Raw genomic sequence first — 56,813 nt, 5'->3', positions numbered from 1 at the left:
TGCGCGATGGCGTCCTCCAGCGGGGCATCGGCGCGATCCTCGACCAGCGCCTGCTCGCGGCTGGCGAGCCGCTCGAGCGCTTCGCTGTCGAGCTCACGGTCGCTGCCGACGTCTTCGGCTGCGACGAGTTCCGAGATGCAGGCGGCAAAGGCGGCCGGATCGAGCTCGAGCACGGTCTCGCCAAAGCTCTCCAGGAAACGGCGGCGGCAATCCCAGGCGAGCCGCGGCCGGCCGGTCGCACGGATCAGGCCGTGCACGGCATCGACCGTGCAGCCGACGTTGAGAACGGTGTCGAGCATGCCCGGCATCGATCGCGCCGCCCCCGAGCGCACCGACACCAGGAGCGGCTGCCGGCGGTCCCCGAAGCGCTTTCCGGTGGCGCTTTCCAGGAACGAGATTCCCTCCTTCAAGCCATCGCGCAGGTGTCGCGTGGCCTGCGCTTGGCCGGCAATGATGTCGGCGCAGAGCCTGACCGGTAGCACGAAGGCAGGCGGCACCGGCAGGCCCAGCGCCGCCATGCGGGCGAGATTGGCGGCCTTGGCGCCGATCTCTTCGGCGGGCCGCAATTCGGCGGCTTCAGCACCGATACGGACGATATGCATGGTGGCTTCCTCAAGCTGCGAGATCGATCATGATGTGACGGCGGAGCAGATGACCGAACGCGGCGAAGCGGTCGGTGGCGCGCTCGACGGCGCGGGCGAGCTCGATCACCGACAGCGAGGTCGCGACGTCGAAGCCGCCGCAGAAGACCAGTGCAGTGATCGCGCGTTCGCGGCTGTCGGCGGCGTGCTCGGCGTCGATCAGGCGGGTCACGGCGGAGAGCGCGTCCTCGGAATCGGTGCGCCGTCCCTCCGGCACGTCGATCGCAGCCGCGACACCGCTCGCGGCCACTTCGGTCGCGGTCTCTGCCACTGTGCAAAGCTCGACCAGCGATGCCAGCAGGGATGGATCGGTCCTTTCCGGCATCAGCGCCGCGATGAATGCGGCCTGCTCCAGCTCGTCGACGGCTTCTTCGGCGCGATCGATCAATTGTCCGATCAACGGGCGGGCATTGAGGCGGTCGACCTCGTTGCGGCTCTCGATCGCGATTCTGTCCGCCTTCTGCTCGATCGCGCCGCAGCGTTGCGTCAACAGCTTGCCATCGACGGGCTGGTTCGCGCGCAGCGCGGCAATATGGCGCGAGATCGCCGCGACGAGATCGTGGGCGAGGCCGATCTGACGCAGCACGGCTGCCAGCAGAGTCCCGTCGACGCGATCGAGGTGCCGCATCAGATCGGCTTCGATCTGGTCGCGCACCGTCCTGACCGAGCGGCCCGCAAGCAGTGCCTCGGTAGACGCGCGCAGAGATGCCTTCAGGAAATCGATTGCAGCGTTGCGGCCGAGCGCCTGGTCGAGCCGCTCGCCGAAGCCGATCCGTGTGGGGGCGGCGTTCCGGACAGCAGAGCCCAGCAGATCGTTGCCGCCGAGCTCGAGGAAGCCGCGATGGCCGATCCGCTGACGCGCAGCCCATTCGAGGATGCGTGCCGCGTCATCCTTGGCGACCCAGGTCCTGAGCAGTTTGCGCGCCTTGTTCCAGTCGATCAGGAAAACCAGTGCGGAACCGAGCGCGGCGAGGAATTCGTTGCGATCGGCGGCGTGGTCGGCCTGATGCTGCCCGGTGACGAGATAGAATGAATTGTCTTCGCCGAGGCCGGCTGCGGTATGACGATCAAGCCCGCTCCACGTCACCTCGAACGCGTCGAACAGCGAGATGAAGAACTTCGCCCGCGCCAGATGCACGTCGGTGTAGGTCACCGTGACCGCGTTCTTCTTCACGGCGATCACGACGACATGGGCGTCCGTGGTGCCGATGTCGTTCTGGATCAGCAGCCGGCCGCCGGCGCGTGTGGCCATGGTGTCGAGGCCTGGATGGTTGAACTTGAGACCCCGCGTCGCGTTCAGGCCCTTCATGAAGGCGACGACGGCCGGCCGGTCCTCGCTGTGCAGGCCGAAGACATGGGCGCCGTCGAGCGCTTCCTCCGAGCAGCTCGCCGCAAGCTGGTTGAGCTGCTTGTGCAGATCCATGACGAGGCGATGCAGGCTGTCGCTGCCTGCATCGGCGACGCCGGTCAGGCGCGAGATGCGGGACATCTCGATCTCGCCGGTGGCATCGAGCAGGCCGGCTGTGCGGATCACGTCGAGCCGTGCCTGCGCCCTTTCGCCTTCGCTCACCGCGCCGGCGCCGACGGCGCGGATCATGGTCGCTGCATCGTCCGCAATCTCCTGCATCAGCTTCCCAAGATCGGGGGCCGCGAGCCGGCCCTGTCCGATCAGATGCGCGCCGCCGATCAGCGCCGCGATCCCCGCGGGGGCGATGCCTGCAGTCTGGCTTTCGACGGCAAGGTCATTGGCGGGCCGGTCAGGCTCCTGCGCATGCCGGGCCGCCGCCTGCAGTGCGCTCATCCGCACCTTGATGCGGTCGTTGGCGGCGAGCCCTTCCGCCACCAGCGCGGGCAACAGGATGCTGCCTTGTCCGAGCTCTTCGATGATCTGGGTTTTCATGATCGGTCCGCAACCAGGATTGATGCGGTCTCTGTGCCGCTAAACCGCGGCGGCAGCATTGCGGCAGATCATTCATAAATGTGTCACGTGACGTGGCGCCCACGGATCAGAGCGGCGCAATGGCGCGCGATCGTCATCTCTTCATTGGTTGGAATGACGAAGATTTCGACGGCGCTGTCGCCGCCGTTGATACGCCCGCGCGCCGCGTCGTTGCTGGCGGCATCGATGCGCACGCCCATCCATGCGAGACGCTCGCCGATCGCGCCGCGGATCTCCTTGGCATGTTCGCCGATGCCGCCGGTGAAGACCAGGCAGTCCAGGCCGCCGAGCGTGGTCGCCATCATTGCGACAGCCTGCGCCGCACGGAAGGTGAAGAGATCGACCGCCTCTCGCGCAGCAATCTCGCCGCTCGCGAGCAGCATGCGCATGTCCGCGGAGGTGCCGGAGACGCCGAAGAGGCCCGACTCGTGATAGAGCAGGTGCTGGACCTCTTCGACCGACATGTTCTCGTGTTGCTGCAGATAGAGCAGCACGCCGGGATCGATCGTGCCGCAGCGCGTGCCCATCACGAGGCCGTCGAGCGGCGTCAGCCCCATCGTGGTGTCGATGCTGCGGCCATCGCGCAATGCGCAGAGGCTGGCGCCGTTGCCGAGATGCGCGATGACGGTGCGTCTGGTCGCAAGCTCCGGCGCGATCTCGGAAAGGCGTCCCGCGACATATTCGAAAGAGAGACCGTGAAAGCCATAGCGCCTGACGCCACGCGCCTCGAAGCGTCTGGGAATGGCGAAGCGGCTCGCCGGCGGCGCGAGGCCGTGGTGGAAGGCGGTGTCGAAACATGCGATCTGCGTCAGTTCGGGCCGGATCGCCGCGAACGTGCGGACCGGCGCAAGGCAGCGCGGCTGGTGCAACGGCGCCAATGGTGTCAATGCCTGCAGCTTCGCGGTGATGTCGTCCGTCAGCGCGACCGGGCCGGAATAATCCGGCCCGCCGTGAACGATGCGGTGACCGACGGCCCGCAGGCTGCGTTCGCCGAACCGGTCCTCGATGAAGCCGAGCACGTCGGCGAACAGATGGCCGCCGGCGGCGTCTGGCGCGTCCCTTCGTGTCTCGAACAGGTCTGCGCCCGCGGGGTCCTTCACCACGAGCCGGGGTCTTGCCTCGTGTTCGTCGAGCAGGCCCTTGCAGAGCAGGGAGGGCTCAGCCGCCGAGACGTCGAACAGGCCGAACTTGATGCTCGACGATCCCGAGTTGAGGACGAGGACCGTGTCCGGCATGGCTAGTCGCCGGCTTCGGCCGGCGTGTTGCCGCCAGCGCTGTTCGGCCAGACCCAGTCGCGGATCTCGGGCATGTCCTCGCCATGCTCGCGGATATAGCGGGAATGCTCGATCAGTTTGTCGCGGAACTGCTGCTTCACATGGGCGGCCTTGGTCGCCAGACCCGGCACGCGTTCGATCGCCTCGATCGCGAGATGGTAACGGTCGAGCCCGTTGAGCACGACCATGTCGAACGGCGTCGTCGTGGTGCCTTCCTCGGCAAAGCCGCGCACATGCATGCCGGCATGGTTGGTGCGGTTATAGGTCAGCCGGTGAATGAGATAGGGATAGCCGTGATAGGCGAAGATCACGGGCTTGTCCGACGTGAACAGGCCGTCGAAGTCGCGGCCGGAGAGGCCGTGCGGGTGCTGACCCCTGGGTTGCAGCGTCATGAGGTCGACGACGTTGACGACGCGGATCTTCAAGTCGGGCAGCGCCTTGCGCAAGAGGTCGACGGCGGCGAGCGTCTCCAGCGTCGGCACGTCGCCGGCGCAGGCCATCACCACGTCGGGTTCGCTCTTTCCATCCTCCGTTCCGGCCCAGGTCCAGATGCCGATCCCGGCATCGCAATGCGTCGCCGCGTCCCGCATCGAGAGCCATTGCGGCGCCGGCTGCTTGCCGGCGACGATGACGTTGATGCGGTTGTAGGTGCGCAGGCAGTGATCGGCGATCCACAGCAGTGTGTTGGCATCCGGCGGGAAATAGATGCGGACGATGTCTGCTTTCTTGTTGGCGACGAGATCGACGAAGCCGGGGTCTTGATGGCTGAAGCCGTTATGGTCCTGACGCCAGACATGCGAGGTCAGGAGATAATTGAGCGAGGCGATCGGGCGCCGCCACGGCAGCTCGCGCGTGACCTTCAGCCATTTGGCATGCTGGTTGAACATGGAATCCACGATGTGGATGAAGGCCTCGTAGCAGGAGAAGAAGCCGTGCCGCCCCGTGAGCAGATAACCCTCGAGCCAGCCCTGGCAGAGATGCTCGCTCAAGACCTCCATCACGCGACCGTCCTGGGCGAGGTGCACGTCGTAGGATTCGATCGGCTCCATCCAGACGCGTTCGGTGGCCTCGAACACGGCATCTAGCCGGTTCGACGCGGTCTCGTCCGGCCCCATGATGCGGAAATTGCGCTGTTGCGCGTTGAGGCGGATGACGTCGCGCAGGAATTTGCCGAGCTCGCGCGTCGCTTCGGCGACGGTGCCGCCGGGCTGCCGCACCTCGACCGCGAAGCTGCGGAAGTCGGGCAGCTTCAGCTCCTTTTTCAACAGGCCGCCATTGGCGTGAGGATTGGCGCCCATGCGCCTGACACCTTCAGGTGCGAGCGCCTGAAGCTCGGGAGCGAGCGCGCCGTTCGCGTCGAACAGTTTTTCCGGCTCGTAGCTGCGCATCCAGTCTTCGAGCACTTTCAGGTGCGCCGGATTTTCGCGGCAGCCGGCGACAGGCACTTGATGCGCGCGCCAAAAGCCCTCGACCTTCTTGCCGTCGACTTCCTTCGGGCCGGTCCAGCCCTTCGGGCTGCGCAGCACGATCATCGGCCAGCGCGGCCGCTCGACGCTTGTCCGCCCGTCGCGGGCGTGCTGTTGGATCGAGCGGATGCTGGCGAGTGCGACATCGAGCGCATCCGCCATGGCACGGTGCATCAATTTGGGATCATCGCCCGCGACGAACAGCGGCTCGTGGCCGTACCCGCGGAAGAGATCGCGGATCTCCGCATCTCCCATCCGTCCGAGCACGGTGGGATTTGCGATCTTGTAGCCGTTGAGATGCAGGATCGGCAGCACCGCGCCGTCATGCGCCGGGTTCAGGAACTTGTTCGAGTGCCAGGACGCGGCGAGAGGGCCGGTCTCGGCCTCGCCGTCGCCGACGACACAGGCGACGATCAAATCAGGATTGTCGAAGGCCGCGCCATAGGCGTGCACCAGCGCGTAGCCGAGCTCGCCGCCTTCGTGGATCGAGCCCGGCGTTTCCGGCGCCGCGTGGCTCGGAATGCCGCCGGGGAAGGAGAACTGCCTGAATAGCTTGCGCAATCCGTCCGCATCGCGCGCGATGTCGGGATAGATCTCGCTGTAGCTGCCTTCGAGATAGGTGTTGGCGACCATGCCGGGGCCGCCATGGCCGGGCCCGCAGACATAGATGATGTTGAGGTCCAGCGCGCGGATCACGCGATTGAGATGGGCATAGATGAAGTTCAGGCCGGGCGTGGTGCCCCAATGGCCGAGCAAACGCGGCTTGATATGCTCGGGCCGCAACGGCTCGCGCAGCAACGGATTGTCGAGCAGGTAGATCTGCCCGACCGAGAGGTAGTTGGCGGCGCGCCAATAGCGATCGAGCAGATCGAGGTCGCCGGTCGCGACGGCCGTTCTTTGTTGAATCGTCATGTTCCTTCGGCTTTCACCCAGCGATCGTCACCAACTTTGTTCCGGCACGATCGATCCCTGTGTGGGATCAAACGAAATCGTCGTGTGGGATCAAACGAAATCGTCGTGACAGGCGTATTGCGTGAGGTCAAAGCCGCGCGCTCGAAATTTGGGCGGCTACTTTGCATGGGGTTGTTTTCACGTTTTTTGTTTGTGTTCTTGATTTGTTCCTTTTGCGTGCTATCTTGATTGCATGAGTCCAGCATCCTCTCATGCTCTCAAGCACCCGCCGGTCACGGCGCCCTCCGAGCCGGCGGGTGCGCCTTCAGATTTCCCCGAGCTTGGCGTCGCCATCGATCGCGCGCGAAGGCGAGGGCGGGGCGCGCAATCCAATGCCAGCGGCCGTTACGAGGCCGAGGCGCGCGTCGCTTTCGATGACGGCTGGCAGAGCCTGGAAGAGCTGCCGCCGTTCAAGACCAGTGTCGGTGTCGACACCTCGCGCAAGGTGATCACCCGCAACGATTCCCCAGACATCGGCTTCGACCGCTCGATCAATCCCTATCGCGGCTGCGAACACGGCTGCGTCTACTGCTTCGCGCGACCGACGCATGCCTATCTCGGTTTGTCGCCAGGCCTGGATTTCGAGTCGAAGCTGTTCGTGAAGCCCGAGGCGCCGGCGCTGCTCGAGAAGGAGCTCGCCGCCACCGGCTACGAACCCAGGATGATCGCGATCGGCACCAACACCGATCCCTACCAGCCGATCGAGCGCGAGCGAAAGATCATGCGCGGAATCCTCGAGGTGCTGGAACGCGCCAGCCATCCGGTCGGCATCGTCACCAAATCCGCGCTGGTGGTGCGCGACATCGACATTCTGGCGCGGATGGCCAAGCGCAACCTCGCCAAGGTCGCGATTTCGGTCACCTCGCTCGATCCCAAGCTCGCGCGCACCATGGAGCCGCGGGCTTCGACGCCGCCGAAGCGGCTGGAGGCGCTGAAGCTGCTCTCGGATGCGGGCATTCCGACCACGGTGATGGTCGCGCCCGTGATCCCCGCGCTGAACGATTCCGAGATCGAGCGCATCCTCGATGCCGCCGCCCATGCCGGCGTCAAGGAAGCCTCCTATGTGCTGCTGCGGCTGCCGTTGGAGGTCCGCGATCTCTTCCGTGAATGGCTGATGGCGAACTATCCGGACCGCTATCGCCACGTCTTCACCCTGATTCGCGACATGCGCGGCGGGCGCGACTACGATGCGAAATGGGGCGAGCGGATGAAGGGCACCGGCCCGATGGCCTGGACCATCGGCCGCCGCTTCGAGATCGCCTGCGACAGGCTCGGCCTCAACAAGCGGCGCTCCAAGCTGACCACGGATCACTTTGCGCGGCCGAAGCGGAACGGCGATCAGCTCAGCCTGTTCTGATGGGGAAGGTGAAAGAGGCATGGCATGAGTCAGGAATTGGCGGCTCCGGTGCCGAGGCTCACCGTCGTCACGCTTGGCGTGGGCGACATCCGCGCCAGCATCGCCTTTTACGATGCACTCGGCTTCTCGCGCCGGCTGAAGGCAACCGACGAGGCCGTCGCCTTCTACGATACCGGCGGTCCGGTGCTCGCCCTGTATCCGTGGGATCAGCTCGCGGCAGACGCGACCTTGCAGGACGCGCCGAGGCCATCGACCTTTCGCGGCATGACGCTCGCCTGGAACTGCCGGACGCGTGAGGAGGTCGATGCGGTGCTGGCCTTCGCCATCGGGAAGGGGGCCGGCCTGCTGAGGGCGGCGCACGAGACCGACTACGGCGGCTATTCCGGCTATTTCACCGACCCCGACGGCCATCCTTGGGAGGTCGTGGTCGCGCCCGGTATCGAGGTGGGCGGGGACCGCCGGGTGCATCTGGCGGATTAGAACGGCCGTCTGAATAACGGGAATTATCCTGGGTTCCCGGTTGCGCTGGCGAAGCCCCTTGCGCACGATCCCGGCCATGATTCGGGACAAGTCCGCCAAGAACCCAGCCAAAGACGCGCCAAAAAAGGAGGCTGCGAAGAAGGCTGCGCCTGCCAACGAGGCCAAAGCGCCTCCGGCCAAGGCTCCGAAGGTTCCTGCCGGCAGGAAAGGCATCATTGCCATTGCTCCTCCTAGCTTCCGCCGCGAGCGCGCGCTGATCAAGCGCGGCGTCTGGCCTGTTGCCGGGTGCGACGAGGCCGGCCGCGGCCCGCTGGCCGGTCCCGTGGTGGCAGCGGCTGTGATTCTCGATCCCGATCGCATCCCGCGCGGTATCGATGATTCCAAGCGGCTGACTGCCGAGGAGCGCGAGAAGCTGTTCGACAAGATCTGCGCCACCGCGCAGGTCTCGGTCGCCGTCGCCTCGCCCTCGCGGATCGACCGCGACAACATCCTGCGTGCCTCGCTGTGGGCACTGAAGCGCGCCGTGGTGGCACTGCCGGAGGCGCCCAGGCACGTCTTCGTCGACGGCCGCGACCGGCTCGACACCGAATGCGATTGCGAGGCGGTGATCGGCGGCGACGGTATCGTGCTGTCGATCGCCGCGGCATCCATCGTCGCCAAGGTGACGCGTGATCGGCTGATGTGCGCGCTGGCCCAGGACTGCCCCGGCTACGGCTTCGAGCAGCACAAGGGCTACGCCGTCCCCGACCATATCGAGGCGCTCGACCGCCTCGGCCCCTCCGTCCACCACCGCCGCTTCTTCGCCCCGGTCGCCGCCGCCCGCGCCAAGCATATGCCCTGGACCGCCGAGCCGGTGCAGGATCTTTTCGCGGTGACAGAGGTCGAGGTGCAAGTGGACGCGGCCGTCGAGATCGACGTCTCGGCAAATCTCTAAATCGACCCCACAGCTCTACCACCCGTCATGGCCGGGCTTGACCCGGCCATCCACGCCTTACGCACCGTCCGAAGAACGTGGATGCCCGGGACAAGCCCGGGCATGACGACCGATAGCGCAAGTGTGCTCAGGTGTGCTTGTGCCTCAGCCTGTAAGAACGGGGAGAGGGGGCAGACCGAAGTTGCCACGACGCGCGGTGCCCCTTATCAAAGTGTTCGTGAGCGAATAGGGCCGGCTGGACTGGCTGCATCATTCGGACGTTGCATGCGGTTTACCTCCCTGGTCATCGAGCTCATTCGCGCCCGGCCGCGGCTGATCGTATGGATTGCCGTGCTGCTCCAGGCTTTGATGTGGCTGTTCGTGGCGCTGGTGTTCTACCGCAGCCCGCCCGGCAACCTCGCGACCGTTCTGGCCTTCGGCAGGGAATACCAGGTCGGCACCGATCTCGGCCCGCCGTTGCCGGTCTGGCTCGCCGACATTGCCTATCGTGCCGCCGGCGGCCACATGCTGGGCGTCTATGTCCTCGCCCAGCTCTGCGAGATCGCGACCTTCATCGCGCTCTATCATCTCTCTCGTGCCGTGATCGGCTCGCAGCAGGCGGTGCTCGCCGTGCTGCTGACGATGACGGTGCTGGCCTTCTCCTCGCCTGCGCTCGACTTCGGCCCCCTGGTGCTGGCGCGGCCGCTCTGGGCGCTCTTGCTGCTGCATTCCTGGCAGATCATCGGCCAGCGCCGCGGCAATGCCTGGTTCGCCTGGTCGATTGAAGCGGGCCTCTTGCTGCTGACGACACCGGCGGCGATCTTTCTCCTCCTGCTGATCGTCGTCTTCGCGGTCTCGACCGCCCGCGGCCGGCGGACCCTGCGCGGGCTCGATCCGCTCTTTGCGCTGATCGTCGTCGCCGTGCTGGCGCTGCCCTATGCGGTGTGGCTGATGCGGGCCGAGACGTTGACGATGCCGGCCTTGCCGCAAGTCGCCGAGCTCAACGCCCGCGCGCTGCATGCGGCTTGGCTGTTCGGCGGACTCGTGCTCGGGGCTGCCGCGATCCCGGCGCTGACCTTCCTCAACACCGGGATGTTCGACGGCAAGGGCGAGGAACCGCCGATCATCTACCGACCGCCGGTCGAGCCGCTCGCGCGCAACTTCGTCTATTTCTTCGCGCTGGCTCCGCCGCTCGGCGCGGTGCTGATCTCCGGCCTGCTCGGGCTCGACTCCGTCGTCGGCGGCGCCGGGGTCGTGCTGGTCATGCCCGGGCTTGCCGTGGTCGTTGCGGCCGGCGATCTCATCGCGATGCGCCGCACGCGGATGCTGCGCATGGTATGGGCCGCCGCCGTCGTCGCACCCGCCGCCGGCGTCGTGCTTGCGGTCCTGTTCCTGCCCTGGACCGGCGCCAACGAGATTGCGACCTCGATGCCGGCGCGCGCGATCTCGGACTTCTTCGACGAGAGCTTTGCCCGGCGCACCAACCATCGCCTGCGTGCCGTCGCCGGCGAGACGCAACTCGCCAGCCTGATCGCGCTGCATTCCGGCCGGCCGCATCTGTTCATCGATGCCGATCCTGCGCGCACGCCGTGGATGAATCAGGCAAAATTCAGCGAGACTGGGGGCGTCGTGGTCTGGCGCGCGTCCGATACCGCCGGCACCCCGCCGCCGGATATCCTCAAGCGCTTCCCCGGCATCGTGCCGGAAGTCCCGCGCGCCTTCGAATGGCTGGTGACCGGCCGCCAGCAGCTGCTCCGCATCGGCTGGGCCATCGTGCGGCCGAAGGGGACGTAGCCACGCACGTTGTCATTCCGGGGCTCGCGAAGCGAGAGCCCGGAATCCATCGAGCGACAGAGTTGGTGGATGAATGGATTCCGGGCTCGCGGCTTTGCCGCGCCCCGGAATGACGCCGCGCATGTGGTTACGTCGCGCCTTGCGCGAGGGCCTTCGCGATCGATCGCAGGTCCTGCCAGGACAATCGCTTGTAGGATGGCGAGCGCAAGAGATAGGCCGGGTGGAACGTCGGCAGCGCGCGGATGGTGCGCCCCCCGGTATCGTAATCGAACCAGCGTCCGCGCGTGCGCATGATGCCTTCACGCGTTCCGAGCAGAGTCTGCGTCGAGGGATTGCCGAGCGTCACCAGCACGTCCGGGTTCACGAGTTCGATATGGCGCTGGATGAAGGGCAGGCAGATTTGCGTTTCCTGCGGCGTCGGCGTGCGGTTGCCGGGCGGTCGCCAGGGAATGACGTTCGCGATGTAGGCGGTGGTGCGGTTGAGCCCGATCGCGCCGATCATGAGGTCGAGCAGCTTGCCGCTGCGTCCGACGAAAGGCAGCCCCTCAATGTCCTCGTCGCGGCCCGGCGCTTCGCCGACGAACATGATGCGCGCCTGCGGATTGCCGTCGGCGAACACCAGCCGCGTTGCGGTGTGCTTCAGCGCGCAGCCCTCGAAGCCCTGCATCAGCTCGCGCAGTGCCTCCAGCGTCGGCGCTGTGCGCGCGGCCTCGCGTGCCGAGGCGATGGCGACGTCCGGTGCAGGCGCGGCTTCGCCGCGCATGACCGCGGGCGCGGCGACCGGCCGCGGTGCCTCGACCGGCGGCGTGCGCGGGCTGGGCGGCGGAGCATCGATTTCCGCCAGGCGATCTATCGGTTCCTCCGCAAGCGCGCAGTCGACACCGGCCTCCAGATAGAAGGCGAGCAGCTCTCGGACGGTGGGTGCGGGTTCGGGGATCATGGGAAAGTCTGACTTTTATATCACCTTGGACGGCCTTGCACCCCGACGAAACGCATTTCCATGGTTGTCCTACCCGGAAAAATCGGAAACAAGAGGGCGCAAACGACCAAGGACCGTCTCAAGGGCTGAGATCAGATGAGCACCGAAGAACTTCCCCCGCGCGAATCCATGGAATTCGACGTCGTCATCGTCGGCGCCGGCCCCTCGGGTCTGTCCGCTGCGATACGGCTCAAGCAGCTCAACGCCGATCTCAACGTGGTCGTGGTGGAGAAGGGCTCCGAGGTCGGCGCGCATATTCTCTCGGGCGCCGTGATCGACCCGGCCGGGCTCGACAAGCTGATCCCCGACTGGCGCGAGGATGCCGACTGCCCGCTCAAGACGCAGGTCAAGGACGACCGCTTCTACTGGATGACGGCCGGCGGTGCGATCAAGCTGCCGAATTTTCTGATGCCGCCGCTGATGGACAATCATCACTGCTACATCGGCTCGCTCGGCAATGTCTGCCGCTGGCTGGCGCGCAAGGCCGAGGCGCTCGGCGTCGAGATCTATCCGGGCTTTGCGGCGGCCGAAGTGCTTTATGACGAGGACGGCAAGGTCAAGGGCATCGCCACCGGAGACATGGGCGTCGGCCGCGACGGCAAGCCGAAGGACTCTTTTACCCGCGGCATGGAATTGCTCGGTAAGTACACCCTGTTCGCCGAAGGCGCCCGAGGCAGCCTGACCAAGCAGCTCATCAACAAATTCGCCCTGGACGCCAAGAGCGAGCCACCGAAGTTCGGCATCGGCCTCAAGGAAGTCTGGCAGATCGACCCCGCCAAGCACCAGAAGGGCCTGATCCAGCATTCGTTCGGCTGGCCGCTCGACATGAAGACCGGCGGTGGCTCGTTCCTCTATCACTACGACGACAATCTCGTCGCCGTCGGCTTCGTCGTCCATCTCAACTACGACGATCCGTATCTGTCCCCGTTCGACGAATTCCAGCGCTTCAAGACTCATCCCTCGATCCGCGGTACCTTCGAGGGCGCAAAGCGGCTCGCTTACGGCGCGCGCGCGATCACCGAGGGCGGCTACCAGTCGGTGCCGAAGCTCAGCTTCCCCGGCGGCGCGCTGATCGGCTGCGCGGCCGGCTTCGTCAACGTGCCGCGCATCAAGGGTGTGCACAATGCGATGGGTACCGGCATGCTCGCGGCCGAGCACGTCGCAGCCGCGCTTGCCGCCGATCGCGCCAATGACGAACTCGTCGAATACGAGAATGCCTGGCGCACGTCGTCGGTCGGCAAGGATTTGTTTCTGGTCCGCAACGTCAAGCCGCTGTGGTCGAAGTTCGGCACCGTGCTCGGCGTCGCGCTGGGCGGCTTCGACATGTGGTGCAACACGCTGTTCGGCGCCTCGCTGTTCGGCACCCAGTCGCACGCCAAGCCTGATCGCGCCACGCTCGATCCGGCCAGGCAGCACACGCCCAAGGTCTACCCGAAGCCGGATGGCAAGATCTCGTTCGACAAGCTGTCCTCGGTGTTCCTGTCCAACACCAACCATGAGGAGGACCAGCCGGTCCATCTGAAGGTCACGGACATGAACCTCCAGAAGACCTCCGAACATGACGTCTTTGCCGGTCCTTCGAACCGCTATTGCCCGGCCGGCGTCTATGAATGGATCGAGGAGGGCTCTGGCCCGCGCTTCCAGATCAACGCCCAGAACTGCGTCCACTGCAAAACCTGCGACGTAAAGGACCCCAATGGCAACATCACCTGGGTTCCGCCCGAGGGCGGCGGCGGCCCGAACTACGAGGCGATGTAAGGGCAGGTCTGGTGATCTGGCGCACGTTCGCGTGAGGACCCGGCTGCGGCCACCCGCCGCGGCCACGATAAGGCCATAGTAGCGGCGTCTTGGGGCGCTCTTGGCGGATTCGCTTGGCCGATTTGGGGCATGCGGCGGGGGTCGCCCAGTCCGAATCCTTGCGGCGAAGCGCCAAAAGCGGCATTGTCGGCCCGACGGTTCCGGGTCCCTATGCCACCGGCCGCGTTCGCATGCGATACGGCCCCCTGTTGCAAACCCAGGCACTACCAACTCAAGGCGAGCCCCTGATGTTTTCAAATCGTTTCATCCGCTGGACTGCTGCCGCCATCGCTCTCACGGGCACCGCGATCGTGGCGGTCCCCGGTGCGGTCCTGGCGCAGACGCCGGATCACCCGGAGAACACGGCGGCGCAGTTTCCGACCCGAAACGATCTGAAGTCACTCACCGGTGCCGGCAGCTATCTCGCCGCCCGCCACGCCAGCGTCGAGCGTGACGCGGCATCCGCAGCCGCATTCTACCGTTCGGCGCTCCGGACCGATCCCAAGAACAACGAACTGCTCGACCGTGCCTTCATCTCGTCGGTCGCCGACGGCGACCTCGAGGAGGCGGTCAAGCTCGCCGAACGCATCCTCACAATCGACAAGACCAACCGCGTCGCGCGTCTCGTCGTCGGCGTGCATGATCTCAAGCTGAAGAAATACGCGGCCGCGCAGGCCAACATCAACCAGTCGATCCGCGGCCCGATCACCGATCTCGTCGCCACGCTGCTGTCGGGCTGGGCCGCCTATGGTGCCGGCGATGCCAAGGGTGGTGTCGCCACCATCGACAAGCTGGCCGGTCCGGAATGGTATCCGCTGTTCAAGGATCTTCACACCGGCATGATCCTAGAGCTCTCCGGCAGGGAGAAGGACGCCGGCGCCCGCTTCGAGCGCGCCTACAAGCTCGACGATTCCATGCTGCGCGTGACCGAGGCCTATGCGCGCTGGCTCTCGCGCAACAAGGATTCCGCCGCCGCGACCACCGTCTACCAGGCTTTCGACAAGAAGCTCGCACGCCATCCGCTGATCCAGGAAGGCCTGCGCGAGACCAAGGCCGGCAAGAAGATGCCGCCGCTCGTCGATTCCGCGCAGGCCGGCGCCGCCGAAGCGCTCTATGGCATCGGTGCCACGCTGACCCGCCGCGGCGGCGAGGACCTGGCGCTGGTCTATCTCCAGCTCGCGCTCTACCTCCAGCCGACCCATCCGCTGGCGCTGCTTTCGCTCGCCGATCTCTATGAGTCGGTGAAGCGGCCGAAGATGGCGATCAAGGTCTATGAGCGCGTGCCCGCGACCTCGCCGCTCAAGCGCAATGCGCAGATCCAGCTCGCCATTGATCTCGACACCGCCGACCGCACCGACGAGGCGATCAAGATCCTCAAGGGCGTCACGTCAGAGGATGCCAAGGACCTCGAAGCCATCATGGCGCTCGGCAATATCGAGCGCGGTCGTAAGCGGTTCGGTGATTGCGGGGCGACCTATTCGCAAGGAATCGACGTGCTGCCGCCCGGCAACGACAAGGCCAACAGCGTCTGGTATTATTATCGCGGTATCTGCGAGGAGCGCTCCAAGCAGTGGGCCAAGGCCGAGGCCGACATGAAGAAGGCGCTGGAGCTCCAGCCCGACCAGCCGCACGTCCTCAACTATCTCGGCTATTCCTGGATCGACCAGGGCGTGAATCTCGACGAAGGCATGAAGATGATCAAGCGTGCCGTCGAGCAGCGTCCCGACGACGGCTACATCGTCGATTCCCTCGGCTGGGCCTACTACCGTATCGGCAACTACGAAGAGGCGGTGAAGAACCTCGAGCGTGCGATCGATCTCAAACCCGAGGATCCCACCATCAACGACCATCTCGGCGACGCCTATTGGCGCGTCGGCCGCACGCTGGAGGCAAAATTCCAGTGGTCGCATGCCCGCGATCTCAAGCCAGAGCCGGAAGAACTTCCGAAAATCGAGGCCAAGATCGCCAACGGCCTCGCCGACGACAATTCGAACTCTTCTGCGGCTCAGGCCGAGAAGAAGAAGGACGACGGCAGGGGCGGCTGAGGTTTTGTTGGGGGCGTGTCGCCGATGTCGGCGTTGATTGAAGAGGGACGGGCGAAGGTCAATTTGAGCCTTCGCGTCGTCGGCCGTCGTGCCGACGGCTATCATGATCTCGAAAGCGTGGTGGCGTTCGCCGATTGCGCCGATCGGCTCACGCTGGAGCCAGGCGGTGAGCTGAAGCTCACCACCGCCGGGCCGCTGGCGGAGGCCTGCGGCGAGACGTCCGACAATCTCGTGCTCAAGGCCGCCAAGCTTCTGGCCGAGGCGGTGCCCGGCCTGAAGCTGGGCGCGTTCGCGCTCGACAAGGTGCTTCCCGTTGCGGCGGGCATCGGCGGCGGTTCGGCCGATGCCGCGGCGGCGCTGCGGCTCCTGGCGCGTCTCAACGATCTGTCGCTCGATGATCCCCGCGTTCAGAAGGTCGCACTCGCGACCGGCGCCGACGTGCCGGTGTGCCTCATCTCGCGCGCCTGCGACATGACCGGCGTCGGCGAGCAGCTATTGCCGCTCGCGCTGCCGAGCATGCCCTGCGTCATGGTCAATCCGCGCGTGCCGGTCGCGACCAAGGACGTGTTCCAGGCACTGGGGTTGCGCAACGGCGAGCTTCTGGTCGGCGTCACCGACGTCATCCGCGCTCCGGCCTGGCCCGGGGAGGGCGCCTCTATTTCCGATTGGGTCGAGGTTCTGGAAACCGTCGCCAACGACCTTGAAGCGCCTGCGCTGCGCATCGAGCCTGTCATCGGCGAGGTGCTGGAAGCCTTGCGCACCTCCGTCGGCGTCAAGCTCGCCCGCATGTCCGGCTCCGGCGCGACGTGCTTTGCGATCTACGGCGCGCCGGCCGAAGCCCATGCCGCCGCCGAGAAGATCCGGCGCGATCACCACGGCTGGTGGGTGCATGCGGGAACGTTGAGCTAGATATTCCCCCAAGGACGCTGTGTAGCCCGGATGAGCGAAGCGATATCCGGGATTCTTTCTTGTGGCTTCCCGCATGTCGCTGCGCTCATGCGGGCTACGGCATTGAGCTAACCGCCGCTTGCCTCAGCCAGTCCCAGAAACCGCCGGATCTCACCCAGCACCTCCTGCGGCTTGTCGTGCTGCAGCCAGTGTCCCGCGCCGGCGATCGTCTCGATGCGCGCCTGCGGGAAGTACCGCTCCAGGCCTGCCGCCCTGGCACCGGCGAGAAAGCTTTCACCGGCATTGAGCAGCAGCGTCGGACACGTGATGCGTGACCAGAGCTCGATGTGATCGTCGGGCCAGAGCCGGTGCGGCGCAGCGGCGCGCTGATAGGGATCGAACTTCCAGCTGTAGGTGCCATCCTCGTTCCGCCGCGCACCATGCGTGGCGAGATGCAGGGCGAGGTCACGGGACAGCCGTTTGTTGTGAAGCATCATCTGCGCGGCGGCGTCCTCGAGCGTGGCATAGCGGCGCGGCGTGCGGTCGTGCAGCTTGTCGAGCTGGGCGACCCATTTGCCGATGCGCTCATGCGCCGGCGGTTTTGGTGTATCCGGCAACATGGTCACACCGTCGAGAATCACGAGCTTCGAGACCCGCTCGGGGAATGAGCCCGAAAAGATCAGGCTCACCATCCCGCCCATCGAATGGCCGATGAGAGTGACCTGAGGCGCTGCGATATTGCGGACGAGCTGGGAGAGATCGTAGACATATTCCGTCAGCGCGTAGCTGCCGCCTCGGGTCCAGTCGGAATCGCCGTGACCGCGCAGGTCGGGCGCGAGCACGTGAAAATGCGGCTGCAACGATCGGGCAATGTGATCCCAGCTCCGGCAATGATCGCGGCCGCCATGGACCAGGATGAGAGGTGGCGCGCTCTCATTGTCCCAGTCGGCGTAATGCAGCCGCAGGCCGTGCGATTCATGGAAGCGGCTTTGCGGGGCGAGCATCGCGGCGCTATCCATTCACCGGCCGCCGCGCCAGCGCGAGCGAGAGGCCGAGGCTGGCGATGAAGACGCCGGAGCCCTGCGCGAGACGCCGCATCAGCTGCGGCCGTCCGATCAACTGCGTGCGTGTCGCGGTGGCCATCAGCACCACCACGACATCGGCGAGCGTGTTCAGCGTCACCGAAATCGCACCTAACACAATGAATTGCAGCGTCGGGTTCGATCCCGAGGGATCGAGGAATTGCGGAATGAAGGCAAGGAAGAACGCCGCGGTCTTCGGGTTCAGGGCCTCGACCAGCACGCCGTCGCGGAAGGCGCGCTTGTCGCCGACGGCCTCGCTCTCGAGCGACAGCGCGCGACCGGCGCTGCGAAACGTCTTGATCCCGAGCCAGACCAAATAGAGCGCGCCGACGAATTTCACGACGGCAAACAGTTCCGCGCTGGCCAGGATGATCGCGGAGATGCCGAGGCTGCCCGCGACGACATGAACGAGCCCGCCGAGTGCCGTGCCTGCGGTCGACGCCAGGCCACTGACGCGTCCCTCCGACAGGGTTCGTGCCGCGACGTAGAAAATGCCGGGGCCCGGAACGGCGGCGATGAGACAAGCTGCGGCCAGGAACAGCCAGAAATTCGTTTCGGTCATCCTGTTTTCGTAGCGGAGCGAGCGGCGATTGCAAGGCCCTCTCGCTTAGCCCATCCGGCGGAAGATCACGCTGGCGTTCACTCCGCCGAACCCGAACCCGTTGGAGATGGCGCTCTGCATCGGCATCGCTCTCGCTGCGCCAGCAACGATGTCGATGCCTTCAGCGCCGGGATCCGGATTTTCGAGATTGAGCGTCGGCGGCGCGATCTGGTCGCGCAAGGCCAGCACGGTGAAGATCGCCTCCAGCCCGCCGGCGGCGCCGAGCAGGTGCCCGGTGGCCGATTTGGTCGCGCTCACGGCAATGCCGCGGTTACGGCCGAACAGCGCGGCGATCGCGCCGAGCTCGCTCTCGTCGCCGGCCGGCGTCGACGTCGCATGCGCGTTCAGGTGCTGCAGATCCGCGGGCTCGAGCTTCGCCTGCCGAAGCGCGATCTCCATGGCGCGGCGGGCGCCGTCGCCATCGGGCGGACCCGAGGTCATGTGATAGGCGTCCGCGGTCGTGCCGTAGCCGACGATCTCCGCGATCGGCGTCGCGCCGCGCGCCAGTGCATGTTCCAGTGCCTCGATCACCAGGATGCCGGCGCCTTCGCCCATCACGAAGCCGTCGCGGTCGCGATCGAACGGGCGCGAGGCGCGCGCGGGTTCGTCGTTGAAGCCGCTCGATAGCGCGCGGGCCGCGGCAAAGCCGCCGAGGCTGACGATGTCGATGCAGGCCTCCGCGCCGCCGCAGATCGCGACATCGGCTTCGCCTGCGCGGATCATTCGCGCGGCATCGCCGATCGCCTGCACGCCGGCGGCACACGCCGTGACCGGGGTGCCCAGCGCGCCCTTGTAGCCGTGTTTGATCGAGACCTGGCCCGCGGCGAGATTGGCGAGGAACGAAGGGACCGTGAACGGCGAGAGCCGGCGCGCACCGCGCTGCTCGGTGATGCGCACCGCCTCCGCCATCGCCGGAAAGCCGCCGATGCCGGAGGCGATGATCGTCGCGGTGCGCTCCAGCGCGCGTGCGTCCTGCGGCATCCATTTGGCCTGTGCGACCGCTTCTGCGGCGGCGAGCAGCGCGAACAGGATGAAGCGGTCCATCTTGCGCTGGTCTTTTGGCGCGGCCGCCTGCGCCGGATCGAAGCCGCCATCGGCGTCATCGGCCTTGTCGGGCACGAGACCGGCGATGCGCGCCGGCAGTACCTGCGCCCATTCGGGCAGAGGGCGCAGCCCGCTTTGGCCGGCGAGCAGCCGCCGCCACGACAATTCGACCCCACAGCCGAGCGGCGACACCGCGCCCATGCCAGTCACGACGATACGACGCATGTCAGTCTCCAGCCGGCGCCACGGCCGGGTTCATGGCCTTGAGCGAAGCGAGCCGCACGCGCATTCCGCGGCTGGCGCGGGGACCGGGAACGGCGATTGTGTTAGCGAGCGTGATCGGCTGCATGTCGGCGGCGTCGACCACGATTGGATCGAATGGGCGAGCGTCACTCCGGTTCGCCAGCACGATGGATGCGCCCTTCGGCGCGAGATGCTTGTTGCCCCAGGCGAGCAGCGCGACGATCACCGGAAAGAAATCCCGCGCCTTGTCCGTCAGCACGTATTCGTAGCGCGGCGGACGTTCGTTGTAACGGCGTCGGGCGAACATGCCGCTCGCGGTGAGATGGGCGAGGCGCCGCGACAGGATGTTCGGCGCGATTCCGAGGCTTTGCGCGAATTCGTCGAATTTCGTCGCGCCCTGAAACGCATCGCGCAGGATCAGGATGCTCCACCATTCGCCGACCGTCTCCACGGCGCGGCCGACGGGGCATTCCTGAATGGAAGGAGATTTGGGCTGCATGGGGAAAGGATAGGGAAGTAACTTGCAAAATGCAAGTGACTGGCATGCGAACCGCAAATGCGGGCGAAGCGGGCCAATGCGAAGCTATGTTTGATGAGACGTGAGGTGGGCGTCGACCAAATCGCTGTCGTGCCCCGGACGCAGCGCAGCGCCTCTTTGCGGTGCGCTGCAGGGCCGGGGCCCACGTCGCCGATGATTACGGATGTCGCGTAGGTCCCGGCTCTGCGCAGCAGCGTTTCACGCTGCAGCGCGTCCGGGACACGAGAGCGAGCGGTGTCGTCGCGTCTTGCTCGCAATGACGAGGTGGAAAGAGCCTTAGGGTGAGAGCCTAATGCGACCGCGCCAGGCAGAACGCCACGACCTGCTCCAGCGCGCTCTTCATCGGCGAGGGCGGGAACAGCGCGAGCGCGTCGACGGCCATGGCGCCGTAGTGCTGGGCGCGGCTCAGCGTATCCTCGAGCGCGCGGTGCTTGTTCATCAGGCCGATGGCGTGGTCGAGATCGCCGTCGCCGATCTCGCCGCGCTCCAGCGCGCGGATCCAGAAGGCGCGCTCGGTGTCGTTGCCGCGGCGGAAGGCCAGCACGACCGGCAGCGTGATCTTGCCCTCGCGGAAATCGTCGCCGGTGTTCTTGCCGAGCTTGGCGCTCTTGCCGCCATAGTCGAGCACGTCGTCGACGAGCTGGAAGGCGATGCCGAGATTCATGCCGACCGAGCGGCAGGCGGTCTGCTCCGCCTTCGGCCGGTTGGCGATGACGGGACCGACCTCGCAGGCGGCCGCGAACAATTCGGCGGTCTTGCCGCGGATCACGGCGAGATATTCGTCCTCGGTGGTCGCGGTGTTCTTGGCGGCGGCCAGCTGCATCACCTCGCCCTCGGCGATGGTGGCGGCGGCCGCGGAGAGGATGTCGAGCGCGCGGAGCGATCCGACCTCGACCATCATGCGGAAGGCTTGGCCGAGCAGGAAGTCGCCGACCAGCACGCTCGCCTCGTTGCCCCAGAGCATGCGCGCCGACAGCTTGCCGCGGCGCATCTCGCTCTCGTCGACGACGTCGTCGTGGAGCAGGGTGGCGGTATGCATGAACTCGACGGAGGCCGCGAGCTTGATATGGCCGTCGCCGGTGTAGCCGGCCAGATTGGCCATGGCGAGCGTCAGCATCGGGCGCAGGCGTTTGCCCCCGGAGGAGATCAGGTGGTTGGCGACCTCCGGGATCATGGTCACCTCGGAGCCGGTCCGCGACAGAATCGTGGCGTTGACGCGCTCCATGTCAGGGGCGACAAGGGCAACCAGCTCTTCGATCGACGCGCCGGGAGTTTCGAAAGGTACGATGACGGCCACGCCGATCTCCAATATTTGCCCCGGAAGGGCTATTCTGATGGAAAGACAATAGAAACTGGCGACGGACGCGGCAAGACCTCGGAACCATTGACATTTGCCGCATGCCCCCCTTTCAGGCAGGAGATCTGCGTTTTGCGCGAACTGGTTCGGACCAATGACATGGTGCTGGTGTCGGCGATCGGCGCGCTGCTCGACGGTGCCAACATCCATCATCTGGTGCTGGACCAGAACATGAGCATCATCGAGGGCTCGCTCGGCATATTGCCGCGGCGGATCCTGGTCCATGAGGACGATGTCCAGGAGGCTAGGGCTCTCCTCACCGAAGCCGGCCTCAGCCACGAACTGCGCGGCGATGATTGAGGCCGCAGATATTACCGAGGACGCCTTTCTCGGCGGGCAATTGCGGTTGAAGCAGAAGCGATCCGGCCATCGCGCCGGGCATGACGCCATCCTGCTTGCAGCGGCGACCGACGCCCGGGCAGGGGACCGCGTAGTCGATTTCGGCGCCGGTGTCGGTACGGCCGGACTGGCGCTGGCCCGCCGCGTCGCGGGCATCAGGCTCAGCCTGGTCGAGATCGATCCGGAGCTGGCCGAGCTCGCGCGCGGCAACGCGGCGGCGAACGCGATCGCCGCCGAAACGATCGTCCTCGACGTCACGGCCGAGCCGCAGGCCTTTGCGTCAAACGGGCTGTCGCCCGACAGCGTCGATGTGGTGTTGATGAATCCGCCCTTCAACGATCCGGCCCGGCATCGCGGCTCGCCGGATCGGGCGCGGCACACCGCGCATGTGGCGACGGAAGTGACCCTGCATGCGTGGGTGCATGCAGCGCGGCGTATCCTCCGATCCAATGGCGTGCTGACCTTGATCTGGCGTGCAGATGGAATCGCCGAAGTCCTGGCAGCGCTGTCACGCGGTTTCGGCAGTCTCTCGATCCTGCCGGTTCACGGCGAGGCCGGGCGGCCCGCGATCCGCGTGCTGGTGCGTGCGGTGAAAGGCGGCCGGGCCCCGACGCGATTGCTGCCGGGCCTCATGCTCAACGCCCAGTCACGCTTGTCCGAAAGCGCGGTGACGCAGATTCTGGAAGGGAGAGCGGCCTTGCCGCTGGTGGAACTGTGAGGGCTTACCGGGGAAGCGATTCGGACTGCTGCTCTTGCGGCGACGTGAGGCGGATCGCCATGAACAGCGCGCCGATCAGCAGCATCAGCAGATAGATTTTCATGGTGTTCTCCGCTGCCTCATTGCAGCCTCCCAACGGGAAAACTGCAAAGCACGTTCCGGGCACTTCCAATGACAGTCGCGTGATAAGAAATGGTTAATCAGAGGTAACGGCATGGCCGAACAATTGAACGATCGTGAGAGTTCCGGCCTGGCCGACAAGCTCATGCAATATCTGCCGGCGCGCTTTCGGCCGGGTACCCCAGTGGTGCCGGTGGTGCGGCTGTCGGGGGTGATCGGTGCGGTGACGCCGCTGCGCCCCGGGTTGACGCTTGCCGGCATCGCGCGGGTGCTCGAGCGCGCGTTTTCGTATCGGCACGCCAAGGCCGTGGCGCTGGTGATCAATTCTCCCGGCGGCTCGCCGGTGCAGTCGCGTCAGATCTACTTGCGCATCAAGCAGCTCGCGGCGGAGAAGAAGCTGCCGGTGCTCGTGTTCGTCGAGGACGTCGCGGCGTCCGGTGGCTACATGATCGCCTGCGCCGGCGACGAGATCATCTGCGATCCGTCCTCGATCCTCGGCTCGATCGGCGTGGTCGGCGGCAGTTTCGGCTTTCAGGAGGCGATCAGGCGGCTCGGCATCGAGCGCCGCCTCTACACAGCGGGCGAACACAAGGCGATGCTCGACCCGTTCCTCCCGGAAGACCCTAATGACGTCGCCAAGCTGAAGGCGATCCAGCGCGAGATCCACCAGATATTCATCTCGCTGGTCAAGGAAAGCCGCGGCGCACGGCTGAAGGGAGCGGATGATACCCTGTTCACGGGGGAATACTGGGCCGGCGAGAGCGCCATCGCGCTGGGGCTCGCCGACCACATCGGCGATCTTCGCTCAACTCTTCGTGCCCGCTACGGCGAGAAGGTTCTCACCCCCGTGATCGCACAGCCGACCGGGCTGCTCTCCGGCCTTTTGGGGCGGAAATCGCCCGGCGCGGGGCAGCTTTTGGCCCTGGAATCGATGGTCGGCTTGCCGGACGAGCTGATCTCGGCGGTCGAGACGCGGGCGATCTGGGCGAAATTCGGGTTCTAGGCAGCGCCATTTGGTCCGGGCCGCGCCAATTGCGGCGCTGGCCCATCTGCGCAACAATGCAGGTGGGGGCTGAGCACTAGACGAGGATCGACTGATGCCGCCGTTCGTCGCTTTCGCGGGCGTCTTGGGCGGGCTTGCCGTGGTCCGCTGGGCCTACAAGACCGCTGTCCGGATCAACCAGGAGCTGGAGGAGATGCGCCTGTCGCGCGTCGCCGAAGCCGCCCGCATGGGGGATATCCAGACGCTGAAGCGTGACCCCGTAACCGGAGCTTATCGTCCGGGTTAGCTGCCACAGTCGTCATGCCCGGGCTTGTCCCGGGCATCCACGTTCTTCGTGCGGTTACACAAGGCGTGGATGGCCGGGACAAGCCCGGCCATGACGGAGTACAGGGCCGCTTTCCGGCCCCCTTCGCCTTGATTCCCATCCCCGCCGTCGATACGGTCCCGCGCGATTCAAAACCCCCCGCGAGAGCCCGATCTGACGATGGACGCCTCATTGCCCGCCCATATGCGCCCGGAACGCTCGTTCCAGGGCTTCATCCTCGCGCTCCAGCGGTTCTGGGCCGAGCAGGGCTGCGTGATCCTGCAGCCCTACGACATGGAAATGGGCGCGGGCACCTTCCATCCGGCGACCACCCTGCGCGCGCTCGGGCCAAAGCCCTGGAATGCGGCCTATGTGCAGCCCTCGCGACGGCCCAAGGACGGCCGTTACGGCGAGAACCCGAACCGGATGCAGCACTACTACCAGTTCCAGGTGATCATGAAGCCGTCGCCGCCGAATCTTCAGGATCTGTATCTGAAGTCGCTCGCCGCGATCGGCATCGATTCCGCCGTGCACGACATCCGCTTCGTCGAGGACGATTGGGAGAGTCCGACGCTGGGTGCCTGGGGTTTGGGCTGGGAGTGCTGGTGCGACGGCATGGAGGTCAGTCAGTTCACTTATTTCCAGCAGGTCGCGGGCTTCGAATGCGCGCCGGTCGCGGGTGAGCTCACCTATGGCCTCGAGCGCCTCGCGATGTATGTGCAGGGCGTCGACCGCGTCTACGACCTCAACTTCAACGGCCGCGAGGGTGACGCCAAGGTCACCTATGGCGATGTCTTCCTGCAGGCCGAGCAGGAATATTCGCGGCACAACTTTGAATACGCCGACACCGCGATGCTGTTCGAGCAGTTCAAGATGGCGGAAGCGGCCTGCCGGAAATATCTCGACGCCGGCTGGCGCGAAGGCGGCAATCGGAAGCAGCATCTGATGGCGCTGCCGGCCTACGACCAGTGCATCAAGGCGAGCCATGTCTTCAATCTGCTCGATGCGCGCGGCGTGATCTCCGTGACGGAGCGGCAGAGCTACATTCTTCGCGTGCGCGAGCTGGCCAAGGCCTGCGGCGAGGCCTGGATCCACACTGAAGCGGGCGGAGCGGCCTGATGCCCGATCTTTTGCTTGAACTGTTCTCGGAAGAGATTCCCGCGCGCATGCAAGGGAAGGCGGCCGACGATCTGCGCCGCATGGTCACCGACAAGCTCGTCGCCGAAGGCCTCGTCTACGAGGGCGCGAAAGCCTTCGCGACGCCGCGCCGCCTCGCGCTCACCGTGCACGGAATCCCTGCGCGCCAGCCCGACCTCAAGACCGAACGCCGCGGCCCCAAGATCGGCGCGCCCGATGCGGCCGTGCAGGGCTTCCTGAAAGCGACCGGTTTGAAGTCGCTGGATGAGGCCAAGATCCAGCGCGACCCCAAGGGTGATTTCTACATCGGATTGATCGAGAAGCCGGGTCGCGACGCGATCGACGTGCTCGCGGAAATCCTCCCCGTCATCGTCCGCACCTTCCCCTGGCCGAAATCGATGCGCTGGGGCGCGCGTTCCGGAAAGCCCGGCTCGCTCAACTGGGTGCGTCCGCTGCACGCGATCACCGCGACGTTCGGGCTCGAGACCGAGGAGCCTGATGTCGTGAAATTCTCGGTGGACGGCATCGAGGCCGGCCAGACCACTTACGGCCATCGCTTCCTTGCGCCCGCGGCCATTTCCGTGCGCCGGTTCGAGGACTATGAGGCCAAACTCCTCGACGCCAAGGTCGTGCTCGACCCCGAGCGCCGCAAGGACGCCATCCTCACCGACGCCAAGCAGCTCGCATTCGCGCAAGGGTTCGAGCTGGTCGAGGACCAGAACCTGCTCGACGAGGTCGCCGGCCTCGTCGAATGGCCGGTCGTGTTGATGGGTTCGTTCGAGCCGGAGTTCCTGGCGACGCCGGCGGAGGTGATCCGCGCCACCATCCGCAACAACCAGAAGTGCTTTGTCGTGAGCGACGCCAAGACGGGCAAGCTCGCCAACAAGTTCATCCTGGTCGCCAACATCGAGGCGACCGACGGCGGCAAGACCATCATCGCCGGCAACGAGCGCGTGATCCGCGCGCGGCTGAGCGACGCGAAGTTCTTCTTTGAGACGGATCTCAAGACGAAGCTCGAAGACCGCCTGCCGAAGTTCGAGCAGATCGTGTTCCACGAGAAGCTCGGCACCCAGGCCGACCGCATCAAGCGCATCGAACGCCTTGCCGCCGAAATCGCGCCGCTGGTCGGCGCCGATGTCGCCAAGGCGACGCGCGCCGCGCATCTGGCGAAGGCGGATTTGTTGACGGAGGTTGTCGGCGAGTTTCCTGAAGTGCAGGGCCTGATGGGCAAGTACTACGCTCTGGCCCAAGGCGAGGACGCCTCCGTCGCCGCTGCCTGCGAGGAGCACTACAAGCCGCAGGGCCCGGCCGATCGTGTGCCGACCGATCCAGTCAGTGTTGCGGTAGCGCTCGCCGACAAGATCGATACGCTCGTTGGTTTCTGGGCGATCGACGAGAAGCCGACGGGCAGCAAGGACCCGTATGCTCTGCGTCGCGCGGCGCTGGGTGTGATCCGGCTGATCGCGGAGAATGCGCTGCGTCTGTCGTTGATGAAGGTGGCGGCGTCGGCGCTCGCCGGCCTGTCGGTGAAGCCCGCCGATGCGCAGAAGCTTCCCAGCGACCTGCTCGCCTTCTTCGCCGACCGCCTCAAGGTCCAGCTCCGCGAGCAGGGCGCGCGGCACGATCTCGTTGACGCCGTGTTCGCGCTCGGCGGCCAGGACGACCTCCTGATGATCGTCCGTCGCGTCGAGGCGCTCGGAAAATTCCTCGATACCGACGACGGCAAGAACCTGCTCGCCGGCACCAAGCGCGCCAGCAACATCCTCTCGATCGAGGAGAAGAAGGACAAGCGCAGCTTCGACGGCGCGCCCGATGCTGCGCTCTACAGCCTCGCTGAGGAGAAGGCGCTGGCGAAAGCGATCGGCGAGGTCAAGGCGGAAGCCGGCGCTGCGGTCGCCAGGGAAGACTTTGCCGCCGCGATGAGCGCGATGGCGAAGCTGCGTCCGCCGGTCGATGCCTTCTTCGACAAGGTGCGCGTCAACGACGACGATGCGAAGGTGCGCGAGAACCGCCTGAAGCTGCTCAACGAGATCCGCAGCGCCACGCGCGCGGTGGCGGATTTCTCGAAGATCCAGGATTGAGGCGCGGGTATTGCGGCTCTCGTGCCCCGGACGCAGCGCAGCGCTACTTCAGCGGTGCGCTGCAGAGCCGGGGCCTATGCTGGCCGCGTGCTCGGAACCCTGGGTCCCGGGCCGCGCTTCGCTTGCCCGGGACACAAGATAGAAAGTGCCCCACCCGGCGGGGGGAAGGACCGGGCGGGGCCTGATGTCCGCTTCAAACTGCTCGCGCCAGCCTGATATGGCGCGCCGGACATCTAGTCGATCTCTTAGGCGATCTCAGTCCAGCACCTCGACGATGCGGCGCGAGCGCGGCTCGACCAGCACGGTCTCGCCGTTCACGACGGTGTAGCGATAGGTCGTGGCGCCAAAACGTTGCGGCACGTCATAATAAGTGACGCCGCTTTCGGGTAAGGTGGTGCCGACCACCACGCGATCCGGAATCCGGAAGGGCGGCACACGTTGCTCGACGACATATTCGCGGAAGGCCGGCCGCTGTTCGACCGCAATGGTCGGGGCGCTGTCGACCACGGCGGGCGCGCGTCCCACCGTGACACCGCTTTGCGCCTGCGCCGCAAGAGGCGAGCCGATCGCGGCCGCGAGCGCTGCAAGAGCAAGAATCCTGTTCCGCATGGACAACTCCTTCGACGTGATTTTCGGACGCGCGAACGGCGCGACCGGTTGCCAATGCGTGCCTCATGGCAATGTTCCGGGAAAAGGCCTGCCGCATTCGCGGCAATTTCGGGCAGTTTTCGCGATCGACGGAACTCGCGATGCGTCCTGCGCATCTCTACTCCCGGAACCGGGCCGGCTATGATCCGCGCGCGATTCGCCTCACCTCCACAGAAAGATAGTTCATGCACATCACCGTCGCCCACATTTCGCCGATCCTGTCGTTGATTGCGGGCGTGCTCATCCTGATCATGCCGCGACTCCTCAACCTCATCGTCGCGATCTTCCTCATCGTCAACGGCGCGATCGGGCTCGGGCTCCTGAAGTGGCTCCGCTTCTAGGCGTCACTTTTCGGAACTGTCCGACTTGCGCGGGCCCGCCCAAAATGGTGTAAGGCCCGCGATTTCCCATTCCTCTCGCAGGTTGTGTGCAAGCTATGGCCAAAGCCGCCTCGAAGCCTAAGAAAATGCCAGCGAAATCAAAGTCCTCTGCCGTCGCGAAAGCCGCGCCGCCGGCCCGCAAGACGCTGGCCAAAAGCGCGCCTAAGCCGGTCGCCAAGCCCGCTGCAAAGTCCGCAGCCAAGCCGGCGGCAAAGGCCGCGACCAAAGCGGCTCTGCCGAAGGTCGCCGCGAAGCCCGCACCGAAGAAGACTGCGCCCGCTAAGGTGGCGCCAGCCGCGGCCAAGGCCGGCAAATGGGTGTTCACATTCGGTGACGGCAAGGCCGAGGGCCGCTCGGAGATGCGCGACCTGCTCGGCGGCAAGGGCGCCAACCTCGCCGAAATGGCCAATCTCGGCCTCCCGGTGCCTCCCGGCTTCACCATCCCGACCTCGGTCTGCACCTATTTCTACGCACACGACAAGACCTACCCGAAGGAATTGCAGTCGCAGGTTGAGAAGGCGCTCGACTATGTCGGCAAGTTGACCGGCAAGATCTTCGGTGATGCCAAGAACCCGCTGCTCGTCTCCGTGCGCTCCGGCGCGCGCGCCTCGATGCCGGGCATGATGGACACCGTGCTCAATCTCGGCCTCAACGACCAGACCGTGGAAGCGCTGGCCGAATTGTCGGGCGACCGCCGCTTCGCCTTTGACAGCTATCGCCGCTTCATCACCATGTATTCCGACGTGGTGCTCGGCTTCGAGCACCATCACTTCGAGGAAATCCTCGACACCTTCAAGGACACGCAGGGCTACACGCTCGACACGGACCTGTCCGCCGAGGACTGGGTCGACCTGGTCGGCAAGTACAAGGACGCGGTCGCGCGCGAGACCGGCAAGGACTTCCCGCAGGATCCGCACGACCAGCTCTGGGGCGCGATCGGCGCGGTGTTTTCATCCTGGATGAACGCGCGTGCGGTGACCTACCGCAAGCTGCACGACATTCCGGAATCCTGGGGCACCGCGGTCAACGTGCAGGCCATGGTGTTCGGCAACATGGGCGAGACCTCGGCGACCGGCGTTGCCTTCACCCGCAATCCCTCGACCGGCGAGAGCAAGCTCTACGGCGAGTTCCTGATCAACGCGCAGGGCGAGGACGTGGTGGCGGGCATCCGCACGCCGCAGGACATCACCGAGGAGGCGCGGAAGGAGTCGGGCTCCGACAAGGCGTCGATGGAATCGGCGATGCCGGAGGCCTTCAAGGAGCTGACGCGGATCTACACGCTGCTCGAGAAGCACTACCGCGACATGCAGGACATGGAGTTCACGGTCGAGCAGGGCAAGCTCTGGATGCTCCAGACCCGCGGCGGCAAGCGCACCGCGAAAGCGGCGCTGCGCATCGCGGTCGAGCTCGCCAATGAGGGCCTGATCTCGAAGAAGGAAGCGGTGACGCGGATCGATCCGGCCTCGCTCGACCAGCTGTTGCACCCGGCCATCGATCCCGACGCCAAGCGCGACGTGATCGCGACCGGCCTGCCGGCATCCCCGGGTGCAGCCTCCGGCGAGATCGTGTTCTCCTCGGATGAAGCGGCCAAGCTTCAGGCCGACGGGCGCAAGGTGATCCTGGTCCGCATCGAGACCAGCCCGGAAGACATCCACGGCATGCACGCTGCCGAAGGCATCCTGACCACCCGCGGCGGCATGACCTCGCACGCGGCGGTGGTCGCGCGCGGCATGGGCAAGCCCTGCGTCTCCGGCTGCGGCACCATCCGCGTCGATTACGGCCGTGGCACCATGAGCATCGGCTCGCGCACCTTCAAGACCGGCGACGTCATCACCATCGACGGCTCGCTCGGCCAGGTGCTCGCCGGCCGGATGCCGATGATCGAGCCGGAGCTGTCCGGCGAGTTCGGCACGCTGATGAACTGGGCCGACCAGGTCCGCAAGATCGGCGTGCGCGTCAATGCCGACACGCCCGACGACGCGCGCACCGCCATCAAGTTCGGCGCGGAAGGCATCGGCCTCTGCCGCACCGAGCACATGTTCTTCGAGGAGACGCGCATCCGCACGGTGCGCGAGATGATCCTCTCCGAGGACGAGCAGTCGCGTCGTGCCGCGCTCGCAAAGCTGCTGCCGATGCAGCGCGCCGACTTCGTCGAGCTGTTCGAGATCATGAAGGGCCTGCCCGTCACGATTCGCCTGCTTGACCCGCCGCTGCACGAGTTCCTGCCGCACACCCATGCCGAGGTCGAGGAAGTGGCGCGCGCCATGAACACCGACCCGCGGCGCCTCGCCGACCGCGCACGCGAGCTCTCGGAGTTCAATCCGATGCTCGGCTTCCGCGGCTGCCGAATCGCGATCGCCTATCCGGAGATCGCCGAGATGCAGGCCCGCGCGATCTTCGAGGCGGCGGTCGAGGCCGAGAAGCGCACCGGCAAGGCCGTCGGCCTCGAGGTGATGGTGCCGCTGATCGCGACCAAGGCCGAGCTCGATCTCGTCAAGGCGCGGATCGATGCGACCGCCCAGGCGGTGATGCGCGACACCAACACCAAGCTGGCCTATCAGGTCGGCACCATGATCGAGCTGCCGCGCGCCTGCCTGCTCGCGGCCGAGATCGCACAGTCGGCCGAGTTCTTCTCGTTCGGCACCAACGACCTGACGCAGACCACCTACGGCATCAGCCGCGACGACGCGGCGAGCTTTCTCGGGACCTACGTGGCCAAGGGCATCCTCCCGATCGATCCCTTCGTCGCGCTCGACCAGGAAGGCGTCGGCGAGCTCGTCAAGATCGGCGTCGCACGCGGCCGCAAGACGCGTCCGAAGCTCAAGGTCGGCATCTGCGGCGAGCACGGCGGCGATCCCGCGTCCGTTGCCTTCTGTCACCATATCGGCCTCAACTACGTCTCCTGCTCGCCCTACCGCGTGCCGATCGCCCGGCTCGCAGCGGCGCAAGCGGCGCTCGGCAAGGCCGTCGCCAGCCAGGCGTAGGCAAAACTAGGATGCTGGAATGAGAGAGGCGGGGCCAAGCTCCGCCTCTTTCATTTTACGTCACGCTCTTTCAACATCGTCATTGCGAGCGCAGCGAAGCAATCCAGAGTCTTTCCGCGGAGGGATTCTGGATTGCTTCGCTGCGCTCGCAATGACGAGTTCGTGGGACGTGCTCGCCACACGCTCCGCTGTCATCGCCCGGCTTGACCGGGCGATCCAGTACGCCGAGACGGTAGTGATTGAATCGAGACGCGGCGGCGTACTGGATTCCCCGCCTTCGCGGGGCATGACACCGGTGATGAGGAAGGCGCTTTGGGCGAACCCAACACCGGGATCTCATCACACGTCCCGTAATGATACGCCTGCGCAAGAGTTCCTTCACCATGCGCGTTGACCGGACGTTTACCGCTTCGCGTGAGGCGGCATTTACCACTGCGCGATGTCGCCTCGTGAAAACCCCTGTGTTCGCTTGAGTGTGCCGCATGCGCAACGCGGATTAACGCCCCGGCAACCTAAATTGGATACTTACGATAAAGATCGAATTGCACGGATGTACTGAGTTCGATCAGAGCGTAAGCGTAGCGTGAGCGTATCGATGTCAGTGTTGCGTAACCATCCGAAGGGCGCGCGGTTCGCGTCCTTCGGCATCGGTCTCTGCATCTTCGCATTGATGCCGAGAGAGACCGGCTATCAGGACATTGCCTCGCTGCTGGCGCGCCAGCCCGGCGTCGCCGAGCGTTGGCAGAAGCAGGTGTTTTCCGCTGCGTCCTCGATCCAGCTTGCGACCTACAGCTTCTCGCGGCCGATCGGCACCTCCGCTCCGCAGAGCGCGATGGTTCGGCTCGCGAGCCTCGACGGCCGCGACGTCACCGGCGCGATCAGCCGCAATCCTGCGCTTCAGGCGCCGCCGCGCTACCAGGCTTCCGACTTTCCCAAGGTCGATCGCTCCCTGAAGGGTGATCGCCTCGCAACCGTCGCGCCGACGCAGGCTCCCGAGACGGTCGCGCCGGCTGCAGAACCGGCACAGGAAGATCCCGCGACGTCGAACCGCTCGGTGTTCGGCGCCAAGTCCGCCGCATTGCCGCAGGCGATGTCGCCGGAATCCGCAGCCGTGCTCGATCCCGAGCTGCAGGAAGCGCTGCGCGCGCCGCCGCTGCCGCAATATTCCAATCCGCCGCAGGCCAGCGACGCTGCGCGCGCGCTCGCGACCGCGCCGCTGGAGGCGTTGAAGCGGGCTCCCGCCGCGCCGGCACGCGATCCCTTCGCAGTCAAGACCTCAAGCCTGTTCTTCGGCAGCTCCTCGCTCGGCGGCAATCTCGAGCCTATCGAGAGCTGGCAGCCGGGCGCCGAGCCGTTGATCGTGATGCCCGATCCCGACATGAAGGTGACGGCTTCGCTGTCGCCGCCATCGGTGGAGATTGCCAAGGAGATCGAAGGCGGCGAGAGCGTCGCGCCGAAGGGCGAGGTCAACGCCGACAACCAGCGCGCCAGATCGCCGGCCGAGCGGCTCGCGCTCGACGACAAGTCGCGCGCGAAATCGGAGAAGTGCCTTGCCGAAGCCGTCTATTTCGAATCCCGCGGCGAGGCCGTGCGCGGCCAGATAGCGGTGGCGCAAGTGGTGATGAACCGTGTGTTCTCCGGCAAATATCCCGATACCGTGTGCGGCGTGGTCTACCAGAACAAGTACCGCCATTTCGCCTGCCAGTTCACCTTCGCCTGCGACAACAATCCGGACGTGATCCGCGAGCCTGAAATGTGGGAGCGCGCCAGGAAGATCTCCAAGGCGATGCTCGACGGCCAGATCTGGCTGCCCGAGGTCGGCAAGTCCACGCACTACCACGCCTATTGGGTCCGTCCGTCCTGGGTCGCCGAGATGAAGAAGCTGTACAAGACCGGCGTGCACACCTTCTATCGGCCGCGCAACTGGGGCGACGGCAGCGAGGAACCGAGCTGGGGCACCCCGGCCCAGACCGCCGCGCTGTCCGCCGAACTCGCGCAGGAGGCCAAGAGCTCGGCCGAGATGGGCGAGCGTCGGTAGCGCCTTCACGAAAGACCGTCATGCCCGGGCTCGTCCCGGGCATCCACGTTCTTCGTGCTTCGTCGGCAAGAAGTGGATGGCCGGGACAAGCCCGGCCATGACGTTGTGGAGGCGTTCGTGTTCAAATCACGCCTCGATATCCAGCGCACAATCGAAGTTCGGCGCCGAATGCGTCAGAGCGCCCGCCGACGCATAGTCGACACCGGTCGCCGCAATCGCGGCGATCGAGTCCAGCGTGACGCCGCCGGATGCCTCCAGCTTGAGGCGGCCCTCGTTGATCCTGACAGCCTCGCGCAGCATCGCAAGGTCCATGTTGTCGAGCAGCACCGCATCGGCCATCCCGCTGTCGAGCACTTCGCGCAGTTGCGCCAGCGTATCGACCTCGATCTCGATCTTGACGAGATGGCCCGCGTGGGCACGGGCGCGCTCCAGTACCGGACGGATGCCGCCGGCAACCGCAATGTGGTTGTCCTTGATCAGGATGGCGTCGTCGAGCCCGAAGCGATGGTTGAAGCCGCCGCCGCAGCGCACCGCATATTTCTCCAGTGCGCGCAATCCCGGCGTGGTTTTTCGCGTGCAGCAGATGCGCATCTTCGTGCCCTCGGTGCGCGCGACATGGTCCGCCGTGAGCGTGGCTATGCCCGACAAGCGGCCGACGAAGTTCAGCGCGGTTCGCTCGGCCGTGAGAATGGCGCGGGCGGGGCCCGTGATCGTCAGCACATGCTGGCCGCGCGCAACCCGCGCGGCGTCGCGGACATGTGCGCGCAGCTCGATGTCGGGCGACAGCTTCTGCAGGGTCGCGAGCGCCAACGGCAATCCGGCGATCACGCCGGACTGGCGTGCGACGAGGATCGCCTGCGCCCTCGTCGCTTCCGGGATCGTCGCAAGCGAGGTGATGTCGCCGGCGCGGCCGAGATCCTCGTCGAGCGCGCGCTGCACGGCCTCGTCGACCGCGAGCGGAGAGAGAAAGGCGTCGGGATAGAGCAGTGAGGTCGGGGTGATCATGGGGCCTCCTTCAGGCGATCATGGATTGCGCGATGCGTGACAGCGGACGCTCGTTCAGGCCCTCCGCGACCTCGCGCATCGCGACAAGCGTCGTCATCGTTCGCCGAGCCGGCCCGGGAGCCTCTGCGGGATGATCGGAACGGAAATGCGCACCGCGGCTCTCGCGCCGCGTCCAGGCCGCGGCGGCGACGAGCAGGGCCGAGATCGCCATGTTGCGGAGGGCGATATCTCCGGCCTCGCGTTCGAGCATGGCGAAGTGGCGCACGGCGTCCGCAAGCCCGTCACCGTCGCGGATCACGCCGACATGCGCGCTCATCATCGCGCGCAGCCGCTTCACCGCTACGGCATCCGGCGTGCCGGCGCGCGGCATCACCAACGCGTCGGGAAGGCGGCCGGGCGAGGGCACAATGCGGCCGGCGATGTCGTCGGCAATGCGTGCGGCATAGACGACGGCCTCCAGCAGCGAGTTGGAGGCGAGCCGATTGGCGCCATGCGCGCCGGTCGAGGACACCTCGCCGCCGGCCCAGAGCCCGTCGATCGAGCTGCGGCCGCGCATGTCCACCGCGATGCCGCCCATGTGGTAGTGTGCGGCCGGCGCAATCGGAATCGGCTGCGCCGCGGGATCGATGCCGGCGGCGATGCAGCTCGCATGCACGGTCGGAAATTTCTCGGCGAAGTGCGTGCCCAGCGCCTGCCGCGCATCGAGGAAGGCGCCGCGCCCGGCCGCGATCTCGGTGAACACGCCGCGGGCCACGATGTCGCGTGGTGCGAGCTCGGCGAGCGGATGGCGTGCCCTCATGAATCGCTCGCCGTTGCCGTTGATCAGCGTTGCGCCTTCGCCACGCAAGGCTTCGGTGGCGAGCGGCGCCGGGTCGCGGCCGACCATGATGGCGGTGGGGTGGAACTGCACGAATTCAGGATCGGCGATCACGGCGCCGGCGCGGGCTGCGATAGCAAGGCCGGAGCCGCTGGCCTCGAGCGGGTTGGTGGTGACGCCATAGAGGTGGCCGATTCCGCCGGTCGCAAGCACGATCGCGCGTGAAGCGAGCACGGCCGGCCGTGCAGCGGGATTGCCGGCCTCGCGCAATTGAAGGCCGGTGACGGCGCCGTCCTCGGTCAGCAGAGCTTCGGCGACAAAGCCTTCGATCAGGCGGATCGAGGGCGTGCGCCGCACGGCTTCGCTCAGCGCTGCGATGATCGCGGCGCCAGCGCCATCGCCGCGCACATGCACGATGCGCCGCGCGGAATGCGCAGCTTCCCGTCCGACGGCAAGCCTGCCGTCGAGATCGCGGTCGAACGGCACCCCGTAAGCGAGAAGGTCATGGATGCGGGGCGCCGCCTCGCGCGCGATCCCGAGTGCGACGGCTTCATCGACAAGGCCGCCGCCGACCGCGACGGTATCGGCGGCGTGTGCCTCCGGCGTGTCGCCTTCGGCCACCGCGGCGGCGATGCCGCCTTGCGCCCATGCGGACGACGCGCCCTGTCCGAGCGGTGCCGCCGAGATCAGCGTCACCGGCCGCGGGGCGAGCTTCAGCGCGCAGAACAGCCCGGCAAGGCCGCCGCCGACGATGACGACGTCGTCAGTGGTGCGGGTGAGGTCGTCGACATTGCTTGTCATTGGCCTTCTCCATTCACTCCGCTGTCGTCCCTGCGAAAGCAGGGACCCATGCGCCGCGGCGGAAGTTGTTGCGCGAAGCTGTTCACGTCGTTCTTCGCCAAACATCTTCCTTTGGTTGTGGGTCCCCTGCGCTTCGCTTGTCCGTTACGACAGCGGTATGTTTCTAGTTCTTCAGATTGATCATCCGCTCGACCGAGCGCCGCGCGCGTTCGGCAAGCGCGGGATCGATCGTCACTTCCTCGCGAAGCATCAGCAGGCTCTCCAGGATGTTGGCGAGCGTGATGCGCTTCATGTGCGGGCAGAGATTGCAGGGCCGCAGCATTTCCACTTCGGGAAGCTCGGCCCGCACATTGTCGGCCATCGAGCATTCGGTGATCATGACGAGGCGCCGCGGCCGCTTCGCGCGCACCCAGTCGATCATGTGTGCGGTCGAGCCGGTGAAGTCGGCTTCCGCCAGCACGTCCGGCGGGCACTCCGGATGCGCGATGATCTGGACGGAAGGATCGGCCTCGCGAAAGGATCGCAGCTCCTCGCCCGTGAAACGCTCATGCACCTCGCAGGCGCCTTTCCAGGCGATGATTTTCACGTCGGTCTTCGAAGCCACGTAAGTGGCGAGGTATCGGTCGGGCAGGAAGATTACGCTCGGCGCGTTTAGGCTCTCGACCACCTGCACCGCGTTCGAAGACGTGCAGCAGATATCGACCTCCGCCTTCACTTCTGCCGAGGTGTTGACATAGGCAACGACGGGCACGCCGGGGAATCTTTCGCGGAGCAGCCGCACGTCGGCGCCGGTGATGCTGGCAGCAAGCGAGCAGCCCGCGCGCGAATCCGGGATCAAGACGGTCTTGTCCGGATTGAGCAGCTTCGAGGTCTCTGCCATGAAGTGCACGCCGCACTGGACGATGATGCCTGCCTTCACCTTGGTGGCTTCGACCGCGAGCTGGAGCGAGTCGCCGCCGATATCGGCCACGCAATGAAAGATCTCCGGAGCCTGGTAGTTGTGGGCGAGGATCACCGCGCCCCGCGCGCGCTTCAGCTCGTTGATCGCGTTGATGGTCGGCGCCATCAGCGGCCATTCGATCGGCGGGATCACGTGCTTCACGCGTTCGTAGAGCGGGGCGGTGGCGCGTTCGACCTGCGGCGTCCATTCCAGCGAGGGCATCGGCCACGTTGGCCCCGCGGGTACCAGCACGGGGCGGGGAGGGGTGATGAGTTGGCCCTGCGGCCGGTTGGCAAAATCGTCGGGGCCGTAGATTCCAGTGATCGGCATTGAAGCCTCCCATGCGTGGTTATTATGCTCAAATTGAGAATATAGGGGGTCTGAGAAATCCGGCCGAAAGGCCGGTCAGAGGAGGTGCCCTAAATATGCTCAATCTGAGTAAATCAAAGATAGCATGCTCCGATGGGGCCCGCTAGGCCCTGCCGCACACATTCCCGTCAGATCGCGGCTGACACGTCGGGCGAGGCAGCATTGAAACGCAATGCTCCCGCGGCAGCTCCTCGTGGAATGCAATCGTCTCTGGCTTGGCAATCTTTTTGACTTGGGATCTTCATGCAGATGCATTAAACGGGCCCTCCCGCGGCTGCTGATCGCGGATTCGCCAACGACAGACGAGGAAGACCATGTCGACACAGATCGGCGAACTCGCTCCGGCCTCACGTTCCTCCAACTGGCGCACCCCGGCCGTCATCATTCTCTGCGGTTGTGCGATCGGCATGCTCGGCTTCGGTCCGCGCTCGGCGCTCGGTTTCTTCGTGCAGCCGATGAGTCATGAATTCAGCTGGGGCCGCGACGTGTTTGGCCTCGCGATTGCCGTGCAGAATCTGTTGTGGGGGCTGGGCCAGCCGCTCGCCGGCGCGGTCGCGGATCGCTTCGGCCTGTTCCGGGTGATGTGCGTCGGCGCTCTGCTCTATGCCGGCGGCCTGCTCTTGATGCGTTACTCCTCGACGCCGCTGTCGCTCGACATCGGCGCCGGCGTCATGATCGGCTTTGGTCTTGCCGGCTGCTCCTTCAATCTGGTGCTGTCGGCGTTCAGCAAGCTGCTGCCGGCCGAGAAGCGCGGCCTTGCGCTCGGTGCCGGCACGGCGGCGGGGTCGTTCGGGCAGTTCCTGTTCGCACCGATTGGCGTCGCGTTGATCGATAATTTCGGCTGGCAGCAGGCGCTCTCCGTGTTCGGCTTCCTGATGCTGCTGATCATCCCGCTGTCGCTGGCGCTTTCGACGCCGCCTGTCGCAAGCACGGCCAACACGGCGCCTGCGGATGAGCAGACCTTCACCAGGGCGCTTGCGGAGGCCTTCGGCCACCGCTCCTACGTGCTCTTGGTGCTCGGCTTCTTCACCTGCGGCTTCCAGCTCGCCTTCATCACCGTGCATCTGCCGGCCTTTCTGGTCGATAGCGGCATCTCGACGCAAACCGGTGGCTGGGTGATCGCGGCGATCGGCCTGTTCAACATCATTGGTTCGCTCAGCGTCGGCTATCTCCAGAACTATCTGCCCAAGCGCTACATCCTCTCGACCATCTACTTCACCCGTGCGCTTGCGACCCTCGCCTTCATCGCATTCCCGATCACGCCGTTCTCGGCGATCGCGTTTGGCGCGATCTCCGGCCTGACCTGGCTGTCGACGGTGCCGCCGACCTCGGCGCTGGTGGCGCTGATGTTCGGCACGCGCTGGCTCGCGACGCTCTACGGCTTCGCCTTCGTCAGCCATCAGGTCGGCGGCTTCCTCGGCGTCTGGTTGGGGGGCATCGTGTTCGAGCGGTTCGGTTCCTACACGCCGATCTGGTGGCTCTCGATCCTGTTCGGCGTGCTTTCCGCGCTGATCAATCTTCCGATTGTGGAGAAACCTGTCGAGCGAGCGGTTGCACAGCCTGCCTGATCGGCTAAACAATCCCTGAAACAAGTCAGGGAGTGAAGTCGTGGCCACATTCAAGGCGATCCGGATCGACAAGGCGGACAAGGGCACCACCGCCCAGCTCACGCAGTTCGACGAAGCTGAGCTGATGGACGGTGACGTCACCGTTCGTGTGGAGTGGTCGACGCTGAACTACAAGGACGGCCTTGCGCTCACAGGCAAGGCGCCGGTGGTGCGCCGCTTCCCGATGATCGCCGGCATCGACTTCGCCGGCACCGTCGAAGCCTCCTCCCATCCCCAGTGGAAGGCGGGCGACAAGGTGGTCTGCACCGGATGGGGCATGGGCGAGACCCATCTCGGCGCCTATGCGGAGAAGGCGCGGGTGAAGGGCGACTGGCTGGTCGCCTTGCCGCATGGCCTGTCGGCGCGCGACGCCATGGCGATCGGCACCGCCGGCTTCACTGCGATGCTTGCGGTGCTGGCGCTCGAGAAGCATGGTCTCTCGCCGAAGAGCGGTCCGGTCGTGGTGACCGGAGCTGCCGGCGGCGTCGGCTCGGTCGCGATCGCCGTGCTCTCGAAGCTCGGCTACCACGTCATCGCCTCGACCGGCCGGGCCTCGGAGGCCGATTACCTGAAGCAGCTGGGAGCAGCCGAAGTCATCGACCGCAATGAACTCTCGGCACCGGCAAAACCCCTTGCCAAGGAGCGTTGGGCAGGCGGCGTCGACAGCGTCGGCTCGACGACCCTCGCGAATCTGCTCTCGATGACGAAATATGGTGGAGCGATTGCGGCTTGCGGTCTGGCGGCCGGTATGGACCTGCCGTCCTCGGTCGCGCCGTTTATTTTGCGCGGAGTGTGCCTTCTCGGCATCGATTCCGTGATGTGCCCGATTGAGCCGAGGAAGGCAGCCTGGCAACGTCTCGCGTCCGATCTGGATCGGGAAAAACTATCTGAAATCACTAAGGAAATTTCGATCGACGAGGTTTCAGAGTGGGGCGCGAAAATCCTTGCCGGCCAAGTCCGGGGCCGCATCGTGGTTAAAATTGGCTAACGGCGTTTAGACTTTACCAACCAAGCTGCTCCAATGTTGCCTTGGTTCGTATGGTAAGCAGCGGGTAAAGAGATAGAGGCATCGCCCGCTGCGGGGGTTGGGTTCGGAGTTGAGCATGCTTGCGCGTATTGTGTTGGGGGCTGTCACGGCGGCAGCAACGTTTGCGCCCGCCATTGCTGGAAGCATGAACGCCGACGAGGCGCGCCGCTTCGTAGCCGGCAAAGTGTTCGCCTTCACCTGCTTCGACGGCACCCGCGGCGCAGGCCGCATCCTCGACGATCTCGGCGCCGCCGGTGCGGTGCAGTTCTCGGGAGCAGGCCCGGTCCGTCATCTCCGTCTGCCCGGCAATACGCTCCAGATCCGCGGCCAGAACGTCTGTGCCTCGATCAAGGGCATCCCGTTCGAGCCCTGTTTCAACCTGGAAAAGACCGACGATCGCAGCTTCCGCGGCTCGGTGTCGGGCATGGGCTTCGCCTATTGCGACTTCCATCACCAGGGCGGCAACCAGATGCTGATGGCGCGCGCAGCGGCCCGGCCACGCTCACTGAGAACCTCGGAGCGCACCGGTTCGATCGGCGCATCGAACACCGAAGTCGCCGCGCGCGTCGAGACCCCGCGTGTCGAGAGCAGCCGGCTCGAGCCGGCGAAGTCCGAAGTCAAGTCCGAGCCCGCGAAGAACGAGGGCCCGCTGGAGCTGCGCCGGTCGACCCAGTGACTGGCCGCGCGGGACCATCCGCGCCTTTGTCGTCGAAGACGTCCATCGAGCGCGAAGCCGCCGCGCCGTAGTCATACGGACGGCGACCTTCATGTATTGGTAGCTGTTCGCGCCTCAGTCTGCTTGCGGACGGGGCGGTCCCACGCAAGGGCTCAACGATGTCGCTCTATTTCTTTCGCATCAGCACCGGCCGCTATTCCGGCGCCGCCGACCAGGCGTACGAGTTCGAGGATCGCGTGGCGGCCTGGACCGAGATGACCAAGGTGTGCGCCGATCTGCTCGGCGGTATCGCGCGCAGCCTGAAGCCGAACGCCGAGTGGTGCATGGAGCTGCTCGACGAGAGCAAGAAGCCGGTGTTTCGAATCAGCCTGGTTGGAGAAACCACCGGATGCAAAGCGTCCTAGCTCCGATCTCAAGCTGCAATTTACAACCATGACGAGATCATTCCTCTTCACCTTCAATCATTTAGCGCAAAAAGACAGTATTTCTGCGAGGCATCTCGTTAACCAGAAGATCGGACTCTGACCTGTAGCTTTTCGGTAAGGACGATCAACGTCCAAGCGGCCAACAATGACTTGGCAGCTCGTTTCCGGGGGAAACGCACCGATGTTGAGTCTCTTTCGAAATCTGCAGATCGGGACCAAGCTGGCGATCGCTTCGGCGCTCGGCATCGTCCTGGTCCTCGCCATGATCGCAAGCCAGATGGTCGGAAACGGCCATGTGCGCCGATCCAACCAGGCCGCATTCGCCCAGCAGGAGCTGGCGCGTGAGGCAGTCGAGGCCAAGTTCTCGGTCCGGAGCATGCAGCTCGCCGTACGTGACATCCGCCTCGCCAACAATTCAGGTGAATTGCAGAAGGCGAGCGATGCGCTCGTCGAACGTTCCGGCCGGCTGGTCAAGGTCGCCGATGCAATGCTCAAGCTGTCGCCCGCGGCGGAAGATCGCGCGAGGATGGAGACGCTCAAGACCCACGCCGCAAACTATCTCAAGGCCGGGCAACAAGTCGCCTCGGTGCGCAATGAAACCATCGCGGCGATGGGCGCAAACGACACAGCCCGCATCACCAGGCTCGTCGAAGAGGGGGCGCGTCTCACGCGCGAGGTCACGTTGCCGATTGCTGGCGAGATGGATCAGGTCGCCAATCAGGTCGCCGATTTCGCCAGGCACCGGAGCGAAGAGGATATTGCCGCTTCGGTGCAGGAGATGGCCTCGAGCGAGCATGTCGGGATGACCGTCGGCGCGCTCGCCATGCTCGTCCTCGTCGGCTCCTGGCTGATGTCGTTCCTGACCATCGCGCGGCCGATCCGCGCGCTGACCGTGGCCATGGACAAGCTCGCTGGCGGCGATTTCTCCGTGGTGCTGCCCGGTCTCGGCCGCAAGGACGAGGTCGGCGGCGTCGCTGCGGCGGTCGAAAAGTTCAAGGTCGTATCGGAACAGAAGGCGCGCGAGGAGGCCGAAGCCAAGATCAGGCAGGACCAGATTGCGGCCGCGCAGCGCAAGGCCGAGATGCACAAGCTCGCGGACAGCTTCGAGGCCGCGATCGGTGAAATCGTCGATACCGTCTCCTCGGCCTCGACCGAACTGGAAGCTTCTGCGTCGACGCTGACGTCGACTGCGGCGCGTGGACAGGAGCTCACCACCATGGTTGCTGCCGCTTCCGAGGAAGCGTCCACCAATGTGCAGTCGGTGGCGTCGGCGACCGAAGAGCTATCGTCGTCGATCACCGAGATCAGCCGGCAGGTGCAGGAATCGGCTCGCGTTGCGAGCGATGCGGTGAGCCAAGCCCGCACCACCACCGATCGCGTCGGCGAGCTTTCCGCCGCCGCGGCGCGGATCGGCGACGTGGTCGAACTGATCAACACCATCGCCGGCCAGACCAATCTCCTGGCGCTCAATGCAACCATCGAGGCCGCGCGCGCCGGCGAGGCGGGCCGCGGCTTTGCCGTCGTCGCCTCCGAGGTCAAGGCGCTTGCCGAGCAGACCGCGAAGGCGACCGGCGAGATCGGCCAGCAGATCGCCAGCATCCAGAGCGCCACCGAGCATTCGGTTGGCGCGATCAAGGACATCAGCCACACCATCGAGAGGCTCTCGGAGATCTCCTCGACCATCGCAGCCGCGGTCGAAGAGCAGGGCGCCGCAACGCAGGAGATTTCCCGCAACGTGCAGCAGGCGGCGGCAGGCACCCATCAGGTGTCGTCCAACATCATCGATGTGCAGCACGGCGCGAGCGAGACCGGCTCGGCGTCCTCGCAGGTGTTGGCGGCGGCGCAATCGCTGTCCGGCGACAGCAACCGGCTGAAGCTGGAGGTCGGAAAATTCCTGGGTACCGTGCGCGCGGCCTGACGCTCGCGGTCCGCCCCGGAGGAAGCCGCCGGCGTGCTCGAATGATGCCACGCATCAAGCCGCGTCCGCATCGCGGCAGGAGATGTCCATGCGGCTGCAACAGACGGGTTGCAGTGAATGGCGATCACGGCGCGAACCGTAGTTTTACGTAGGTTCCTGTTAACGCCTGTTTGCGATTATGGGCGCAATCTCTCCGGACAAGAACCAGCCAGCATTGTTGAACTGACTTCCGCCCTGTCGTCCGTCGCGACGACTGCGGCGCAGGTGATTCGCGCGTTGCCGGCTACTATCGGGATTGTCGTGATGTCGAAATTGTCGATCGTATTCAAGCTGCTGACCGTGCTGTCGGTCCTCGTGCTCTCGCTCGCCGGTGTCGGCGTGATGGCGATCGGCACGATGCAGAACATCAACGCCCATACGGTCGAGATCGCGGAGAGCTGGCTGCCGAGCGTGCGTGCGCTCGGCTCGATGCGCGCCGACATCAACGAGCTGCGCGTCGTCCTGCGACTTCACCTGATGCAGGAGAGCATTGAGGGCAAGGACGCCGCCGAGAAACGCATGGCTCCGCTACGCGAGCGCATCGAGAAGACGCGCAAGGTCTATGAAGGCCTGATCACCTTGCCGGAGGAACGCGCGATCTATCAGCAGTGGACCAAGGCCTGGGCCGAATACCTCAACGGCGTTCAGGAGACGATGGCGCTGTCGCGCAAGAGCCCCGGCCGCTTCCCGACCGATGCCAACGAGCTGTTGCAGACCAAGGTCGCGAAGATGGCTCAGGCGGCGGATCCCCTGCTCCTGAAGAGCATCGAGCTCAACAACAGCGGCGCCGAAGCTGAAACGAAGCAAGCGGCCGACAGCTACGCCACCATCTTCCGCGTGCTGGTCGGCATCATCGTTGCAGCCGTCGCGATCGCGATCGCTGCCGCCTACTATCTCGTGCGCGACGTGTCTCGCGGTATCGCCTCGATCATCCGTCCGATGCAGTCGCTCGGCGAGGGCGACCTCTCGGCCGATGTGCCGCATCGCGGCGAGAAGACGGAGATCGGCTCGATGGCGGATGCGCTCCAGATCTTCAAGGAGGCGTTGATCGCCAAGAAGGCCGCCGACGAGGCCGCCGCGCGCGACGCCGAGGCCAAGATCGAGCGAGGCCGCCGCGTCGATGCCATCACTCGCAATTTCGAGGTCATGATCGGCGAGGTCGTCGAGACCGTGTCATCGGCCTCGACCGAGCTCGAGGCCTCCGCGGCCACGCTGAGCGGCACGGCGCAGCGCGGCCAGGAGCTCGCGACCGTCGTTGCGTCCGCCTCGGAGGAAGCTTCGACCAATGTCCAGGCGGTGGCGTCCGCCTCCGAAGAGCTGTCGTCCTCCATCACCGAGATCAGCCGCCGCGTGCAGGATTCGGCGCGGATGGCTGCGGAAGCCGTCGAGCAGGCGGCGCGGACCAACGAGCGCGTCAACGCGCTGTCGCAGGCGGCCTCCCGCATCGGCGACGTGGTCGAGCTCATCAACACCATCGCGGGCCAGACCAACCTCCTCGCGCTGAACGCGACCATCGAAGCGGCGCGCGCCGGCGAGGCCGGCCGCGGCTTTGCCGTCGTCGCCTCCGAAGTCAAGGCACTCGCCGAGCAGACCGCGAAGGCGACCGGCGAAATCGGGGCGCAGGTTTCGGGCATCCAGGCCGCGACGCAGGAATCCGTCAACGCCATCCAGGAGATCGGCGGCACCATCGAGCGGCTGTCGGAGGTGTCCTCGGCCATCGCTGCTGCCGTCGAGGAGCAAGGCGCGGCCACGCAGGAGATTTCTCGGAACGTTCATCAGGCCGCGCTCGGCACCCAGCAGGTCTCGTCCAACATCACCGACGTGCAGCGCGGCGCGATCGAGACCGGCTCGGCCTCGGGCGAAGTGCTGTCGGCGGCGAAGTCGCTGGCGACCGACAGCACCCGCCTGAAGGTCGAAGTCGCGCAGTTCCTGGAGTCGGTCCGCGCGGCCTGACCTTCACGCGCCCGGCTGCGGCGCGGCCGGCGGCGGTGCAACTTGCCGCCGGAACAGGATGCGTTGGTACAGCCAGCCGATCGCGACCAGCACCACGCCGAGGCACATGAACGAGAGCGCACGGTAGACGCCCGTCAGCGTCGACATGTCGATGACGAAGGCCTTGAGGATCGTCAGCGCGATGACGGCGGCAGACGCCAGCCGCGCCCGCTCCGAATTGACGAGGATGCCGACGCCGAGCAGCACCACGCCGAAAGCGAGCCAGCCGATCGAATAGGTGTATTGCTCGGCGCCCGTGGTCGGTCCCGTGGACAGGATCGGCCCGTGATAGAAGCGGCGGATCTCCAGCGTGACATAAGCGAGCGCGAACACGAGCGCGCCGCCTGCAATCGTATTGGCGTAGACCTTGCCACGCTCGCCAACCACCGCATAGGACAGCAGCAGCATCAGCACGGCCGGCAGCGCATAGCCCAGCAGCAGCAGGTTGAAGACGGCGCCGCCAACGTCGGTGTGCCACAGCAGCGGATTCTCCAGGATCAACAGACCGAACACGCTGATGAGCCCGGCAATCGCCGTCAGCACGACCGCGCCGACATTGTGCACGATGCTGCGGCTGCGCAGCCGCAACCGTTCCAGCCCGATCGCCATCGCCAGCGTGATACAGGCTTGCAGCGCGAATTCGAGCAGCGAGGGGGCCGCGGTCATGCGGCCGCCGGTCGCAAAGTGCCGGATCTCCATGAAGGCGAGCAGCGCGGTGAACAGGATCGCGGCGGTCTCGACCATGCGCAGCGGCGCATCGTCGGCGCGCCGGCGCAGGAAGACGCTCGCGGCCCAGAACGAAAGGGCCGGCAGGCCGTAACCCCACAGCAGCCAGTTCAGAATCGGCGTGGTGCCGACGGCGTCGCCGACGATGCGAGGATCGTAGGCGATGCGCGCGGTGACGAGCGCCGCGAAGATCGCGGCAAGCCAGCGTAGGAACGGAATCGGCCGCTGCATCGAGATCCAGGCCGTGCCGAGCGACATCAGCGCCAGCGCGATCGTCAGCCAGCCCTTCTCCAGCGCGAAGGTGAGCGCCAGCGCGAGTGCGCCGAGCGTGCCGGTCGCGAACAGGGCCGTGGAGATCGCGCCGCCCGGCCTGGTCTCGCGGCGGGTGAGCGCCTCGGTCGCAGCGCCGAAGGCGGCGGCGAGCAGCACCGCCAGGATTGCGAACGGGATCGAGCGGTCGAGATGGGCGATACGCGCGTAGAGCGCGACCAGGATCGCGATCGGCGTCGCGACGCCGGCCGCCGACCACACCACCGGAATGATTGCCGAGTTCGAGCGACCTTGTGCCAGGAAGCCGGCGATGCCGAAGCCGGCGGCGAAGATCGCGGCCGTCACCAGATGCAGCGTCACCGCGCCGTCGGTCGCTGTCGGTCCGATGCCGGGCATGGGGCCGCCCGGCAGCACCAGCATATCGGGATTGGCGCGCACCGCCCATTCGGCGAAGACGATGAAGACGGTCGCCGCGGCTGCACCCAGGGCGCCCGTGGCCGCTGGCGCACGCCAGGCGACGAACAGCGTTCCCGCGACCAGCAGCGTGAAGGCGATCAACGCCAGATCGGCATGCACGCTCGACAGCACGATCAGCATCGCGCCGAACAGATAGGCGCCGAGCGCGCTCGACGAGACCGGCTCGATCTCGCCGTCCTCGATGCCGGGTCCGAACATGAAGCCGCAGACGACGAGCAGCGCGGCCAGCACGAAGCCGGCGATGACATGGAAGGCGTGCGGCGCGACCTGCAGTTCGGCGGCGTCGAGACCCGGGAAGATCCAGAGCACGGCGAACACGATTGTCGTGACTGCAAGCCAGCGCCAAAGCCGGATACGGGCGAGGCCAAAGCTCGCGGCGGTGACGATCGCGAGATAGATGTAAAGCGCCCAATAGTCCGGCTTGTCGCTGGAGACGAGGATCGGTGTCACGAAGGCGCCGACCACGCCGAGGCCGGCGAGTGCTGGCCCGTGCAACAGCGCGGCGGCAAGCGTGCCGAGCGCGACGAGGCCGAGCAGCACGAAGGCGGTTGCGGGCACGAGGAAGCCGTAGAGCGCGTAGGCGGCATAGATGGTGGCGAACGCCACCGCCGTGCCGGCCGCAGTGAGGATCGCGGGGATGTTGGCGATCGGCAGCGCCTGCATGCTCGATATGGCCTCCTTGCGCCGCGTCCATTCGCCGGCCCCGAGCAGCGCCACCGCGAACAATCCGCCGAGGAACACGCGCACGCCGGGGCCGAGGAGGCCGGCTTCGATCGAATAGCGCACCATGAAGAAGCCGCCGAGCGCGAGCGCGAGCCCGCCGATCCACACCACCCAGCGGGTGCCGAGCCGCTCCTCGAAACCGGGCGCCGGCGCGGGGAGTGGCGGCGGTGCGCCGGCTTCAAGGCCGGCTTCGAGTGGAGGCGGCGAAACATCTGCGGCGACCGGCGGAGACGGCGCAGGCTCGGGCTCGGGCGCAAGCGGCGGCGGCTCTGCCGGAGCTGTTGCGGGCGCCTCAGTCTGCACCGGCGCGGGCATCAATGGCGGCGGCTGCACCTGCCGCTGCGCGTAAAACATCTCTTCGAGCGAGCTCAGCCGGCGGCGCAACTCGGCTGCCTGGCTGGACGCCTTGATCGCGATCAGGAAGGCGATGATCGCGATGATCAGCGCAAAGACGTCAAACGGGCTGTCGAACATGAAGCCTCCAGGCAACCGGCGGGCAGGGGCCGGTACCACGAATATCAGGATCTAGCGCCGGGAGCGCACGCGCAAGCCTGGCGCGGGCCGCTCCTGGAGCACGTCGCGGCGGAAGCGATAGAGCGCCGCCGGCCGTCCGCCCGTCTGTGTCGACATGACCCCGGTCGGTTCGACCAGGGCTTCCATTTCGACCAGGCGACGGAAATTCTGCTTGTGCAGATGCCGGCCGGAGATCGCCTCCACCGTGTGCTGCAGTTCGGTAAGTGTGAATTCAGCTGGCAAAAGTTCAAAGACGACAGGACGATACTTCAGCTTTGCGCGCAGCCGCGCGATGGCCGTGGCGAGAATCCGGCGGTGGTCGAACCGCATCGAGGTCCCGAGCGGGGGAAGCGTCTTGCGCGCCAATGCCGCGGGGCGACCATCGCGCCGTGCCTCCTCGATCAGCCCGGCCTCGTACAGAAGCTCGTAGCGGTCGAGCACGCGTTCCTCGTCCCAGGGCGCGCCGTCGAGACCGAAATAGAACCGCACGCGATCCTTCCGCGGCAGCGCCCGCGTCGTCTCCGGCGTCTCCTCCTCGGCCCACTTCGTCAGCGCCGGGATGATGTCGCGGGCGATGATCCCTGGCGGCTCCTCGCGCCAGTCCTCCCAGGGGAAGAAGCGATACCATGGCGCGAAGCTCGCCGCATTTGAGGCGAGCTCGCCGTCCACAGGGCGCGTCAGTGCGAGATAGCCGATCGACACCATATGCGCGCCGGTGTCGCCGGCCTCGGCATGGCGGCCGCGATCGCCGAAGGTGTAGAGCTGCTCGACATAGCCGAGCCGCAGGCCCGCCTGCTGCTCGACCCAGGCGCGCAGGCCGATCTCGAAGGTGCGATGGCTCACCGCGTCGAACGGGCCGAACGGCAGGCCGGCAAGCCCGTCGGCACCAGGCGCGGTCAGGATCAGCGGCTCGTGGTTCTCGATCGCAACGATTGCGGCGGTGAGGCCAATCTCGATCGGCGTCAGCTGCGTATCGCTCATGCGGCTGTCATGTCGTTCAATTGAACAGAATGCAGCTTGGTTGAAACGGCCCATCCGCGGACTCGCTGCACCTCTCCCGCTTGCGGGAGAGGTCGCATCGCATCGACAGATGCGAGGCGGGAGAGGGCTCTTTCCTCTGGGGGAGTCTTCGTCGCGGAGACACCCTCTCCCCAACCCTCTCCCGCAAGCGGGAGAGGGGGCGCAGTCCCGCCGCGGCTGGTATTCGACCCTCGCCTCATTCGAGCTCGATCACGAAGGGGCGGCCTTCCACCATCATCGCACCGGGGCCCATCTCGTCGAGCGCGCGCAGCATGCGGCCGTTGCGCCCGAGTGCACGATCGGCGAGGTCGACGATGCGCCGGTTCGGCGAGGCGATCGGCGAGGCCGCGCGGATCTTCCTGGCAATCTCGATCTCATCGCGATTCGGATTGAGCGCGCAGGCGGCCGCGAACGCGCTCGCGGTGGAGCGGCTGATGCCCGCATAGCAATGCACTACCAGCGGTGCACCGCGGTCCCAGCCGCGCACGAAGTTCAGCACCTGCTCGATATGCGCCTCCGATGGTGCGACGAAACCGTCCATCTCCTCGGTGATGTCGTCCATCGACACCTTGAGGTGGTTGGCCGGCAGCACCGACACCGGACGTGCCACTTGCTCGACATTGGCCATCACCGTCAGCACATGGCTGGCGCCGGTGATGCGGACAGTTTCGGGAAGCGCGGCGAGGGAACAGACGTGGATCATGGGAGACCTTTTTGCCGGCGATTATAGCGAGGGTCCGCAGGGTGGGCAAAGCGACATGTCCGCCGTAGCTCGAAGAACGAAGGCGGAAGCGTGCGCGCCATTTTCGTCGCAAACGCGAAAGGATGGTGGCACGGCGCGGCGCGACTTTGCCCACCCCGCAGCACCTACGCAAACACGGCGCCAAACCGCTCCAGAAACTGCTTCTCGGCCCGTGCCGCCGTCCAGGGCGTCATGTAGTCGCGCCGGACGCTGTCGGACAGGCCGGGATCCTTGCCGAACAGGCGCTTGGCCTCGCTCTCGCTGAAGCCGGCGAGCTCGGTTGCCTCGAGGTAGGCTGCGCCGCGATCGGCGGCCTTGATGGCTTGCGTGATCTCGTCGGGCAGCACCGGCGGCAGGCCGAAGCGGATATGGATGGCGCCGAGGAGGCGCTTCTCGACCGCCTTGTAATGGCCGTCGAGCACGGCCTTGAACGGCGAGATCATGTCCCCGATCACATATTCCGGCGCATCGTGCAGCAGGGCTGCGAGCCGCATGCGCTGGTCGGCCCGCGGCATCTCGTGCCGCAGCACGGTTTCCACCAGCAGCGTGTGCTGCGCGACCGAGAAGATATGCGCGCCGATGGTCTGCCCATTCCAGCGCGCGACGCGGGCAAGGCCGTGTGCGATGTCGGCGATCTCGATGTCGAGCGGGGAGGGATCGAGCAGATCGAGCCGCCGGCCCGACAGCATGCGCTGCCAGGCGCGGGACTGCGCATCGCGCGCGGTCTTCTTCGTCGTCATTTGGCCTTGAGGCGCGGCTTGCGCTGCGTCTTGCCGCAGGTGGCGTGACAGTGGCAGTCGACGAGATGATCGTTGACCATGCCGGTCGCCTGCATGAAGGCATAGACGATGGTCGGGCCGACGAATTTGAAGCCGCGCGAGGACAGCTCCTTGGAGATCTGCACCGACAGCGGCGTCGAGGCGGGCACGCTCGCGGTGGTCTTGAACTGGTTGACCTGCGGCCTTCCGTCCATGAAGTCCCACAGCAGCTTCGAGAAGCCCGGGCCTTTCTCCATGATATCGAGATAGGATTTCGCGCTCAGGATCGCGCCATCGATCTTGGCCTTGTTGCGCACGATGCCGGCATCGTTCATCAGCGCATGGACCTTCTTCGCGTTGTAGCGCGCGATCTTCTCCGGCTGGAAATCGTCGAAGGCTTTGCGGAAATTGTCGCGCTTGCGCAGGATCGTGATCCAGGACAGGCCGGCCTGGAAGCCGTCGAGCATCAGCTTCTCGTACAGTGCGCGGTCGTCATATTCCGGCACGCCCCATTCGGCGTCGTGATAGGCGACGTAAAGCGGATCTTCGCCAGGCCAGGGGCACCGCTTCAGGCCGTCGGGATGCAGGCGGGGAGCACGGCTCATGCGATGGGCTGCTTGGCTGGAATTCGAACGACGTCTGGTTCAGCGAGCGTCAGAGGCAGCCCACCAGCGCTGAGCGGCTGGCCCGCGTCGAGCGCTTCGGCAACGCGGTCGATGCGCACCAGCGCAACGCCCTTGCCGCCGGCGGTCGAGCCGATGGTGCCGACTGGCTTGTCGCCGGCAAGAATGGTCGTGCCCGGCTCGGGTGAGGCACCGTCGAGCAGCACCTTCACGCTGCGCGTACGTGCAGTGCCGCGATGCTGCATGCGCGAGACGACCTCCTGGCCGACATAGCAGCCCTTGTCGAAATCGACGCCGGCGAGACGATCCATGTTGGTCTCGTGCGGGAACGCATCGCTGTACATGAAGTCGAGCCCGCCGCGGGGCACGCCGAGCGCGATGCGGTGCGCCTCGTATTCGGCCGCATCGACCAGCTGGGCACCGATCAGGTCGGACAGCTTCTGCTTGAGATTTTCCGGGATCAGGATGCGGTAGCCGAGCCCGTCATTCCGCGGATCGACGAAGGCGAGGTCCGGCTGGGCCGCGGGCTGGCCGTCCCAGGCCGCGAGCACGCCGAGATCGTCGGAAAGGTTGTCCACCGTGACCTTGGCCCGCAGCTTGTAGAATTTCAGCTTGGTGGCGAGGCTATCTGCCAGCGCTTTCGGGCAGTCGATCAGGAACCCGCCGCCGTGCCCCGCGGGCACCTCCGTGATCAGGAAATCGACGATGATCTTGCCCTGTGGCGTCAGCAGCGCGCCGAATCGCCCCAGGCCCGGTTTCAGCCTGTCGAGGTCGGTCGTGACCAGGCCGTTGAGGAAGTTGCGCGCATCCTCGCCTGCGACCTTGATCACGCCCCGGTCGGGAAGAAACGCCGATTTCATGCGAAAATCTCTTGCGACATGTTGCTCCGGAACGTAAGCCCGCAACGCATAAACGACAAGACCTCGAGCCCTGCGCTTGGGGACGAGAGAGGCCTTCAGCCATGAGCCAGCGTTTCGATGTGATCCTCAAAGGCGGCACCGTGGTCAACCAGGACGGGGAGGCCGTTCGCGACATCGGCATTGCGGGCGGTCGCATCGCCGAGCTGGGGCCGCTGTCGCAGGGCAGCGCCGCGGAGGTGATCGACTGCAAGGGCCTGCACATCCTGCCCGGCGTGATGGACACGCAGGTGCATTTCCGCGAGCCCGGGCTGGAGCACAAGGAAGACCTCGAGACCGGCTCGCGCAGCGCCGTGATGGGCGGCGTCACCGCCGTGTTCGAAATGCCGAACACGGCGCCGCTGACGGTGACGGAGGCCGAATTTACCGACAAGGTGAAGCGGGCCAATCACCGCATGCATTGCGATTTCGCCTTCTTCATCGGCGGTACCCGCGAGAACGTGCAGGACCTGCCGGTGCTCGAGCGCGCACCCGGCTGCGGCGGCGTCAAGGTGTTCATCGGCTCCTCGACCGGTGCGCTGCTGGTGGAGGACGACGAAAGCCTGCGCCGCATCTTCCAGGTGATCCGCCGTCGTGCGGCGTTCCACGCCGAGGACGAGTATCGGCTCAACGAGCGCAAGCCGCAGCGCATCGAGGGCGATGCGCGCTCGCATCCGGTCTGGCGCGACGAGACCGCGGCGCTGATGGCGACGCAGCGACTGGTCAAGCTCGCGCACGAGACGGGCAAGCGCATTCACGTGCTGCACATCTCGACCAGGGAAGAGATCGAGTTCCTGCGCGACCACAAGGATGTCGCCTCCTGCGAAGCGACGCCGCATCACCTCACGCTGGTCGCGCCCGAATGCTACGAGCGGCTCGGCACGCTCGCGCAGATGAACCCGCCGGTGCGCGGGGCCGATCATCGCGCCGGCATCTGGCGCGGCATCGAGCAGGGCATCATCGACGTGCTCGGCTCCGACCACGCCCCGCATACGCTCGAGGAGAAGTCGAAGACCTATCCGGCCTCGCCCTCCGGCATGACCGGCGTGCAGACGCTGGTGCCGATCATGCTCGATCACGTCAACGCCGGCCGGCTGTCGCTGGCGAGATTCGTCGACCTCACCAGCGCCGGTCCCGCACGCCTCTACAACATCGCGTGCAAGGGGCGAATCGCCGCCGGCTACGATGCCGATTTCACCATCGTCGATCTGAAGCGCAGCGAGACCATCACCAACGAATGGGTCGCGTCCAAGGCCGGCTGGACGCCTTATGACGGTGTCCGCGTCACCGGCTGGCCCGTCGGCACCTTCATCCGCGGCCGCCGCGTGATGTGGCAGGGCGAGCTCGTGACGGCCTCGCAGGGCGAGCCGGTGCGGTTTTTGGAAACGCTGAAGGCTCGTAGGGAGTAGAGGTTATAGCCCGCATGAGCGAAGCGATATGCGGGGTTTCGCTTCAGCCATTCCCGGGTTTCGCTACGCTCACCCGGGCTACGGCTCCGCAACGGGAGGCGACAATGTCCCAGCCGACACCCCTCATCACCACCCAACAACTCTCCGCCATCCTCGGCGATCCCGATCTGCGCCTCTACGATTGCACGACCTATAATGAGCCTGTCCCACCCGGCAGCGACGTGCCTTATCGCGCGGTGCCAGGCGACAAGTCCTTTGCGGCCGGCCACATCCCCGGCGCCGATTTCCTCGACCTGCAAGGCGAGTTCTCCGATACCTCGTCGCAACAGTTCTTCATGATGCCCGGTGTGGCCCAGTTGGAGGCCGCCTTCGGCCGCCACGGCGCCGACGCATCCAAGACCATCGTGCTCTACAGCATCGGCACGATGATGTGGTCGACGCGGTTCTGGTGGATGCTGCGCTCGCTCGGAGTCGATGCGCTCGTGCTCGACGGCGGTTTCGACAAGTGGAAGGAGGAGGGGCGGCCGATCGAGACAGGCGCACCGAAGGGATATCCGGCGACGACATTCAAGGCGACGCCGCGCACGGGCTGCTTCGTCGACAAGGCCGCGGTGATGTCGCGGATCGGCGATCCCTCGACCGTGATCGTCAATGCGCTAGGACCGCAGTTTCATTCCGGCCTCGAACCGAGCCGCTATGGCCGGCCCGGCCGCGTTCCCGGCAGCGTCAACGTATCAGCGGCAACCCTCGTCAATCCCGACAGGACCCTGACGACGCTCGCAGACGCAGAAGCGAAATTCGCCGCCCAAGGCGTCACGCGAGACAAGGATGTCATCCTGTATTGCGGCGGCGGCATCTCGGCGACAATCGATCTGCTCATGCTGGCGCAGCTCGGCTACGACAAGCTGACGCTCTACGATGCCTCGATGGGCGAGTGGGCGAGGGATCCGTCGCTGCCGATTGAAACGGACTAGGGGCTCTTGCCCTTCTCGGCCAGGGAGGAAAAAGTCGGGAACCTTTTCCCTGGACCTGCATCCAATGTCCGGAATGAAGTGAAACGAGCAGGTAACCGCCATGCCAGGGACCGCAGCCGGCCTGTCCGCCGGCGCCAGGACATCGGAAGCCGCGCTGATCGACCGCGCGCGGCGCCGGGACGAGGCCGCCTTGCGCGAGATCATGCAGGCCAACAACCGCAGGCTCTACAGGCTCGCGCGCGGCATCCTGCGCAGCGACAGCGAAGCCGAGGACGTGGTGCAGGAAACCTATGTCCGCGCATTCACGCATCTCGACGGTTTCCTTGGTGAGTCGGCGTTGTCGACGTGGTTGTCGCGCATTGCGATCAACGAGGCGCTCGGACGCGCACGCAGTCGGAAGCCGCAGGTCGAACTGGGATCGGTGCCGGAGGCAACGCTCGAAGCGCAAATCATCCAGTTTCCCCTTTCGTCCGCCGCAACCGATCCGGAAAAGTCCATGGCCCAACGCGAGATCCAGCGCGTCGTCGAACACGCGGTCGACGAATTGCCCGACGTCTACCGCATGGTCTTCATCGCGCGGGTGATGGAGGGCATGAGCATGGAGGAGACGGCCGAGCTGCTCGGCATCAAACCGGAGACCGTCAAGACACGGTTGCACCGTGCCCGCGCGCTGCTGCGCGAGCACGTCGAGCAGAAGATCGGTCCGGTCGTGATGGATGCGTTTCCGTTCGCCGGCCGGCGCTGCGAGCGCCTGACCGAGACCGTGCTCAGGCGCCTTGGCATCGGCGTGTAATTCTTCGGGAACGTTCGCCCGGAATTGGCATCCAACCTGTGCAAGCAACACGCCGGGAATTTCCGGCCTCACAGGAGTGTCAAGCCATGTTGATCCGATGGAGCGCGGCGGCCGCCGCAGCGATGATGTTGTCGAGTCCCGTACTGCAAGGCGCCAGCGCAGCCGACAAGCCCAGCGATCCGCAGATCGCACATATCGCCTACACCGCGGGCGTGATCGACATCAACGCGGCCAAGCAGGCGCAGAAGAAGGCGAAGAGCAAGGACGTGAAGGCGTTCGCCGAAGACATGCTGCGCGACCACGAGGCAGTCAACAAGCAGGCGCTTGCGCTGGTCAAGAAGCTGAACGTCACGCCGGAGGACAACGACACCAGCAGGGCGTTGTCGAAGCAGGCGAGCGACAAGATGGCCGAGCTCGACAAGCTCGACGGCGCAGCGTTCGACAAGGCCTATGTCGCGAACGAGGTTGCCTACCACAAGACGGTCAATGGCGCGCTGGAGACGCAGCTCATTCCGTCCGCGAGCAATGCCGAGCTGAAGAGCCTGCTGCAGACCGGCCTGAAGATTTTCCAGGGCCATCAGCAGCACGCCGAGCACGTCGCGGCCGAGCTGAAATAGGAGGCGTGAGATGAAGCCGGGACGCCTCGCTTCGATCGCGCTCGCGGTCGTCTTCCTGTCGACGGTCGTCCCGGCGCGTGCCGCGACCATTCGGATCACGATGGAGAATCTCGTGATCTCACCGGCCGAAATATCGGCGAAGGTCGGTGACACCATCGAATGGATCAACAAGGACGTCTTCGCCCACACGGCCACCTCGGAGAATGGCGACTTCGACGTGATGCTGCCACCAGAGAAATCGGCGACATTCATTTTGAAGAAGCCGGGAGCGGTCGATTATTACTGCCGCTATCATCCCAACATGAAAGCGACCCTCAAGGTCGAGCCATGAGGGATTGCGTTCCCGACCGCAGCGGGAGCTTCTTCCGGCTATCGCGAGACTAATGCTTGTCTGCGTCCGATCGCTTCCGTGCGATAACTCGCGGCAGACTTCGCGAACATGTCGCCGAGTCATTCATCCGTCGACTGGCCCCGTCCGCGTGGCGGGGTCATTTTCGACAGGCTTACTGCCTGGAGATGCCGACCGAGAACTCGCCGTTGCGAATGCGGCCGGGAAAGCCCTCGACGAACTTCGCCACTGCGTCCTCGCCATAGGTGCCGACGAGTTCGGCCAGCGCGGCGAACAGGCTCGCCTGTGCCAGGCAATCACCGTCGACGCCGTCATGGCGCGCCTCGGCCCAGGCCTCGTTGAGATAGCTCAGGGCAGCCTGTTTCTGCTCGTGATCGGGCAGCGGCGCGCGGGCGTAGGAAATCGGCTGGTTCATGAAACTCGGTCAGGGCTGGGGCGCGATCCACGGCGATGCGCTGTGCGAGAGGTGTAGCACGGTCGTTAATGACCGCTAGGCCACATCTTTAAGAACGGTTAACGGCTGTGCACAAAGTCGATGACAGGGTTCCCGTCGCGCCGCGCCCGCATCTGCCGCCGTCATTCCGGGGCGCGACGAAGTCGCGAGCCCGGAATCCATCTGGCCGCAGAGACTGCCGCACAATGGATTCCGGGCTCGCGCTACGCGCGCCCCGGAATGACAGTGGAGAGAACCTAGTTCGCGTAGCGCGCGGTCAGATCCCGCGAGATCTTCGAGCCTTCCTCGATGTAGCGGCGGATCGCCACCGTCGCGGCCGGCGTGCAGCTCCGATAGGTCTGCTGAAAGCCGTTATAGCCGCGGTTGAACCCGGCGATCATGCGGGTGCGGCGCTCCCCGGAAGGGGTTTCGGCATCGATCAGCGCCTGCATCTCGTTGCGCCATTTGTTGCCCTCGTTGGACCCGCAGATGCCGCGCAGATAGTGCAGGCCGCCGAGGATCTCGGCCAGCCGCTGCAATTCGCCGTCAAACGGCGCCGCCGCGTCCTGGGCCCGGGCGGACCCGGCGGCGCAGGCGAGAATCAGGGCAAAAATGGCCAAAAATCGCGTGGGCATCGGCGGGCTGTATGCCCCGTCGAGCCCAGGGAAGCAAGGCGGAGCCGCCTATGCCTGGATCAGCCGGGCGGCGGACTGGATGACCTCCTCCAGCCCAC

50 protein-coding genes (2 of these 50 only partly in view) are annotated in these 56,813 nt (G+C 65.8%); 27 read left to right on the top strand and 23 right to left on the bottom strand.

All coding sequences use genetic code 11. The features are described 5' to 3' along the window. The 4 genes from ACM42_RS03550 to ACM42_RS03535 form a co-directional block, all read right to left on the bottom strand. A protein-coding gene (locus tag ACM42_RS03550; protein ID WP_271526622.1) for a PEP/pyruvate-binding domain-containing protein crosses the window boundary here: on the bottom strand, positions 1-602 show its start. The gene continues 1,009 nt to the left of window position 1, outside the view; only the first 602 of its 1,611 coding nucleotides appear in the window; the start codon lies at positions 600-602; the stop codon falls past the left edge of the window. A gap of 10 nt (positions 603-612) precedes the next feature. Continuing rightward, positions 613-2,541, bottom strand: a complete 1,929-nt coding sequence (locus tag ACM42_RS03545) for a hypothetical protein (RefSeq protein WP_271526621.1) — start codon at positions 2,539-2,541, stop codon at positions 613-615. An 83-nt stretch (positions 2,542-2,624) separates the two neighbouring features. Then, on the bottom strand, positions 2,625-3,815 hold the full coding sequence (locus tag ACM42_RS03540) for an acetate/propionate family kinase (protein ID WP_271526620.1): 1,191 nt from the start codon (positions 3,813-3,815) through the stop codon (positions 2,625-2,627). Positions 3,816-3,817: 2 nt separating this feature from the next. After that, positions 3,818-6,232, bottom strand: coding sequence for a phosphoketolase family protein (locus ACM42_RS03535; RefSeq protein WP_271526619.1), 2,415 nt, complete (start codon positions 6,230-6,232; stop codon positions 3,818-3,820). A 232-nt stretch (positions 6,233-6,464) separates the two neighbouring features. Here ACM42_RS03535 and ACM42_RS03530 point away from each other — a divergent pair, with 232 nt between their 5' ends. The 4 genes from ACM42_RS03530 to ACM42_RS03515 all read left to right on the top strand — a co-directional run bounded on the left by ACM42_RS03530 (position 6,465) and on the right by ACM42_RS03515 (position 10,815). After that, positions 6,465-7,628 carry a PA0069 family radical SAM protein gene (locus tag ACM42_RS03530; protein WP_271526618.1) on the top strand — a complete coding sequence of 388 codons (1,164 nt, stop codon included), beginning with the start codon at positions 6,465-6,467 and terminating at the stop codon, positions 7,626-7,628. Positions 7,629-7,652: 24 nt separating this feature from the next. After that, the gene (locus ACM42_RS03525; protein ID WP_271526617.1) at positions 7,653-8,108 is read left to right on the top strand and encodes a VOC family protein; all 456 of its coding nucleotides are present in this window, start codon (positions 7,653-7,655) and stop codon (positions 8,106-8,108) included. A gap of 76 nt (positions 8,109-8,184) precedes the next feature. Next, positions 8,185-9,042: a ribonuclease HII gene (locus ACM42_RS03520; RefSeq protein WP_271526616.1), complete on the top strand. Its 858-nt coding sequence runs from the start codon at positions 8,185-8,187 to the stop codon at positions 9,040-9,042. A 264-nt stretch (positions 9,043-9,306) separates the two neighbouring features. Then, a complete protein-coding gene (locus ACM42_RS03515) occupies positions 9,307-10,815 on the top strand; it encodes a glycosyltransferase family 39 protein (RefSeq protein WP_271526615.1) in 1,509 nt (502 codons plus the stop codon). Between the two features lie 127 nt (positions 10,816-10,942). On the opposite strand, the gene ACM42_RS03510 is transcribed toward ACM42_RS03515, so the two are convergent. Beyond that, entirely contained in the window at positions 10,943-11,755 is an 813-nt protein-coding gene (locus ACM42_RS03510) for a uracil-DNA glycosylase (protein WP_271526614.1), read from the bottom strand. 135 nt (positions 11,756-11,890) lie between these two features. Between ACM42_RS03510 and ACM42_RS03505 the strand changes: the two genes are divergently transcribed. The 3 genes from ACM42_RS03505 to ACM42_RS03495 all read left to right on the top strand — a co-directional run bounded on the left by ACM42_RS03505 (position 11,891) and on the right by ACM42_RS03495 (position 16,545). After that, the gene (locus tag ACM42_RS03505; RefSeq protein WP_271526613.1) at positions 11,891-13,552 is read left to right on the top strand and encodes an electron transfer flavoprotein-ubiquinone oxidoreductase; all 1,662 of its coding nucleotides are present in this window, start codon (positions 11,891-11,893) and stop codon (positions 13,550-13,552) included. 287 nt (positions 13,553-13,839) lie between these two features. Further along, positions 13,840-15,636, top strand: a complete 1,797-nt coding sequence (locus ACM42_RS03500) for a tetratricopeptide repeat protein (protein ID WP_271526612.1) — start codon at positions 13,840-13,842, stop codon at positions 15,634-15,636. Between the two features lie 24 nt (positions 15,637-15,660). Further along, a complete protein-coding gene (locus ACM42_RS03495) occupies positions 15,661-16,545 on the top strand; it encodes a 4-(cytidine 5'-diphospho)-2-C-methyl-D-erythritol kinase (RefSeq protein ID WP_271526611.1) in 885 nt (294 codons plus the stop codon). Positions 16,546-16,652: 107 nt separating this feature from the next. Here the strand turns inward: ACM42_RS03495 and ACM42_RS03490 are convergent, their stop codons facing one another. The 5 genes from ACM42_RS03490 to ACM42_RS03470 all read right to left on the bottom strand — a co-directional run bounded on the left by ACM42_RS03490 (position 16,653) and on the right by ACM42_RS03470 (position 21,329). After that, the gene (locus ACM42_RS03490; protein ID WP_271526949.1) at positions 16,653-17,528 is read right to left on the bottom strand and encodes an alpha/beta fold hydrolase; all 876 of its coding nucleotides are present in this window, start codon (positions 17,526-17,528) and stop codon (positions 16,653-16,655) included. 7 nt (positions 17,529-17,535) lie between these two features. After that, positions 17,536-18,168, bottom strand: coding sequence for a LysE family translocator (locus tag ACM42_RS03485; protein WP_271526610.1), 633 nt, complete (start codon positions 18,166-18,168; stop codon positions 17,536-17,538). 45 nt (positions 18,169-18,213) lie between these two features. Further along, entirely contained in the window at positions 18,214-19,476 is a 1,263-nt protein-coding gene (gene fabF, locus ACM42_RS03480; RefSeq protein ID WP_271526609.1) for a beta-ketoacyl-ACP synthase II, read from the bottom strand. A 1-nt stretch (position 19,477) separates the two neighbouring features. Continuing rightward, entirely contained in the window at positions 19,478-19,993 is a 516-nt protein-coding gene (locus ACM42_RS03475; protein ID WP_271526608.1) for a winged helix-turn-helix transcriptional regulator, read from the bottom strand. A gap of 328 nt (positions 19,994-20,321) precedes the next feature. Continuing rightward, positions 20,322-21,329, bottom strand: coding sequence for a polyprenyl synthetase family protein (locus ACM42_RS03470; protein ID WP_131866317.1), 1,008 nt, complete (start codon positions 21,327-21,329; stop codon positions 20,322-20,324). A gap of 132 nt (positions 21,330-21,461) precedes the next feature. Between ACM42_RS03470 and ACM42_RS03465 the strand changes: the two genes are divergently transcribed. The 6 genes from ACM42_RS03465 to glyS all read left to right on the top strand — a co-directional run bounded on the left by ACM42_RS03465 (position 21,462) and on the right by glyS (position 27,091). Next, entirely contained in the window at positions 21,462-21,689 is a 228-nt protein-coding gene (locus ACM42_RS03465; RefSeq protein ID WP_028178667.1) for a putative signal transducing protein, read from the top strand. Further along, positions 21,682-22,446: a tRNA1(Val) (adenine(37)-N6)-methyltransferase gene (locus ACM42_RS03460; RefSeq protein WP_271526607.1), complete on the top strand. Its 765-nt coding sequence runs from the start codon at positions 21,682-21,684 to the stop codon at positions 22,444-22,446. Before ACM42_RS03465 ends, ACM42_RS03460 begins: the two co-directional genes overlap by 8 nt. 214 nt (positions 22,447-22,660) lie before the next feature. Beyond that, positions 22,661-23,569, top strand: coding sequence for a S49 family peptidase (locus ACM42_RS03455; protein WP_271526606.1), 909 nt, complete (start codon positions 22,661-22,663; stop codon positions 23,567-23,569). A gap of 94 nt (positions 23,570-23,663) precedes the next feature. Then, positions 23,664-23,855 carry a hypothetical protein gene (locus ACM42_RS03450; RefSeq protein ID WP_028178670.1) on the top strand — a complete coding sequence of 64 codons (192 nt, stop codon included), beginning with the start codon at positions 23,664-23,666 and terminating at the stop codon, positions 23,853-23,855. Positions 23,856-24,053: 198 nt separating this feature from the next. Continuing rightward, the gene (locus ACM42_RS03445) at positions 24,054-24,992 is read left to right on the top strand and encodes a glycine--tRNA ligase subunit alpha (protein WP_035678589.1); all 939 of its coding nucleotides are present in this window, start codon (positions 24,054-24,056) and stop codon (positions 24,990-24,992) included. Further along, a complete protein-coding gene (glyS, locus tag ACM42_RS03440) occupies positions 24,992-27,091 on the top strand; it encodes a glycine--tRNA ligase subunit beta (protein WP_271526605.1) in 2,100 nt (699 codons plus the stop codon). Before ACM42_RS03445 ends, glyS begins: the two co-directional genes overlap by 1 nt. Before the next feature lie 255 nt (positions 27,092-27,346). Here glyS and ACM42_RS03435 read toward each other — a convergent pair whose 3' ends face one another. Then, entirely contained in the window at positions 27,347-27,700 is a 354-nt protein-coding gene (locus ACM42_RS03435; RefSeq protein ID WP_028178673.1) for a DUF1236 domain-containing protein, read from the bottom strand. Between the two features lie 224 nt (positions 27,701-27,924). Here ACM42_RS03435 and ACM42_RS03430 point away from each other — a divergent pair, with 224 nt between their 5' ends. From ACM42_RS03430 to ACM42_RS03420, 3 genes are all read left to right on the top strand, one after another. Further along, positions 27,925-28,080 (top strand): DUF3096 domain-containing protein, encoded by a 156-nt coding sequence (locus tag ACM42_RS03430; RefSeq protein WP_008562090.1) that lies wholly within the window; start codon positions 27,925-27,927, stop codon positions 28,078-28,080. Positions 28,081-28,175: 95 nt separating this feature from the next. Then, positions 28,176-31,103 (top strand): pyruvate, phosphate dikinase, encoded by a 2,928-nt coding sequence (gene ppdK, locus ACM42_RS03425; protein WP_271526604.1) that lies wholly within the window; start codon positions 28,176-28,178, stop codon positions 31,101-31,103. Positions 31,104-31,698: 595 nt separating this feature from the next. Beyond that, positions 31,699-33,141: a cell wall hydrolase gene (locus ACM42_RS03420; protein WP_271526603.1), complete on the top strand. Its 1,443-nt coding sequence runs from the start codon at positions 31,699-31,701 to the stop codon at positions 33,139-33,141. A gap of 126 nt (positions 33,142-33,267) precedes the next feature. On the opposite strand, the gene nadC is transcribed toward ACM42_RS03420, so the two are convergent. The 3 genes from nadC to nadA all read right to left on the bottom strand — a co-directional run bounded on the left by nadC (position 33,268) and on the right by nadA (position 37,034). Next, positions 33,268-34,146, bottom strand: coding sequence for a carboxylating nicotinate-nucleotide diphosphorylase (nadC, locus tag ACM42_RS03415; protein WP_271526602.1), 879 nt, complete (start codon positions 34,144-34,146; stop codon positions 33,268-33,270). Positions 34,147-34,156: 10 nt separating this feature from the next. After that, the gene (locus ACM42_RS03410; protein WP_271526601.1) at positions 34,157-35,764 is read right to left on the bottom strand and encodes an L-aspartate oxidase; all 1,608 of its coding nucleotides are present in this window, start codon (positions 35,762-35,764) and stop codon (positions 34,157-34,159) included. A gap of 163 nt (positions 35,765-35,927) precedes the next feature. Continuing rightward, a complete protein-coding gene (gene nadA / locus ACM42_RS03405) occupies positions 35,928-37,034 on the bottom strand; it encodes a quinolinate synthase NadA (RefSeq protein WP_271526600.1) in 1,107 nt (368 codons plus the stop codon). A 353-nt stretch (positions 37,035-37,387) separates the two neighbouring features. On the opposite strand from nadA, the gene ACM42_RS03400 reads away from it, so the two are divergent. The 6 genes from ACM42_RS03400 (at position 37,388) to ACM42_RS03375 (ending at position 44,718) form a co-directional block, all read left to right on the top strand. Beyond that, entirely contained in the window at positions 37,388-38,641 is a 1,254-nt protein-coding gene (locus ACM42_RS03400; protein WP_028178679.1) for an MFS transporter, read from the top strand. 40 nt (positions 38,642-38,681) lie between these two features. After that, positions 38,682-39,668 (top strand): acrylyl-CoA reductase (NADPH), encoded by a 987-nt coding sequence (gene acuI, locus ACM42_RS03395; protein ID WP_028178680.1) that lies wholly within the window; start codon positions 38,682-38,684, stop codon positions 39,666-39,668. A 115-nt stretch (positions 39,669-39,783) separates the two neighbouring features. Then, the gene (locus tag ACM42_RS03390) at positions 39,784-40,383 is read left to right on the top strand and encodes a hypothetical protein (protein WP_271526599.1); all 600 of its coding nucleotides are present in this window, start codon (positions 39,784-39,786) and stop codon (positions 40,381-40,383) included. Positions 40,384-40,541: 158 nt separating this feature from the next. After that, complete coding sequence (locus tag ACM42_RS03385; protein ID WP_271526598.1) at positions 40,542-40,787, top strand: DUF6894 family protein; 246 nt, start codon at positions 40,542-40,544, stop codon at positions 40,785-40,787. A 202-nt stretch (positions 40,788-40,989) separates the two neighbouring features. Further along, complete coding sequence (locus tag ACM42_RS03380; RefSeq protein ID WP_271526597.1) at positions 40,990-42,726, top strand: methyl-accepting chemotaxis protein; 1,737 nt, start codon at positions 40,990-40,992, stop codon at positions 42,724-42,726. Positions 42,727-43,029: 303 nt separating this feature from the next. After that, positions 43,030-44,718: a methyl-accepting chemotaxis protein gene (locus ACM42_RS03375; RefSeq protein ID WP_271526596.1), complete on the top strand. Its 1,689-nt coding sequence runs from the start codon at positions 43,030-43,032 to the stop codon at positions 44,716-44,718. 3 nt (positions 44,719-44,721) lie between these two features. Here the strand turns inward: ACM42_RS03375 and ACM42_RS03370 are convergent, their stop codons facing one another. From ACM42_RS03370 to ygfZ, 6 genes are all read right to left on the bottom strand, one after another. Beyond that, a complete protein-coding gene (locus tag ACM42_RS03370) occupies positions 44,722-47,427 on the bottom strand; it encodes a DUF2339 domain-containing protein (RefSeq protein WP_271526595.1) in 2,706 nt (901 codons plus the stop codon). 51 nt (positions 47,428-47,478) lie between these two features. Next, positions 47,479-48,447, bottom strand: a complete 969-nt coding sequence (locus tag ACM42_RS03365; RefSeq protein WP_028181853.1) for an NUDIX hydrolase — start codon at positions 48,445-48,447, stop codon at positions 47,479-47,481. A 235-nt stretch (positions 48,448-48,682) separates the two neighbouring features. After that, the gene (locus ACM42_RS03360; protein ID WP_271526594.1) at positions 48,683-49,189 is read right to left on the bottom strand and encodes a tyrosine phosphatase family protein; all 507 of its coding nucleotides are present in this window, start codon (positions 49,187-49,189) and stop codon (positions 48,683-48,685) included. Positions 49,190-49,353: 164 nt separating this feature from the next. Continuing rightward, positions 49,354-49,968, bottom strand: a complete 615-nt coding sequence (locus tag ACM42_RS03355) for an HD family hydrolase (RefSeq protein WP_271526593.1) — start codon at positions 49,966-49,968, stop codon at positions 49,354-49,356. Beyond that, positions 49,965-50,591, bottom strand: coding sequence for a DNA-3-methyladenine glycosylase I (locus tag ACM42_RS03350; RefSeq protein WP_271526592.1), 627 nt, complete (start codon positions 50,589-50,591; stop codon positions 49,965-49,967). The genes ACM42_RS03355 and ACM42_RS03350 overlap by 4 nt, the downstream gene beginning before the upstream one ends. Next, on the bottom strand, positions 50,588-51,469 hold the full coding sequence (gene ygfZ / locus ACM42_RS03345) for a CAF17-like 4Fe-4S cluster assembly/insertion protein YgfZ (protein ID WP_271526591.1): 882 nt from the start codon (positions 51,467-51,469) through the stop codon (positions 50,588-50,590). Before ygfZ ends, ACM42_RS03350 begins: the two co-directional genes overlap by 4 nt. 101 nt (positions 51,470-51,570) lie before the next feature. Here ygfZ and ACM42_RS03340 point away from each other — a divergent pair, with 101 nt between their 5' ends. The 5 genes from ACM42_RS03340 to ACM42_RS03320 all read left to right on the top strand — a co-directional run bounded on the left by ACM42_RS03340 (position 51,571) and on the right by ACM42_RS03320 (position 55,629). Next, entirely contained in the window at positions 51,571-52,914 is a 1,344-nt protein-coding gene (locus ACM42_RS03340) for a dihydroorotase (RefSeq protein WP_271526590.1), read from the top strand. Between the two features lie 104 nt (positions 52,915-53,018). Continuing rightward, positions 53,019-53,888, top strand: coding sequence for a sulfurtransferase (locus ACM42_RS03335; RefSeq protein WP_271526589.1), 870 nt, complete (start codon positions 53,019-53,021; stop codon positions 53,886-53,888). 100 nt (positions 53,889-53,988) lie between these two features. Beyond that, entirely contained in the window at positions 53,989-54,681 is a 693-nt protein-coding gene (locus tag ACM42_RS03330) for an RNA polymerase sigma factor (RefSeq protein WP_271526588.1), read from the top strand. 86 nt (positions 54,682-54,767) lie between these two features. After that, a complete protein-coding gene (locus ACM42_RS03325) occupies positions 54,768-55,298 on the top strand; it encodes a DUF4142 domain-containing protein (protein WP_271526587.1) in 531 nt (176 codons plus the stop codon). A 10-nt stretch (positions 55,299-55,308) separates the two neighbouring features. Continuing rightward, positions 55,309-55,629, top strand: a complete 321-nt coding sequence (locus tag ACM42_RS03320) for a cupredoxin domain-containing protein (RefSeq protein WP_271526586.1) — start codon at positions 55,309-55,311, stop codon at positions 55,627-55,629. A 172-nt stretch (positions 55,630-55,801) separates the two neighbouring features. Here ACM42_RS03320 and ACM42_RS03315 read toward each other — a convergent pair whose 3' ends face one another. The 3 genes from ACM42_RS03315 to ACM42_RS03305 form a co-directional block, all read right to left on the bottom strand. Further along, positions 55,802-56,062 (bottom strand): hypothetical protein, encoded by a 261-nt coding sequence (locus ACM42_RS03315; RefSeq protein WP_124159754.1) that lies wholly within the window; start codon positions 56,060-56,062, stop codon positions 55,802-55,804. Positions 56,063-56,337: 275 nt separating this feature from the next. Further along, positions 56,338-56,715, bottom strand: a complete 378-nt coding sequence (locus ACM42_RS03310) for a TIGR02301 family protein (RefSeq protein WP_271526585.1) — start codon at positions 56,713-56,715, stop codon at positions 56,338-56,340. 48 nt (positions 56,716-56,763) lie between these two features. Next, positions 56,764-56,813: the 3' end of an NUDIX hydrolase gene (locus ACM42_RS03305; protein WP_271526584.1), read on the bottom strand. 385 nt of this gene lie beyond the right edge of the window; 50 of the gene's 435 nt are visible here — the last part of the coding sequence; its start codon lies off the right edge, out of view; it ends in the stop codon at positions 56,764-56,766.

It is taken from the genome of Bradyrhizobium sp. CCBAU 25338, from assembly GCF_028128965.1.
Classification (GTDB): Bacteria; Pseudomonadota; Alphaproteobacteria; order Rhizobiales; family Xanthobacteraceae; genus Bradyrhizobium; species Bradyrhizobium liaoningense.
This window is presented reverse-complemented; position numbering and strand designations above follow the sequence as displayed.

Coding starts and splice junctions, on each gene's coding strand:
- ACM42_RS03545 (WP_271526621.1), bottom strand. CDS start 2,541: ATGAAAACCCAGATCATCGAAGAGCTCGGACAAGGCAGCATCCTGTTG.
- ACM42_RS03540 (WP_271526620.1), bottom strand. CDS start 3,815: ATGCCGGACACGGTCCTCGTCCTCAACTCGGGATCGTCGAGCATCAAG.
- ACM42_RS03535 (WP_271526619.1), bottom strand. CDS start 6,232: ATGACGATTCAACAAAGAACGGCCGTCGCGACCGGCGACCTCGATCTG.
- ACM42_RS03530 (WP_271526618.1), top strand. CDS start 6,465: ATGAGTCCAGCATCCTCTCATGCTCTCAAGCACCCGCCGGTCACGGCG.
- ACM42_RS03525 (WP_271526617.1), top strand. CDS start 7,653: ATGAGTCAGGAATTGGCGGCTCCGGTGCCGAGGCTCACCGTCGTCACG.
- ACM42_RS03520 (WP_271526616.1), top strand. CDS start 8,185: ATGATTCGGGACAAGTCCGCCAAGAACCCAGCCAAAGACGCGCCAAAA.
- ACM42_RS03515 (WP_271526615.1), top strand. CDS start 9,307: ATGCGGTTTACCTCCCTGGTCATCGAGCTCATTCGCGCCCGGCCGCGG.
- ACM42_RS03510 (WP_271526614.1), bottom strand. CDS start 11,755: ATGATCCCCGAACCCGCACCCACCGTCCGAGAGCTGCTCGCCTTCTAT.
- ACM42_RS03505 (WP_271526613.1), top strand. CDS start 11,891: ATGAGCACCGAAGAACTTCCCCCGCGCGAATCCATGGAATTCGACGTC.
- ACM42_RS03500 (WP_271526612.1), top strand. CDS start 13,840: ATGTTTTCAAATCGTTTCATCCGCTGGACTGCTGCCGCCATCGCTCTC.
- ACM42_RS03495 (WP_271526611.1), top strand. CDS start 15,661: ATGTCGGCGTTGATTGAAGAGGGACGGGCGAAGGTCAATTTGAGCCTT.
- ACM42_RS03490 (WP_271526949.1), bottom strand. CDS start 17,528: ATGCTCGCCCCGCAAAGCCGCTTCCATGAATCGCACGGCCTGCGGCTG.
- ACM42_RS03485 (WP_271526610.1), bottom strand. CDS start 18,168: ATGACCGAAACGAATTTCTGGCTGTTCCTGGCCGCAGCTTGTCTCATC.
- fabF (WP_271526609.1), bottom strand. CDS start 19,476: ATGCGTCGTATCGTCGTGACTGGCATGGGCGCGGTGTCGCCGCTCGGC.
- ACM42_RS03475 (WP_271526608.1), bottom strand. CDS start 19,993: ATGCAGCCCAAATCTCCTTCCATTCAGGAATGCCCCGTCGGCCGCGCC.
- ACM42_RS03460 (WP_271526607.1), top strand. CDS start 21,682: ATGATTGAGGCCGCAGATATTACCGAGGACGCCTTTCTCGGCGGGCAA.
- ACM42_RS03455 (WP_271526606.1), top strand. CDS start 22,661: ATGGCCGAACAATTGAACGATCGTGAGAGTTCCGGCCTGGCCGACAAG.
- ACM42_RS03450 (WP_028178670.1), top strand. CDS start 23,664: ATGCCGCCGTTCGTCGCTTTCGCGGGCGTCTTGGGCGGGCTTGCCGTG.
- ACM42_RS03445 (WP_035678589.1), top strand. CDS start 24,054: ATGGACGCCTCATTGCCCGCCCATATGCGCCCGGAACGCTCGTTCCAG.
- glyS (WP_271526605.1), top strand. CDS start 24,992: ATGCCCGATCTTTTGCTTGAACTGTTCTCGGAAGAGATTCCCGCGCGC.
- ACM42_RS03435 (WP_028178673.1), bottom strand. CDS start 27,700: ATGCGGAACAGGATTCTTGCTCTTGCAGCGCTCGCGGCCGCGATCGGC.
- ACM42_RS03430 (WP_008562090.1), top strand. CDS start 27,925: ATGCACATCACCGTCGCCCACATTTCGCCGATCCTGTCGTTGATTGCG.
- ppdK (WP_271526604.1), top strand. CDS start 28,176: ATGGCCAAAGCCGCCTCGAAGCCTAAGAAAATGCCAGCGAAATCAAAG.
- ACM42_RS03420 (WP_271526603.1), top strand. CDS start 31,699: ATGTCAGTGTTGCGTAACCATCCGAAGGGCGCGCGGTTCGCGTCCTTC.
- nadC (WP_271526602.1), bottom strand. CDS start 34,146: ATGATCACCCCGACCTCACTGCTCTATCCCGACGCCTTTCTCTCTCCG.
- ACM42_RS03410 (WP_271526601.1), bottom strand. CDS start 35,764: ATGACAAGCAATGTCGACGACCTCACCCGCACCACTGACGACGTCGTC.
- nadA (WP_271526600.1), bottom strand. CDS start 37,034: ATGCCGATCACTGGAATCTACGGCCCCGACGATTTTGCCAACCGGCCG.
- ACM42_RS03400 (WP_028178679.1), top strand. CDS start 37,388: ATGTCGACACAGATCGGCGAACTCGCTCCGGCCTCACGTTCCTCCAAC.
- ACM42_RS03390 (WP_271526599.1), top strand. CDS start 39,784: ATGCTTGCGCGTATTGTGTTGGGGGCTGTCACGGCGGCAGCAACGTTT.
- ACM42_RS03385 (WP_271526598.1), top strand. CDS start 40,542: ATGTCGCTCTATTTCTTTCGCATCAGCACCGGCCGCTATTCCGGCGCC.
- ACM42_RS03380 (WP_271526597.1), top strand. CDS start 40,990: ATGTTGAGTCTCTTTCGAAATCTGCAGATCGGGACCAAGCTGGCGATC.
- ACM42_RS03375 (WP_271526596.1), top strand. CDS start 43,030: ATGTCGAAATTGTCGATCGTATTCAAGCTGCTGACCGTGCTGTCGGTC.
- ACM42_RS03370 (WP_271526595.1), bottom strand. CDS start 47,427: ATGTTCGACAGCCCGTTTGACGTCTTTGCGCTGATCATCGCGATCATC.
- ACM42_RS03365 (WP_028181853.1), bottom strand. CDS start 48,447: ATGAGCGATACGCAGCTGACGCCGATCGAGATTGGCCTCACCGCCGCA.
- ACM42_RS03360 (WP_271526594.1), bottom strand. CDS start 49,189: ATGATCCACGTCTGTTCCCTCGCCGCGCTTCCCGAAACTGTCCGCATC.
- ACM42_RS03355 (WP_271526593.1), bottom strand. CDS start 49,968: ATGACGACGAAGAAGACCGCGCGCGATGCGCAGTCCCGCGCCTGGCAG.
- ACM42_RS03350 (WP_271526592.1), bottom strand. CDS start 50,591: ATGAGCCGTGCTCCCCGCCTGCATCCCGACGGCCTGAAGCGGTGCCCC.
- ygfZ (WP_271526591.1), bottom strand. CDS start 51,469: ATGAAATCGGCGTTTCTTCCCGACCGGGGCGTGATCAAGGTCGCAGGC.
- ACM42_RS03340 (WP_271526590.1), top strand. CDS start 51,571: ATGAGCCAGCGTTTCGATGTGATCCTCAAAGGCGGCACCGTGGTCAAC.
- ACM42_RS03335 (WP_271526589.1), top strand. CDS start 53,019: ATGTCCCAGCCGACACCCCTCATCACCACCCAACAACTCTCCGCCATC.
- ACM42_RS03330 (WP_271526588.1), top strand. CDS start 53,989: ATGCCAGGGACCGCAGCCGGCCTGTCCGCCGGCGCCAGGACATCGGAA.
- ACM42_RS03325 (WP_271526587.1), top strand. CDS start 54,768: ATGTTGATCCGATGGAGCGCGGCGGCCGCCGCAGCGATGATGTTGTCG.
- ACM42_RS03320 (WP_271526586.1), top strand. CDS start 55,309: ATGAAGCCGGGACGCCTCGCTTCGATCGCGCTCGCGGTCGTCTTCCTG.
- ACM42_RS03315 (WP_124159754.1), bottom strand. CDS start 56,062: ATGAACCAGCCGATTTCCTACGCCCGCGCGCCGCTGCCCGATCACGAG.
- ACM42_RS03310 (WP_271526585.1), bottom strand. CDS start 56,715: ATGCCCACGCGATTTTTGGCCATTTTTGCCCTGATTCTCGCCTGCGCC.